This window comes from Arthrobacter sp. ERGS1:01 (assembly GCF_001281315.1).
Lineage (GTDB): Bacteria > Actinomycetota > Actinomycetes > Actinomycetales > Micrococcaceae > Specibacter.
In genome coordinates this window covers 1,147,118-1,203,892 of the sequence record NZ_CP012479.1, presented here as the reverse complement: position 1 = coordinate 1,203,892, position 56,775 = coordinate 1,147,118, and the positions used below count along the sequence as shown (strand labels likewise).

Below are 56,775 nucleotides of genomic sequence, written 5' to 3'. Positions count from 1 at the left end.
CGGCATCATTGTGGGTACTCCTGGCCGCCTTTGGACACCATCTCGGCGTCGGTCCGTTACTCACGGTCTATGGTGTGGGCAGCATCTTGGCGATGCTGCCCCTGACTCCGGGCGGCCTGGGTATTGTTGAAGGTGTCATGGTTCCGGCCCTGATTGGTTTTGGCACGCCGGCCGGGGTTGCCCTCTTGGGCGTGATCGCCTGGCGGCTGGTCGAGTTCTGGCTTCCCATTCCGCTCGGCGCTGTGGCCTACACGTCACTGCAGCTGGACGCCTTCAGAAAACCCCACTAACAGACAAGAAGAAACCCACGCCAGGAAACGGCGTCGGGGTGAAGTCGAGGCCGGGCACGGCGCCAAACTTGATGCCATCCAGAGGGACGCAAACGTTGCCCTGAAGGCGGATGCCGCGAGTGCGGTGTTCGGCTTGGCCTGAAGCGTTATCGTTGGGGAACACCTTCGCCCCGCGCCTGCCGGCAACGCGGCGAGGATCTGCTGCTTGTGGGCCGCCATGCCGCTAATGGCCATGGATTCGGATGCTCATCCGCGGCACCCTCAGAAGGGCTGAGTCCCCCGGTGTTGTAGAAAGGTCCGGATTCGGTCGTTACGGCTGCATTCGTCGATAAAATGCTGGTCGTCCCATTCGGCCTCAAAAGCACCGTGCAGACTTCCTGCGAGTGTCGGCACTATGTCTCGAACAATGGATTCCAGGCGGGCGCAGTTCCCGTTTCACCCGGGGAGTCCGGCAACTGGTGCCACGTCATGGTCCCCGGATAGAGTCTGGCACGCTGAATCGCGCTGCACGGCGTTGGATATGGTGGGTGCGGCCACGCCGGCGAACCGTCGGTGTCTGTTGGGCGGGGCGGGAGAAGAACCACCGTTTGGCGAACTCGACCAGCACCAAATACACCATCGTCATGGCCAGCAGCGCCAGGAAGAACGGGACCGGCAGCGGATCAAAGCCCAGCACGGAGGCAAAGGGAGAAAGCGGCAGATATACTCCAAACGCCACCACGCCAAGAGAGGCCCAGAGCAGTCCGGCTGACGGACGGCTGAGGAAGAATGGCACCCGGCGGGTCCTGATGGCGAAAATGATCAGGGTCTGTGTGGCAATGGATTCGATGAACCAGCCGGCCCGGAATTCGCCCGGTGCTGCATTGAACACGAATAACATCAAGCCAAAAGTGGCAAAGTCAAAAACCGAGCTGATGGGCCCGAATAGCAGCATGAACCGCCGAATGAAGGCAATGTCCCAATGCGAGGGGGCGAGCAACTGTTCCTCGTCGACCCTGTCCCCCGGGATGGCCAGCTGGCCGGTGTCATAGAGCAGGTTGTTGAGCAGGATCTGTCCGGGCAACATGGGCAGGAAGCTCAACACGACTGAGGCCGCCGCGGCACTGAACATGTTGCCAAAATTGCTTGACGTTCCCATCAGGACGTACTTGATGGTGTTGGCAAAGATCCGTCGCCCCTCCCGCACGCCCTCCGCGAGGACCCCTAAGTCCTTGTCCATCAGGACGATGTCCGCCGCATCCTTGGCTACATCGGTGGCGCTGTCCACGGAAATGCCGACGTCGGCCTGGTGGAGTGCCAGCGCGTCGTTGACGCCGTCGCCCAGGAACGCGACGGCACGTCCTTGTTCGCGCAGCAGCCTGATCAGGCGCGCCTTTTGTTCTGGTGAGACGCGGGCAAAGATGGTCGACTCTCTGGCGGCGGTGCCGAGTTCCTCGTCGGACAGGGCCTCGATCTGGATGCCGGTAAGGGTTCCGCCCGAGACCAGGCCCAGGTCCCGGCAGACCTTTTCGGCAACCTTGGCGTTGTCGCCGGTCGCAATCTTTACCGTGATGCCCAGTGCTGCCAGATCGATCAGTGATTCCCTGGCATTGGCCTTGGGCTTGTCCAGGAAGATGAGGAAACCGGCCAGCACCAGATCGTGCTCATCCGCCGGCTCAATCGCGCTCAATCCGGCGGCGGGACGGGTGGCGACGGCGATAACCCGGGCTCCGGCGTCGAACTGTTCATCCAGCTGGGCCTGCACCTGCGGCGAAACTTCGCGGCAGATCCGCAGCACGTCTTCCGGCGAACCCTTGGTGACGAGACGCCGGGTCCCGCTGCCGTCTGCCACCAGGACGCTGGTCATGCGGCGCTGGTGGTCGAAGGGAATGATGTCCAGCCGTTTCGCACTGCCCGGCTCGAAGGCCTGGGCAAGCTGGGATTCCCACAGTGCAGCATCAAGTGGGTTCTGCCCCAGCAAGGACACCGCACCGTGGGAGTAGTCAACCTCTGTTGAGAGCAGTCCCAAGGCAAACAGCTCGGTCTCGGAAATCTCGGATTGAACGGGCAGTGCCGCTGTGAAGCTGATGTGACCCTCCGTCAATGTTCCGGTCTTGTCAGTGACCAGAACATCCATGTCACCCAAGTCCTCGATGCAGATCAGACGCTTGACCAGCACCTTTCGCTTGGCCAGTGCCCGGGTGCCGGCGGCCAGGCAGGTGCTCACCACGGCGGGCAGCAGCTGTGGCGTGATGCCGACGGCAATGGCGAGGGAAAAGAGCAGGGAGTCGATCAGGGGGCGGCCCAGCAGTAGGTTGGCGATGAAAATGAGTGTGGTCAAGACGATCGCGACCTGGAGAAGCAGGAAGGAGAAGCGTTTTAGGCCCAGCTGGAATTCCGTCTGTGGCTGGTGTTCGCCCAGGCCGAGGGCGATCCGGCCGAATTCGGCCCGGCCTCCGGTGGCCACGACGACGCCGGTGCAGCTGCCAGTCTGGACGATGGTTCCCATGAACAGGCAGCAAGCCAAGTCCCCCAGTGAGGAGTCACCGGTGATCGGTGCCTGTTCTTTCTCTGCCGGCAGCGACTCCCCCGTAAGAATACTTTCATCGCAGAGCAAGTCTTCGCTGCTGAGCAGCCTGAGGTCCGCCGGGATGATGGCCCCGAGCGCCAATCGGACCACGTCACCGGGCACCAGATCCACTACGTCGATTTGGCATGCCGCGCGGTCCCGGAGGACAACAACGGTGTGCGTGACGCGTGAATGGAGTGCCTCGGCGGCCCGTTCGGCCCGAAATTCGTTGCTGAACCCCAACCCGATGCTCGCCACCAAAATGACGCCGATGACAATCGAATTCGTGGCATCCCCGAGAAATAGGGACAAGCCGGCCGTGATTATCAAAAGGATCAGGATGGGGCTGCGAAGCTGGCGCCCCAGGACAGACCAGGGGCTGGCTTTGTGTGTTCTCAGCGCGTTGGGGCCCACTGCGCTGAGCCGCTGAGCCGCTTCGTCGCCCGTCAAGCCCTGTTGGGTGGACTGGAGATCGTGCAGAACCTGCTCACCTGTTCGGTGGGCGGATTCCATGATTGACAGCGGAGTGGAGCTGACCGTCTCAGTGGTTGTCGGCGGGCTCACGGATGTCCTCGACTTCCGTGTCACTCCGTGACGGTCCTGCCGCCGCCGCATGGATCACCAGAACCGGACAGCTCGCCTGCTCTGCACAGGCAGAGCTGACCGACCCCAGCAACATGCCAGCGAAGCCGCCGTGTCCACGCGAACCGACGACAAGCATGGCGGCGTCTTTACTTTGTTCAATCAAAATCTGGGCGGGCCGGCCACGACATGACTGGGCCCTAAGGCCCGACGGAAGCTGATCCCCAAACGCATCACGCAGTGCGTCCCGTAAGATTTGCTGCGCGTCGGCGTCGGGGTCCCATTCCGACGGCGAATAGGGTCCGAAAGAGGCCTCAAAGTGCCACGCCGTGACTGCGGTAATGGTGGCTCCCAGCGTCGGGGCCAAAGTCTGCGCCCACCCAAGGGCAAGAATCGACTGCGGCGATCCGTCAACACCGACCACGATGCATGGGCTCTCATGGATTGTCTGGTCATTCATGGGTATTTCCGGCTTTCGTTCTTGTCCTATGAGCTCACCGAGTCAGGCAGCCCCAAGTCGCCGTCGAAGCCGGACTTCTCACCCCGACCTTTCACTTTCAATGGTCAACGCCACGGGCACGTGTTGGACAGGGTCCAAGGTCCCTAACCGTCCGGATCGGATCGTGTCAGGCTGTAAGCAACGGACGTTGATTGCCTGCGTCGACATGCCTTCCAACGGGGCCCAAACCCGGCCACAACCATACGGAGTCGATCGTGAAGAGCCAGCTTGATCACATCAGCAGCCCTCAGCAACAAGGTGCCGCTCCCGCCCCAATGCCCGATGAGTTTCAACTGCTCAACAGGTACTGGGACGCCGCCAACTATCTGACGGTGGCACAGATCTACCTGAAGGAGAATGCGCTGCTTCGTGTTCCATTGACGGTGGACCACATAAAGCCACGGCTTTTGGGGCACTGGGGAACCAGCCCTGGATTGTCACTAATTTACGTTCACCTCAACCGGCTCATTCGAGAATCCGGGGCCGAGATTCTTTTTGTCGCCGGCCCGGGCCACGGCGGTCCGGCAGTAGTCGCCAACCTCTACTTGGAAGGTACCTACTCCGAGATCTACCCCCTCATCGGCCGGGACAAGGACGGTTTGCGCAGGCTCGTTCGGCAGTTCTCCACGCCCGGCGGCATCCCAAGCCACGTGGGGCCACCCACTCCAGGCTCCATCCACGAAGGGGGTGAGCTGGGCTATTCGCTGGCCCATGCCACGGGGGCCGCAATGGACAATCCGGGGCTCATTGTCGCCTGCGTTGTGGGCGACGGGGAAGCCGAAACAGGTCCCCTGGAAGGTGCGTGGAAAGCCCCGGCATTCCTCAACCCCACCCGGGACGGGGCGGTCCTGCCCATATTGCACCTCAACGGCTATAAAATTTCCGGGCCAACAGTGCTTGGCCGCCAAACTGACGAGCAGGTCATGGCGCTGCTGGCGGCCCACGGTTGGGATCCAGTGGTGGTCTCCGGCCACGATCCCGGGCTTGTCCATGCGAGCCTGGCCCGGGCACTTGATCACGCCCACGCCCGGATCCTCCAAATTCGGGATGAGGCCCGCCACCACGGGACAAACGGTCCGGAACGCTGGCCGGCGATCATCCTGCGCACGCCCAAGGGCTGGACCGGCCCGGCCGTGGTAGACGGCATTCCCGTGGAGGGCACCTTCCGCGCCCATCAGGTGCCGCTGGCTGGGGTTCGGGAAAACCCCGGACACTTGGCCCAACTGGAGGCGTGGCTGCGCTCCTACAAGCCCGAACTACTTTTTGACGCCAACGGACGACTGGTGCCCGAACTAGCGGCACTCGCACCTACGGGCCACCTGCGCATGGGGGCAACGCCGAGCTCCAACGGAAGCCCCGGCATGGCGCCGCTACCGCTGCGACCGTTGGAAGACTATGCCCTGGATGTTGGAACCCCTGGATCCACCAAACACGAGACCACAAGGCCCCTGGGCGAAATGCTGCGGGACATCTACACGGACACCGCGCAGGATCCGAGATTCCGGTTGTTCTGCCCAGATGAGACGAACAGCAACCGCCTTGGCGCGGTTTTTGAGGTTACCGACCGATGCCTGATGGAGCCTGCGCATGATGGGCATGATGGGCATGGCCATATTTCGCCGGACGGCCGGGTCATGGAAGTCCTCTCCGAGCACCTCTGCCAGGGCTGGTTGGAAGGCTACCTTCTCACGGGCCGGCACGGTCTTTTCGCCACCTATGAAGCGTTCGCCATGGTTAGTGCCTCCATGACAGTCCAGCACGCCAAATGGCTGCAACACGCACGTGAACTACCATGGCGGTACCCAGTACCAAGCCTAAACATCCTGCTCACCTCCACGTGTTGGCGCAATGACCACAACGGTTTCAGCCATCAAGGCCCGGGTCTGATTGACACGGTGCTGTCCCTGTCCGGGTCAGTGATTCGGGTATACCTGCCGCCGGATTCCAACACCTTGCTGGCCACGGCCGAGCACATCCTGCTCAGCAACGACTACGTGAACCTGGTCGTGGTGGACAAACAGGCCCACCCGCAGTACCTATCGCTTGAGGACGCCCGGCGTCATGCCGCCGCAGGCGCCTCCATCTGGCTCTGGGCCGGCAACGATGACGCCCCCATCCAGAAGATTACTTATCACGGCGCCCCGTTCGGTACCACATCGTCAACCACCACCCCGGAGGAATCGGACGTTACTTCCACGCCGGACATTGTCATGGCCTGCGCTGGGGACGTCCCGACCGAAGAGACCCTTGCAGCCGCCTGGCTCCTGCAGCGATATGTGCCCGGACTACGAGTACGGGTGGTCAATGTCATGGACGTTCTGGTCCTGCCGCCCCAGGATGTCCACCCGCACGGTCTCACGGACGTCGACTTCGAAAAGCTCTTCGACCCGGACGCTGACGTGATCGTGGCCTGGCACGGGTACGCCCGGGCTTTCCACCAACTCCTGCATGGCCGCAGAAATCCTGGCCGCTTCCATGTCCGGGGCTACAGCGAACAGGGCACGACAACCACCCCCTTCGACATGGTGGTCCTCAATGGCATGAGCAGGTACCACCTGGTCATGGAGGCACTTAGCCGGGTGAGCGGCCACTTCGACGGAACACAGGAACTGGCCCAGCACTGCGCCTTGATGCTCGCCAAGCACGAACGCCATATTCACGAACATTTAGAGGACCTGCCGGAGATCCGCGATTGGGTCTGGACTCCGCCACAGGCCTGACGGACCGCGGTCTCGAACCTGGCCCGGGCAATCGTGAACGTACACATATTGAAGGAGAGTAGGAGGAAACAATCATGAAGGACCAACCCGAAAAACCCGTCATGATCGTCGGAATCGATGGATCAGATGCCTCGATTGAGGCATTACGTCAGGCCGTGCGCCTAGCTGCAGCCCTGGGAGCCAGGGTGGAGGCCGTGTTGTGTTGGAACTACCCGAGCGTGTATGAACCGCCCACAATGATGGGCACCTCCACAGCTGAATTTGAAGGTGAAGCCCAAAAGGTCCTCGACGGCGCGGTTGAGCGCGCTGTCGGCCTGGACTGGCCGGATTCTCTGACCACCCGGCTGATCCACGGGCCCGCGCGGCCGGCGCTCATCGAAGCAAGCAAGAATGCCGTGATGCTCGTCCTTGGACGGCGCGGGTTTGGCGGCTTCCTAGGTCTACTCATGGGATCGGTCAGCTCGGCCTGTACAGCCCATGCGAGCTGCCCCGTGTTGGTGGTCCACTACCCGTTACAGGATAAGTCCCATGTTTAGCGCGACGGCGGCGGTCCTGCCTGCCATTCATGCAGGCACCTACCTCGGCTGGGGCGACTTCACCATCCAGGCAGGCAACTTCATTGTTATTGTCGTGATGCTTGTTCTGTTTGGCCTGGCGCTGGTACTGCCGTTTCCCGGAGGAAAGGGAAGAAAATGAGCACGGTCAAACAGCCTTCGTCGGATCCCGAAGTTGAGGGGACCGGGGCCTACACATGGACCGGCAAGTCACGCCGCTGGTTCTTGAAGCACCTTCCCCCGGACAAGTTGTTACCGGAGGACCAACCCAGTTACGTGGCCTCTTGGGCCTACGTGTTCGGTATGGGCGCCGTTGCCGGGCTGGTTTTTATCATCGTGTCCGGGCTGATCCTGAGCCTGAACGGGCCTCAGTGGTACCACGTCTCGTCGTTGGGCCACTTCGTCAACAGTGCACATCTGTGGAGTGTTGAACTGTTCTTCATATTCATGGTGGTTCACCTGTGGATCAAGTTCTGGATGGCCGCATGGCGAGGTGGGCGGGTATTGACCTGGATCACCGGTATGGTGGCGTTTCTCGTCTCGATCGTCACGGCATTTACGGGATACCTTCTGCAAACCAATTTTGATTCGCAATGGATTTCCTTCGAGGCCAAGGACGCATTGAATGCCACCGGAGTCGGGGCCTGGTTCAACGTGGCCAATCTGGGGCAGATCTTCATGTGGCACATCACGTTGCTCCCCCTGGCTGTTGGCGCCGTGGTCGCGCTGCATGTGCTTCTTGTTCGGGCCCACGGAGTGGTTCCCCCGCTGGATGCGGCCGCGACCGATGCCCAATTGAGGGAAATTACCACCGGAGTAACTGATACGGAGGCGAAACAATCATGAATACGACCCCTTCACCGATGTCGTGGCGGAAAGCCGACAATATCGCGGGCAGGCCATGGCGTGGGCGCGTCCGCGAGTACGACCTGTTCAAGGAACTGACCATCGGCGTCGTCGTTGTTGGCCTGCTCGTGGTCGGCCTATCGGCCATCTTCAGTTCGCCGGATGATCCCGGGGTGACCCTGAAATCATGGGCAACGACGGCGCCGTCGGACTTCGTCGCCACCGCCACCGCAGAATTGGGCGGGACAAGTGACACGGCAGGCTACGGCCCCCCGTACAACGCGACGCCTGATGCCACGCAAAAGCTCGGGTTCATCGACTTGCAGGCGATGTCCGGGGTGCGCCTGCCGGTCGACACGGCCAACGCGTTCGTCGTCAACCCGCTCAAAACGCTGGCCCGCCCGCCAGCGGCCTTGGCCACCTGGACGGCAGCCACCGCCCAGGAGCAGACCACATGGACTGCCAACTACTCGACCGCCCTGGCCGCCGCACCCAACGGCGACCCGGCACATGTGGCCGCCGGCAGCTACGGTCCCGTCCCTGCCCTCACGGGTGCCCTATTGGGCATGGCCGGCGACGGAAACCTTGACGGTGTCCTCCAGAATGGCGGGCAGCCCTACAACCTGGACTACACGCCCACCATCTTGTTTCTTGGCGATGGCAGCTATTTCCAGAACTTGGCCGCCACGGCCCACCTGACAGGCGACCAATGGGGCGTCATGAATGAAACCGGCAACACGCCGGGCCAGTCCTGGTTGTGGCTTTTCTCCCTTTTCTACCAGATCGAACCGTTCAAGTCCTCACCGAACGCGGACATTCTGGTCGTGACCGTCATGCTGGTGCTCTCCTTCGCGTTGACACTGATTCCCTTCATCCCCGGACTGCGATCACTGCCGCGCAAGATCCCCGTCCATCGCCTCATCTGGCGCGACTACTACCGGAATCGGTGAGAAGAAGACAAATGCCCAGGTCAGTGCCTTTTGTTGCCGGCCCTCACGCCAATGAACCCCACGGCCACAACATCGCCCAGCGACTGAACTGGCTCCGGGCCGGGGTGTTGGGCGCCAATGACGGCATCGTGTCCGTCGCCGCAACGGTGGTCGGCGTCGCCGGGGTGACCAACGCTCCGGTTCCGATCCTCGTCGCTGGGGTTGCCGCCGTCGTCGGCGGCGCCGTTTCGATGGCGTTGGGCGAATATGTCTCTGTCAGCAGCCAACGCGACAGTCAACGGGCACTCGTTGATAAGGAGCGAGGTGAACTGATTGGTGACCCGAAAGCAGAACTGGCCGAATTGGCAGGCCTATACGAGGCCAAGGGCCTGAGCGCAGCGACGGCCGCGCAGGTCGCGGCCGAGTTGACCGACCGGGACGCCCTCGCAGCTCATCTTTCGGCTGAGCTGAACATCGACCAACGTGATGAGGCCAGCCCGTGGCAGGCCGCATACGCTTCCGCGGCCTCATTTGCCGTCGGAGCGATCCTGCCAGTCATCGCCATCCTGTTACCGCCGTCCGGACTGAGAATTCCTGTGACGTTCGTGGCGGTATTGGTAGCTCTGGTTCTCACGGGAATGTTGAGTGCGACCATCGGCGGAAGCTCCAAGACTGTTTCTGCGACCCGTTTGGTGATTGGTGGCGCGCTAGCCCTTGCGGTTACGTTCGCCATCGGCAGAGCCTTGGGGGCAAGCGGGATATTGTAGGACGCCAACCACGCGTTGGTGGCTTGGTGATCGTTGAAGCTGAGCCCCTGTTGGGGCAGAGGAAGACGGCTTCCCTGGCTGCTTCAGCGTTGGCGGGGCCGATTGTGACATTGCTGCGGTCGCCGTTGTGGGTCCGCTTCGCCAAAGTGAACTCCCAGTCGTCACGAGCCAGCACGGCCGACAGCAAATCGTTGCACAACCCGCGCCCGCCATTCTAGTCCTGCCAACATATCGCGTCTCATTCTTACCGCTCCCCTCGACGACTGTGTGGATTCGACGAAGACGCTTATAGGATGCCCCACCCCGGACAAGCACATAGCCATCGCCCGGCGACGAGTGAAGTGCTAGCGCCGCAACAGTCGCCCGCTTCCCCAGTAAACTTCATAACCCGCCACCAGAATCACAAGTCCTCGTACTGACAGCGTCAACACCCAAACACGACCTCCTGTGACCAGGGGGTTTAGCGTGCCCAAGGTGGGGTTAGAACGCGCTTTTCACCCTCGTAAACACTAGGAAGTAGCGAGTACCTGCGAATCTCAGGCCCAGTACGACGCAGTCCGGACCTGTCCAGCACGTCATTCCTACCCCCTGCAGAACAGCCCCCTCTCCATGAGTATTGGTTAGGTACACCCGCCAACGACGACTAAGCACATCGACGAGAGGGGGGCGAAACCGCGCCCCCGAATCCAGCAATGCCGGAGCCTTCAAGGCAAGGTTCGGATACCGATCTGTTCCCCTCAGGGTGGTTCCCGGGCGGGCACGAGTGGAGGCAAGGAAAGTGGCGTCCCCGATATGAAGGCCATTGCCATCATCGATTTAGAGAGCGTCTTCAGTATCGAGATACGCCATCACGCATCGGCGAGCCACGTCAACAGCCCGGCATTGTAACCATTGAGGAAGTCAATGCTCGCGGTGGCCACCCGACTGTTGGCGCCAACCGAAAATAGAGCCGTGACTGCCAATTGAAAACAGGGCCACCAATCATCATGGAGGGTGATCAATCTGGATGATTGGGCTGCCATACGGCACCTGTTTTCAACGAACATCACTCAAACGGGAAACCGGCCAAATTGTCGGGTTTCATACTCAATAGGGGACCGGGCTTGGCAGTCGGGCTGCGTGCCGGAACATCAGAGGGCGTCCGACGTTTCGATCCTTGACGCGCCTGCTCCGAGGGTGCGGGAGTTGCAGATGAAGACGCCTTCGATGCCGGCCGCAGCGTTGGCGGAACGGGTGGGCTCGTCGGGATCGGCATCGTTGTTCCGGGCGAAAGTTGCCGCTATCCGGCCCGAATATGCACAGCCGGATCCGGTGGATCAGCTGGTGCGTACTCAAACCGGATTCCAGGCTCATTGCGGTTTACAACTCCCGTATGAACCGGCTCCAGTGGGTGATAGACAATCTGAAACGCCACCACTGTTGGTGAGGACCTCAGCCTTCTCTGGATTCATGCAGGCCCGAATGCTGTCCACACGGAGGCTCCGCGACTGCGTGAGTTCCGAAGAATCCTTCACGGTCCTTTGACAAGCCTGCCACCGCCGCGATATCACGGGGTGTCGTTCGGCAGCAGCCTCCAACAAGCTGGGCGCCGCCGTCCCGCCAGGAGGCAGCCCTTTCAGCCAGGCCAAGGGGTTGCTTGCCAATGGAATCTGATACCCCGTCTACTGCGTGGGCGGGACCCCACGTCTTGCCGACCGGGTCATAGCATTCACCCGAATTTGGATACGCTATCAACGGCGTACAGGTGGCTTGGCGCAATGCCTCCAATGAGGGTGAGACTAACTCCAATGGCACACAGTTCACCCCAATGGCTGCCACGTGGGCATAGCGGTCACAGAGTGCGGCAACCTTAGCCAAGGGTGTGCCGTCGCTAATATGTCCACCGTCTCTGAGTGTGAATGAGAACCATGACTCGACGTCATACTCGGCCACAAGTGCCAACAACACCTCTGCCTCCAGATATGACGGCAGTGTCTCACAGGCCAGAAGGTCCACACCGGCTTCGACCAATGCGGCGATCCTGAGTCGGTGAAACTCCTCGAACTGATCCCGATTGAGGGCGTAATCCCCCCGATACTCCGATCCGTCGGCGAGATAGGCTCCGTACGGGCCCACCGAGCCGGCAACCAGCAAAGGGCCAGCTTGAGGATTCTCAGACAGAAACTCATGTCGCGCCTCATCGGCAAGCCGAACACTCAACGCCACTAGCTCCAAGGCTTCTACCTCGCCAATTCCACGCCGGGCAAACCCCTGGGGTGTTGCTTGGTAACTGGCCGTGATGGCTACCGAGGCCCCAGCAACAAAGTAGTCGCGGTGCACATGCTTGATCAGCTGTGGCTGCTCGACTAGGACCTTGCCCGACCACAGCGGGTCGGCCAAGTCACAACCCCGCGCCTCGAGCTCTGTGGCTAGCGCCCCATCCACTGTCAGATTGGCTCCGGCATGAAGCATGCGAGAAAGCGTGATGTTACGGGACATCGATGGGTCTCCAACCTGTTCGGGCATCTCACAGATAATTTGGTGGTCATAATAGGCAAGTTTTCATGCTTGTAATGATTATCACACTGTGCCATTATGGCAGTCAAGCAATCCGCAAGAACCTTAAGGAAGAGGTCTCCCCATGAGTATTGAGATGAAGTCAGTACGAAAGCTGCGCGTTCATTGGCCCATAGATTCGACAGCCTTCGCCCGGCTCGCGATGGGTGAAGACGAGGTGCTTCGGGAAGACCAAAGCATCGCGCTCCTGCTTCAGGCCATGGCAGAGTCTCCGGAATTGGGCGATTTCGGCAACTATCGGCACGTCTTTGAATCCGGTGTTGGCTTCGAAGGATTCACCGTGACGGCCGGAGCCAACCCCACCCTGGGACACGTTGGCCAGCGGACAATTTCACCAACATTCGTTTTTACCACTTACTTCGACGCGTCCCTCGACGACGACGCAGTGGAGTCGATCTTGCGTCGCCTAGTGGAAATCCACCCGTGGGAAGTTCCGGTCATCGAGTTGTCCGGCCGCCTCAGCGTCTCCGGCGGCCTGCCTTCTGCCGCCTATGCCGACGGAGCCGCACGATGAATGAAGTCAAGACGACTGGACTTTGGAACGAGCTCAGCACGCTCCTTTCCGATCGAACATTTACCGACATGACGCACGCTTTCCACCCTGGGCAACCGCACTTCCCTGCCTTCCCGGATGAGACGCGGGAGGCCGTGTTCGATCTAGCAAAGGGAGACGGCTTTACCGCCCACCGGTATTCGATCATTGGGCAGTGGGGGACGCATGTTGATCCCCCCTCGCACTTCATTCGCGGGGGGCGGACTCTTGACCAAATCCCGGTCGATGAAATGGTCCTTCCGCTGGTGATACTGGACATCACCGATCGGGTCTATTCCGACCCAGATGCAACACCAACGTTGGAAGACGTCCATGCTTGGGAGAAGCGCAACGGCCCTGTCCCTGCAGGGTCATTTGTGGCCTTGCGAACCGGGTGGAGCCGGCTCTGGCCGGACACGCACGCCATGGCCAACAAAGATGATGCGGGCGTCAGTCATACTCCCGGTTGGTCTCAGGCCGTCCTCACCTTCCTGATTGAGCAGCGGTCGGTTTCCGCCGTCGGTCATGAGCAAACGGACACTGATCCGGGAATTGCTACCTCTAACAGTGACTTCAGCTTGGAGACGTATGTCTTGTCGAAGGATCGGTGGCAGATAGAGCTGTTGGCCAACTTGGATGGACTTCCGGAGACTGGCGCGGCTCTCATCGCGACATGGCCCAAGCCTCTGCAGGGCAGCGGCTTTCCTGCCCGGGTTTTCGCCGTCCATTAGCTAGGACTCTGCTGCGGATAGACTCGAATCTATGTCAAAGACATCAAGCATGGGGCGTGGCATCACGGCCGTCCTCGCCGTTGGTACTCGCAACGCTCAAGGCCTTCCAGGCGGAACTGTGGCCAACATAGCGGCCGATTTGGGCAAAGACCGCAGCCAAGTATCTCGAAGCCTGAGGGGGGCCCAACAAGAAGGCTTCCTGGACCGCACAGACCAGCGGTCCTATACCCTAAATTGGTCATTGTTCACCGACGCCCAACTCTTAGCGGAGCAACGGTTGCAGACCGACGGTACAACAGCTTTGGAGCGCCTTGCCAATGAGACGGATGAAGGGTGCTTCTTGGGGGTGCTGAGCGGGGACAGTACTGTGACCATCGGCGAAAAGCTTCCGCCAAGCAGTAGTATGGTCGGTTCTTGGCTAGGCCGGCCCTATCCCGCCTACTGTAGTGATGCAGGCCAAGCACTCCTTTGGGAGGCGTCAGACACCGAAGTCCGAACGGTTTTGGCTGCCGCAACTTTCGTTCGTCATGGCCCCAACACGCCAGTGGATGTCGAGGACTTTCTGCGGCGACTCAATGACGCACGTGCACGTGGCTACTCTATCGTCGATGAGGAAGCCGAACCTGGCCTGTATTCCTTGGCCGTTCCTATTCGAGATTTCAAAGGTGACGTGGTGGCTGCACTGCAGGTTGTGGGCCCCAAGACACGTCTTGAGCCCCTGACTGATCTCTGCGCAGCAGCCCTCATATTGCAGGGAAAGTGGCTCGAGTCAATGCTCGGTCATTCACCTGCCCCAAAGTGACTCTGAGGCATTATTGACGCCACCGCCGTCGGCACTAGACACAGGAACTAAGACGGTCGGCGGCTGCCGTCAGAGCCTTGAGGATCCGTTTGTTCCCGGGCTGAATCTCGGCGGTGTCGCCCAGGACGCTGACCGAGGCAGCTATGCCGCCTTCCGGATTGCGGATGGGGGCGGCAAGTTCATGGACGCCGTGTTCAAATTCTTCCGCCGCCAATACAAAGCCGCGGGACCTGTCGCGGTCCATCAAATCAATGACCTCCGCAGGCGAATGGGCTGCACTCGGGCCACCGACGCCGACGAAGTTTACGTCTCTAAGTAGGGCTTCAATTGCTTCGGGGCTATGGTCCCACAGCAGCGCTCTGCCCGATCCCGTGCACCATACTGGGGTCACCATGCCAGGTTTGACGAAGCTCCCTGGAAGTCCATCGTTGGTGGAGGAACGGAGCAAAATGGCTCGGAACCCATCGCGAACAAAGACCCTACTTCTAAGGCCGAGCTCTGCCACCAAAATTTCAAGCTCAGTTCGTGCTTCGCGAACCCAACCGGTGTTGAGCGAGGATGCCAGGGTAAAGAATCGCGAACCGACCCGGAACGGACCCTTCTCGATGCGCTCCAACAGACCCAGGTCACACAACTCACGAGTCAGTCGGGACACCCTGCTTTGTTCCATACCCAGCTCGGCGGCCAATTGCGAAACCCCCAAGAGGCGCCTGCCCCACTTTTCCCGGTCTGCGACCAGTCGGACGATCTGAAGTCCTTGTGTCAGGGATGCTGATTCTGAGGAACCCTCCACTCTCCACACCCCTTCCATCCAATAGTCATGCCTATTCTGACATGCCTTTATAGGTGGACAGGAAGCGACGGTCTCCTGCCCACACAGTGTAGAGGTCGGCAAGGATTGCAAAGTTGGCTTTTTCCAGCTCTATCGGTGTAATTTCATCGTTTCCTTGGCGCCCAAAAAGAACAACTTCATCCCCCGGCGAAACACCTGCTATGTCCGTAATGTCCACCATCATGGAATTCATGGAAACGAGGTCGACAATGTTGGCCCGGCGACCATGAAGGAGGACGTTGCCACCCACCGCCAGTGCTCGTCGGTAGCCATCGCCGTACCCAACGGTCACCGACGCCAGCCAGGAGTCCCGATTAAGGGTGTGTGTCTGTCCATAGCCGACTTTGCTGCCGGCGGCATAGGAATTGATGGAAGCTATCCGGGCTTTGAAGGTCAGGCACCGTTGAAATTGGCCCACGATTGGGTCCGAGTCGCCATAGAGGACCGCGCCTGCACGGACCATGTCCAGCCAGGAACTGCGGATATGCAGGGCAGCATACGAATTCGCGCAATGGAGCAATACATCGTCCCGGCGAATACCGGTGAGGCTCAGCAAAACCCTGGCCTCGCGTTGAAAGCGCGCAAGGGCCTGTTCGATATGTCGGTCATCGTCATGGGGGAAGTGAGTCATGATTCCAGCAAGTTTAAGCCCCGGGTGACTAACTATTTCTACCGCACAAGCCTGACCATGAGCCGTTGAAACATCAAGGGTGTGCCTACTCATCCCCGAAGAGTTGATGTCCAGATGGATCTTGATTGTGGTTCCCGACGCGGCAGCGATGTTCTGCATCTCCCATGCACTCTGCGGGTCAGAGACAAGCTCTTCGATTTCATACGCCAACCCTGCCTTGACCTCTGGTGGTGCGGCGGCCCGAACACGCAGGATTCTTCCCCTGAAGCCGCAGCGGCGCGCCGTGGCCGCTTCCTGGTTACTTCCGACGCCCACAAACGGGACGCCCAGCTGTACAAGTGATGGCATGAGCAAGTCCGCCCCGTGTCCATAGGCGTCAGACTTGATCACTGCGCACAGTTGCGCACGGCCGTCAATCATTGACAAGACAGTTCGGACGTTTGATTCGAAGGCGTTCGCATCGATTTCCAGCCAATTGCCAACATTGTGGATCGATCTGCCTTCATCTGTCATCAGATTTTGGGAATTCATGTCGTCTCCGTGGGGCAGCTTCGCGCCAGCAGCAGGTGTGTCTCTGGCGCGAAGCTGGATGGATGAATGTGGCTGGCGCAACTATGCCCGTTTGATCATGCGGGCCTTCCGCCCGTACTTGAAATAGAAGAAGGCGTAACAGGCTCCTACGAACGGGATTCCGAAGTAGAGGGCTGCTATCTGGTTCGGATCAAAGGCAATACCGATGAGCGAGATAAGGCACAGGGAGAAAGCCAATATCGGTACAAGCGGGAACAGTGGGGCTTTGTACGGCAGAGCAGCCACGTTGCCACCGTTCTTGACGAAGGCCCTCCTGTGGAAGAAGTGCGATGCGGTGATAGACATCCAAACACCCACGACGGCGAAACCCGCCACAGAAACGAGGACCAAGTACACCGTTTCGGGAGCTACAACACTACTGATGAGTGAAGCCAGCCCCCCGAGCATGCTGACAGTTAGCGCGATCAGGGGGATTCCGCGTCGGGTTACCTTCTTGAGTGCACGGGGGCGTGGCCTTCGTCCGCGAGTGAATAGAGCATCCGGGCACAAGAGAAGAGTCCACTGTTGCCAGCTGATAGAAGCGCCGTGATGATGACGAAGTTCATAATGTCGGGGGCAAAAGGAATGCCGATGGATGAGAAGACTGTGACGAACGGGCTCTCGTCCAGTCCAGTCTTCTCATACGGAACAGTTGCTGCGATAACAGTAATCGCCCCAACAAAGAAGATCAGTAGGCGTATGACGGTGCTGCGCATTGCTTTCGGGATATTGGTGGCTGGATCCGAAGTTTCACCGGCGGCTACACCGATCAGTTCCGAACCCGAGAAGGCGTAGAACACTGCCAGTGCCGTGACGAGAACGCCTGTGAATCCGTTGGGAAAGAGACCGCCGCTTGTGTTGAAGTTCCCGAGGAGGAAGGGATGGTTGCTTCCCTCGCTGAGCGGGTGAAAACCAAACAATGCCGCGCCGCCTAGGACGATGAGGCCAATGATGGCAGCGACTTTGATGATCGCGAACCAGAATTCTGATTCCCCGAAGAACTTCGAGGAGATTGCGTTGAGTCCAAACAAAAGGGCAGCAAAGATGATGCACCAGACCCATACATCAACGTCGGGGAACCATCGGCGCATGAGCAGACCGGAGGCCGTGAACTCGGAGCCAATGGCTACGGCCCAGCACAGCCAGTACAGCCACGCAGTTGCGAACCCAGTGGCCGGCCCGATCGATCTAGCGGCGTAGATGTGAAAGGCCCCCGACACGGGGTAGGCGATAGCAAGCTCGCCAAGACAGGTCATCACCAGGTACACCACAAAAGAACCTATGAGATAGGCGATGACGGCTCCGAGCGGACCGGCTTGGGAAATCGTGTACCCGGAACTAAGGAAGAGTCCGGAGCCAATCACACCGCCCATGGCGATCATGACCAAATGCCGTGCACCCATAGATCGGCGGAGTCCAGTTTCGGCCGGTGGCGATTCTATCTGCTGGGGGTCTAACGTGACGCGTGCTGATGGTTCCATGGTGTCTCCCAGGTGTGGTTAAGGTCCAGAGCTAAATGGTGCGCGTACTGCCCCGAGCCAAGCGGTCACAAGATGGTTCAGCTACGCAACGGGATAGTGATGAAGGTAACACAAATCAAGTCCTTTGGTCATTAAGAACATTTTGTCTTGCTCATGTTGCACAAATGCTACTTCTTGTGGTGGATGTCGAATCGGCCGAAGGATGGTCAGATTGCCCTGTTCTACGGTCACAATCACATGGTTGGACTGACATGAAATGCGACCAAGATTGAAGGACCGACCCAACTGATTATTTGAAGGAGCACCATGACCACCTATGACATTGCGCTGATTGGCTTTGGCGGCGTCAACAGAACCTTGGCCGAACTCATCGCCACACGCGGCGAGAAGCTACGTTCCGAATTGGGCTTTGGTTTGCGGGTCGTTGCCATCACCGATCTTCGCCTTGGATCCCTCATGCAGCCTGAGGGCATCGACCTCTCCATGGCGCTCAGTTTGGGCGGAGATAGCGATTCCTTCGCCGAGCACGGTGGATCAACAGACACCAACAATGAATCAGTCATCCGCACAAGTACAGCTGAGATTGTTTGTGAAGCAACATTCACCAACCCCCTCGACGGCGAGCCGGCTGTGTCTCACGTGCAATGGGCACTTGAATCCGGAAAGAGCGTTTGCACGACAAACAAGGGCCCTGTTGCCCTGCGCGGCACGGAGCTCACGTCACTGGCGAGGCAGAACGGTGTCCACTTCGAATTCGAAGGCGCCGTCATGAGTGGCACACCGGTGATCCGACTGGCCAAGATCATGTTTGAAGGCCTGACGCTAAACGGATTCGAAGGAATCCTAAACGGCACCAGCAATTATGTGCTTGGGCGGATGGAAGCAGGCCTTGATTTCGAAGCGGCAATCAAGGAGGCCCAGGAACTCGGGTATGCCGAGGCTGATCCCGCAGCAGACATTGAGGGCTTCGACGTACAGCTCAAGGTACTGATCCTTGCCAACGAACTGCTCCATGCCGGCATCGAGCTCAAGGACGTACAGCGTCAAGGAATCTCGACGGTGACCCTTACTGACATCCAGCAGGCAGCCCAAGAGGGACGCCGCTGGAAGCTGGTTGGTTCCGCGCAGAAGAACCCTGATGGAAGTGTCACGGCCGGAGTTGCGCCCGTCGCCTTGCCCCTTGACCACGGGCTTGCCGGAGTCTCGGCGGCCACGAACGCAGTCTCCTTCGACACCGATCTTCTCGGTCCCGTCACCGTTTCCGGCCCAGGGGCCGGCCGCATGGAAACTGCGTATGCGTTACTTTCTGACATCATCGCCATGCACGCCGCCAAGAAGAGCGTAGGTGCCCATGTCTGATTCAATCCTCTGTCCAACACAGACGGCGCTCCCCCAGTTCAGGATGGTGACAAGCCCTTACGACGGCAGGATAGTTGGAACAGTCGCGCTTACCGAGGACGCCGCAGGCGAAGCCATTCTTGCGACGGCCCGGGCCGGAGCGCAGAAAGCACGCGCATTGTCCCGGAACTCACGTGGAAAGATTCTGGATTGCGCCGCGACTGGCATCGAAGGACGGAGCGAGGAATTTGCCCAAACAATTGTGGCCGAGTCCGGAAAGACCATCCGCCAAGCCAGGAAGGAAGTCCTGCGCGCTGTAAACACTCTTCGCCTGTCCGCAGCCGAAGCACGAAGGAACGCCGGGGAAGTCATCCCCTTTGATTCGTATGAAGGCTCCGAAAACCGAACAGGCTGGTACTCACGGGAACCCCTAGGCATCATTGCAGCGATCACACCATTCAATGACCCCCTCAATCTGGTGGCGCACAAAATCGGGCCTGCGATCGCTGGTGGAAATGCTGTCATCCTCAAACCTTCCGCACTGACCCCCTTGTCGGCCCAGCTACTCACCGAAGCGCTCCTGGACGCCGGCCTTCCACCCGAGGTCCTCACCATTGTTCACGGCGACCGGGAGGTTGCCGAATCCATCATCCGTTCCCGAGAGGTACGCATGGTCTCTTTCACCGGCGGATTCTCCACAGGTGAGAGTATTGCCCGTGCGGCCGGACTAAAGAAACTCTCAATGGATCTTGGCGGGAACGCGCCGGTCATCGTCATGGCCGACGCCGACCTTCACGACGCCGTGGAATCTTGCGTATCCGGGGCGTTCTGGGCTGCTGGACAGAACTGCGTGGGCGTGCAGCGGATTCTCATAGCCGAACCGCTGTACGGCGACTTCCGTCAGCGATTCCTTGAAGCGACGAGGCGTTTGCTTTCCGGCGATCCGTCCCACGAACTGACGGATGTGGGGCCCATGATCACCCCAGCCGCATTGCGGGAACTTCGAGCCAAAGTGGATGAGGCCATCGATGCCGGCGCCGTTCTGCTCACCGGCAACACGACTGACGGCAATGTCCTTCATCCGACTGTTCTGGAGGCCGTACCTGCCACGAGCCGACTGTGGACGGAGGAAGCGTTCGGCCCCGTTGTGATGCTGGAGGCATTCGAGGCTTTCGAAGATGCCATTGAGATGGCGAATGCCATCGAGTTCAGCCTTCATGCAGGCATTTTCACCAACTCTCTCAGCGACGCCATGGATGCCGCTCGCCGCCTCGATGCAGGTGGGGTCATGATCAATGATTCTTCGGATTACCGCTTCGATGGCATGCCGTTCGGGGGCTCCAAGTTCGGGAGCATGGGCAGGGAGGGCGTCCGCTTCGCCTACGAAGAAATGACCCAGCCGAAAGTCGTCTGCATCAAGAGCTAAAGGAACGGAGGGGCTGGCCGAAAGTCCAGTCCCTCCGATGTCTTCTGGAAGCAGCACTACCGATCTTGCCCACGCAGCGATATGGCACAACGAATGGAATACCATGACCACCCGCATCGAGACTGATTCACTTGGAGCCATTGCAGTGCCGAGTGCTGCCTACTGGGGAGCACACACGGCCCGAGCGTTGGAAAACTTCACCATCAGCGACCTTCCCGTGTCAAGCCACCCACACCTGGTTCAATCCTTGGCAATGATCAAGAACGCAGCCGCGCAGGCCAACGGCCAACTCGGGGTCATCACGGACCAACAATCAATAGCAATCCAGAAATCGTGCCAAGAAATCCAGAACGGATACCACCACAAACAGTTCTGCGTCGACGTAATCCAAGGAGGGGCGGGAACTAGCACCAACATGAACGCCAACGAAGTCATCGCGAACCTCGCACTGGAGAAGATGGGCCATCGTCGAGGGGAATACCAGCACCTCCATCCCATTGATCATGTCAACAGATGCCAATCGACCAACGATGTATATCCGACTGCGATCAAAATTGCGCTGATTCTCGCCGCCGCAGAACTCAACCACGAACTGGGCAACCTTGCCGCAGCCGCCAGGAGAAAGGGCACTGAATTCGCCGCCGTTGTGAAGATGGGCCGAACACAGCTTCAGGACGCGGTCCCGATGACACTCGGACAGGAATTTAACGCCTTCGCCGCAACATTGGAAGAAGACCGTTCCAGACTCACTGAGTCCGCCGCACTCATGCGCGAATGTAGCTTAGGAGCCACCGCCATCGGCACAGGCATCACCGCCGAACCTGGGTATCAGCAACTGGTGCTGCAAGCATTGTCCAAAATCTCCGGCATACCGCTTGTTCCCGCCATCGACCTCATCGAGGCAACGTCCGACGTTGGCGTCTTCATGCACATGTCCGGCATGCTGAAACGGACGGCCATCAAATTGTCCAAAATCAGCAGCGACCTCCGGCTGCTGTCCAGTGGCCCACAAAACGGCTTTGGCGAAATCATCTTGCCACCCCGCCAGGCCGGATCATCCATCATGCCCGGGAAAGTCAATCCAGTCATCCCCGAAACAATGAACCAGATCGCCTTCGCTGTAGCCGGGGCGGACACCGCGGTGACGATGGCGGCAGACAACGGTCAACTCCAGCTCAATGCCTTCGAGCCGGTTATTGCCCACGTCCTGCTTCAGAGCCTTTCATGGCTCGAACGAGGCGTGCGCGTTCTGCGTACACACTGCATGGAAGGCATTGAAGCAAACACGGAGCACCTCGCACTCCAAACGGCAGCCTCCGTGGGCTTGGCGACGGCACTAATTCCGGCCATCGGCTACACCGCCGCAGCAGCGGTTGCCAAAGAGGCCCTCCGTACCGGGTCATCCATCGTTGACGTAGTCATCGGCCGGAACCTCATGGACCTGGCCGAGGCTCAGTCTCTCCTTGAATCCGCAGTACTTCCCATGGCCGCCACTGTCTTAGACGAGGGTCGATGAATCACTCCATCCCAGTAACTCCTATGGGATCCCTCCGAACGACACTGGAGAGCGTCATTGCTGTCACAGTATTCGTAACTCCCGGAAGCGCTGCGACCTGCTCCCAAATCTCCTGGATCCTAGCCAAGGAGCGGGCCTCAACACGCAACAAAAGATCAAAGTCACCGCTCACTACATCACACAGGACCACTTCCGGAATCGACCGCAAAACGGTGATGACATCAGCCCCCCGCACTCTGTCTTTCCGATAGACCATCAAGAACGCCGAGACAGGGACCTGCCCTGATGGCCCAGTGACAATGGTGTACCCCTGGATTAGCCCGTGCCGTTCCATCCGGTCGATCCGCTGCCGCACTGCATTGCGTGAAAGGAGAACTTTCGTCGCCAGTTCAGCATGGCTAACACGGGCATTTCTTGTGAGCTCCGCAAAGATCTTCTGGTCTATCTGGTCAAGACTCGCTCGATCCATGTTCGCCCTTCACAGCAATTAATCCTCTGGCACAACCTGAGTTGACCAGTCTCACGACGGAAAGTTTCCAACGCAATGATACTTCCAGATCAATCCCAGCCGACTCTCAAAGACATAACCTGCATCTTCTTCGATATGGACGGCACGCTACTGGACTCGGCTCCTGGCGTTACATCAAGTGCAGCCCAGGCTCTCATTGCTGTGGGAGCACAGGTGCCTCCGCTGGATGAACTTCGTCGATTTGTCGGCCCTCCGATGATCGAGTCCTTCAGAACAGTTTCAGGGCTGGACGAGCCAACGGCCAAAAGGGCCATCAAACACTACCGCGCGGCGTACGCTGATCACGGCGCCGAGCAGTCCAGCATTTACGCCGGAATCATCGAACTTCTGGATCAACTAAAGGCAGCGGGCATCCCGATGGCCGTGGCTACCTCAAAAGTGGAAGACCAGGCAGAACGCCTCGCACAGCGATTCGGCATCACCCGCCACTTTGCAAATATATGCGGCGCCTCTGACAACGAGGGACGAGCCGATAAGAAGCAAGTTATTGCAGAACTGCTACTCCGTCTTGAATCACAAGGAGTCGATGTCTCCAATCCCGTAATGATCGGAGACCGTGAATATGATGTCTCCGGCGCAGCAGCGCATGGCATCCCCACAATATTCGTGTCGTGGGGGTACGGAGACTTGGGCGAAGCGTCACACGCGAAAGCAATTGCCTCCTCCCCGGAGGCCCTTCTTCCAATGGTATTGAACAGAAGTCGGAACTATGAACCGGCCTTGATCTGATCCTGTCTTTTTTTGAGTTGGGACGAACGCCTCCAGACGGCGTGTCACGAATTGAGGGTTGCCTCAGGCGTCTCCTTGTTCGCGTATCCGCTGCTCGGATCGGTCCATGGCATCGGCTGCGTCTTGGAGGGCTTGGAGCAAGAGGTGTCCATAGACCTCCTCCGTCGTGATGGTGGAGGCGTGGCCGAGTCTACGGGAATTAGTGAAGAGCGGGACGCCTTCGTGGATTAGGCAGTACACGTGCATGTGGCGAAGATCGTCGATCCGCAACGCCTTTGCAAATCCCGCCCCCTTGGCGGCTGTTACGGCGGGTATCCAGGTCTTCCGCCAAAAGGTGCTGTGCACGATCCGCCCACCCGACTCCGACGTGAAGACCGTCTCACTCCCCTGCCTCCCAGCCATGAGCGGGGTCAGGTGTTCCACCAGGACCGGCGGCTGGGACCCTGCGCTGCTCCCTGCACCAGTCTTGGTTGGCCCCACGTAGTAGGCGTTGTCGCCATTCCGCTTGCACGCCTTTTCGATCCGAACTGTCGCCGGTTAGGATTCCAACGCGATGTCGTTGATGGTCGCCGCGGTAGCCTCCCCAAAGCGGGTACCGGTCATGACCAGAAACTGCACAAACACCTTGAACCCCTCCGGAATCTTCCACGCGAGCAGTGCGAACCCGTCCGGGGTCAGGAACTGGACGTCACCCTCGATCCGCTCCCCCACCGGCCCGTACCCGGCACGAACATCGAACTCCATTGCCCAAAAGACCAACCCATGAACATTGTGGATCGTCTTGGCACGATTACCTTTTTCCTGGATCGCACTCACCCATTGCGTCAAAGCCGATCCACAGGCTTCAGTGGTGCCGATCCATGGCCCAGCCTCTGCGCCGGCAAGCCGCGGCTAGCCGTTAAGCATGGATCCGGAAGCCCTAGCCGAAACTGGTCATGTCGAATAGTGTCCCGCGAGCCATGAATAGATGTCAGGGAAAATATCCACCACCGACAAGGAAGAGGGCATCCACTGAAAACCGCTCGATCAGCATTGGGCAATCAGCAGGGGTAAAAACCGGGTCTCGACAAGCTCGACCAACGGGGTCGGAAAACAAGAATGACCCCCTGTTTCCAGGAGGTCATTCTTCGAAAAAATGTGCCCAAGGTGGGATTCGAACCCACACACCTTTCGATACTGCATTTTGAGTGCAGCGCGTCTGCCGTTCCGCCACTTGGGCCTTAGCAAAGGGTTCAAGTGAACGCCGTTACAAAGATCACGCTCTTGTTCGTGAATCGCTTCCGAACAAGTGCGCGAAACTACTCTACATGCAGATAGGCTGTTTTGTAGAACCAGCAGCGTCCAGCCGGAATTTCCCCGGATTTTGCGCCTGCCGTTACAGCGATCAGCTTCTAAGGAGCCCTTAGTGTCCGAACAATCGGAATCCACCACCGTCCCCGCTCGCCGCGTCATCGTCGCCGAAGACGAGACCCTGATCCGCTTGGACATCATGGAGATCCTGCGCGGCGAGGGCTACGACGTCGTTGGCGAAGCCGACAACGGCGAGAAGGCCGTGGAGCTGGCCAAGGAACTCAAGCCCGACCTGGTCCTCATGGACGTCAAGATGCCCGTCATGGACGGCATCACCGCGGCCGAGCAGATCGTCAAGGCCCGCATCGCCCCCGTCGTGCTCCTGACCGCGTTCAGCCAGAAGGAACTCGTGGAGCGCGCCCGCGACGCCGGCGCCATGGCCTACGTGGTCAAGCCCTTCACCCCCGCGGACCTGATCCCGGCCCTGGAAATCGCACTGTCCCGCCACGAGGAAATCAAGGCCCTCGAGGACGAGGTCTCCGACCTCCAGGAGCAGTTCGCCACCCGCAAGCTCGTGGAGCGCGCCAAGAGCCTGCTCACCACCAAGATGGGCCTGAGCGAGCCCGAGGCCTTCCGCTGGATCCAGAAGACCTCCATGGACCGTCGCCTGAGCATGCGCGAAGTCGCCGAGACCATCATCAACCAGGTCAACTAAGGTCTCCACGCGCGTCTAACGGCAAAGCGCCCAAGAAGGCAGATAAAACCAGCGGCCGTTGCACCACCGATCATTCGGTGGCGCAACGGCCGCTAGTCTGCGTACGGTCGTTGCCGCTGCCGCTTGGTCTCCGAACGCTGCTGCTTGGCCGCGCGGTGCCGGCGTGCCGATCCCCTGGTTGGCTTGCTGGGGCGTCGGGTGGCCGGATCGGGGGCAAGGGCCGCCGTGACAAGCTCCGCAAGCTTGCGCAAGGCAATCTCACGGTTGCGAAGCTGTGAGCGCTGTTCGGAGGCGGTCACGGTCACCACTCCGGCCACCAGCCGGCGGCCCAGGCGGCTCAACAACACGGTCCGCTGCTCCTCGGTGAGCGCAGCAGATTCCGCAATGTTCCAGGACAGTTCAACCCGGCTGTCCGAGGTGTTCACATGCTGGCCGCCGGGCCCGGAGGAACGCGAGAACCGCCAGCTGAGTTCGGCCGCGGGAATCGTGAGCGCGGGCGACACCTCAAGATCCATGCCCCAAGTCTTGCATGACCACGGGTTAACGCGGAAAGCACGGCTTGGCGGAAAACAAATTCCCGCCAAGCCGTGCTTCTCACGCTGTTCTACAAGATTACGCGGTGGGCCAGGGGCCGACCTTTTCCTTGTTCAGCGGAACGCCGGCAGCGTCCTTGCCAATGTCGGAAAGGTCCCCGACTTTGTGGGCCTTGACCAGGTTCGTCGAACCGGCCTGTCCGGGAGGGGAACCGGCGGCGATGACGACCATGTCGCCAACCTCCACGAGGCCCTTCTCCAACAGGGTGTGGTCAACCTGCTCGGTCATCGCGTCGGTGTGGGCCACCATGGGCACCAGAACCGGCTCGATGCCCCAGGTCAGTGCCAGCTGGTTGCGGACCTGCTCCACCGGGGTGAAGGCAAAGACCTGCTTGGACGGGCGCAGGCGGGACAGGCGGCGGGCGGAGTCGCCCGACTGCGTGAACGTCGCAATGAACTTGGCGTCCAGCTGGTCGGCGATCTGCACGGCTGCTGCCGTGATGACGCCGCCGCGGGTCCGCGGCTCGGAGCCGAGGCTCGGGATGCGCTTGAGGCCGTCCTTCTCGGTGGCCTCGATGATGCGGGCCATCGTCTTGACGGTCTCGATCGGGAACGCACCAACGCTGGTCTCGCCGGAGAGCATGACTGCATCCGCGCCGTCGAGCACGGCATTGGCGCAGTCGGAAGCCTCGGCGCGCGTGGGGCGCGGGTTTTCGATCATGGATTCGAGCACCTGCGTGGCGACGATGACCGGCTTGGCCCAGCGGCGTGCCATTTCAACACAGCGCTTCTGCACCAGCGGCACGTCTTCGAGCGGCAGCTCGACACCCAGGTCGCCACGGGCCACCATGATCGCGTCAAACGCGTCGACGATGGCTTCGAGGTTGTCCACGGCCTGCGGCTTCTCGATCTTGGCGATCACGGGCACGCGGCGCCCGGCCTCGTCCATGATCTCGTGCACGCGCTTGATGTCCACGGCATCGCGGACGAAGGAGAGGGCAACCAGGTCCACGCCGCACTCAAGTGCCCAGCGGAGATCGTCCTCGTCTTTTTCGCTCAGCGCGGGCACGTTGACGGCCACGCCGGGCAGGTTGATGCCCTTGTTGTTGGACACCTTTCCGGGAACGATGACCTCGGTGACCACCTTGACGTCGTCAACGGCGGTGGCGCGAACGGACACCTTGCCGTCGTCGATCAGCAGGACATCGCCGGGCTTGACGTCTTCGGTCAGCGACTTCAGGGTCGTGGAGCAAATGTCCTTGGTGCCGGGAACGTCTTCGGTGGTGATCGTGAAGACATCGCCAACGGCCAGGTCGTAGCCGGTGCCATTGGCGAAGCGGCCCAGGCGGATCTTCGGACCCTGGAGGTCGGCCATGATGGCGACGGGCTTGCCGAGTTCGGCAGCAGCCTTGCGCACGTTGTCAAAGGTGTTCTGGTGCACGGTGTAATCGCCGTGGCTCATGTTCATGCGGGCAACGTTTACGCCCGCGTCCAGTACGGCAAGTGTGTTCTCGTAGCTGGCGATGGCCGGCCCGAAAGTGGCCACAATTTTTGCGCGTCTCAATTTACCTACCTATTGGTGTGGTTGACATTAAAATCTTGGATCCCGCCTCCAGCCTAGCGCGTTGTTACATCACACTGATAGCCGAGTCACTGGGTGAGACGGGCGCATCCAGGTTGGTCTCCCCCATCAGGTACTTGTCCACCGCGGCGGCGCAGGCGCGCCCCTCGGCGATGGCCCACACGATCAACGATTGCCCGCGTCCGGCATCCCCCGCGGCAAACACGCCCGGGCGGCTGGTCATGTAATACCCGTCACGGTTCACGTTGGAACGGGCATCCAATTCCACGGGCAACTGGTGCGTCAGCTCCGCGGTCTCCGGGCCGGTGAAGCCCAGCGACAGGAACACCAGGTCCGCCGGGATGATCCGCTCGGTGCCCTCCCGGGGCACGCGCCGGCCGTCCAGGTACTCGGTTTCGGCGATCTTCAACCCGGTCAGCACGCCGTTGTCGCCCAGGAACTCGACGGTGGAGGCCAGGTAGCTGCGCTCTCCGCCTTCCTCGTGGGCGCTGGCCACCTCGAACAGGTTCGGGAAGGTGGGCCACGGCTGGTTGGCCGTGCGCTCCATGGGGGGCTGCTTGCCGATGGCCAGGGTGGTGACCGATGCCGCTTCCTGGCGGTGGGCCGTGCCCAGGCAGTCGGCACCGGTATCGCCGCCGCCCAGGATCACCACGTGCTTGCCCTTGGCGTTGATCTGCCCGTCCACGACGTCCCCGGCGACCACCTTGTTGGCCTGGACCAGGTACTCCATGGCGAAATGGACGCCGGTCAGGGCCCGGCCCGGGATGGGCAGGTCGCGGGGCACCGTGGCGCCCGTGGTGACCACGACGGCGTCGTAACGGCGGCGCAGCTCCTCCCAGCCAATGTCCTTGCCGACCTCGACGCCGGTGCGGAAGCGGGTGCCCTCGGCCGTCATCTGCTCCAGGCGGCGGTCGAGCTTTTCCTTCTCCAACTTGAAGTCGGGGATGCCGTACCGCAGCAGGCCGCCGATCCGGTCGTCGCGTTCATACACGGCCACGGTGTGTCCGGTGCGGGTCAGCTGCTGGGCCACGGCCAGGCCGGCGGGGCCGGAGCCGACAACGGCGACGGTCTTGCCGGTCAGGCGGGCCGGCGGCAGGGGCTGGACCCAGTCGGCCTCGAACGCCTCGTCGATGATGGAGACCTCGACCTGCTTGATGGTCACCGCGGGCTGGTTGATGCTCAGCACGCAGGCGCTTTCGCACGGTGCCGGGCAGAGCCGGCCGGTGAATTCGGGGAAGTTGTTGGTGGCGTGCAGGCGCTCAATGGCCTCCTGGCCCTTGTCGCGCCAGGTGAGGTCGTTCCACTCCGGGATCAGGTTGCCCAAGGGACAGCCCTGGTGGCAGAACGGCACGCCGCAGTCCATGCAACGACCGGCCTGCGACTTCAGCACGCCCTTCTGCTGCGCCTCGTACACTTCCTTCCAGTCCATGATGCGGACCGGGACGGGCCGCCGGGTCTGGGTGATGCGTTCACGTGTCTTCAAAAAACCGCGGGGATCAGCCACCGGTCACCTCCAGGATTTTCTGCCAGACGGTGTCGCCGTCCGGGTCCTCGCCCAGCTCGGCTGCTGCCAAGCGGGTTTCCAAAACTGCTGCATAGTCGCGCGGGAGCACCTTGGTCAGGCGCGCCACGGTCGCCGGGAAGTTCTCCAGCAGGGCTTGCGCCACGGCCGAGCCCGTCTCCTCCTGGTGCCGCGCCAGGAGCGTACGGACCAGGTCCGTGTCGCCGTCGTCGAGTGGCAAGAGGGACAGCTCGCCCGATTCGAGCGCCTGCTTGTTGACGCTGCTGGCTGCAAGGTCCAGCACATACGCCGTGCCGCCGGACATGCCGGCACCAAAGTTGCGTCCCACGGAGCCCAGGATCAGGGCCCGGCCGCCGGTCATGTATTCACAGCCGTGGTCGCCGATGCCTTCGACGACGGCCGTGGCGCCGGAGTTGCGCACCAGGAAGCGTTCGCCCACCTGGCCGCGCAGGAACATTTCACCGCTCGTGGCGCCGTAGCCGATCACGTTGCCGGCAATGACGTTATCCGCCGCGGTGAACGTGTTGGCCCGGTCCGGCTGCACCGTGATGCGTCCTCCGGAGAGGCCCTTGCCCACGTAGTCGTTGGCGTCGCCGAAGAGCCGCAACGTGATGCCGGCCGGCAGGAACGCGCCGAGCGACTGCCCGGCTTGTCCGGTCAGCGTCACGTCGATCGTGTCCGGGCCCAGGACGTCGATGCCGAACGTCTTGGTGACGTTGTAGCCGAGCAGGGTGCCCACGGAACGGTCCGTGTTGACCACGGGCACGCTGATCCGCACCGGGGCGCGGTCGCTGAGCGCCTCGGCGCTCATGCTGATCAGCTGCTGGTCGAAGTGCTTCTCCAGCTCATGGTTTTGCGTGGTGGTGTTGCGCACCGGCGTCCCGGCGGCCACCCCGGCGTCGGAAATGATGGGGCTCAGGTCCAGGCCCTCGGTCTTCCAGTGGTCCACGGCCTTGCGGACATCCAGCACGCCGGCCTGGCCAATGGCCTCCTCGAGCGTACGGAACCCGAGTTCGGCGAGGATCTCGCGGACCTCCTCGGCCAGGAACTCAAAGAAGTTCACCACGAATTCGGGCTTGCCACTGAACCGCTTGCGCAGCTCCGGGTTCTGCGTGGCGACACCCACGGGGCAGGTGTCCAGGTGGCAGACGCGCATCATGACGCAGCCGGATACCACCAGCGGCGCCGTCGCGAAACCATATTCCTCGGCGCCAAGCAGTGCGGCGACCACCACGTCGCGGCCGGTCTTCAACTGACCGTCCACCTGCACCACCACGCGGTCACGCAGCCCGTTCAGGCGCAGCGTCTGCTGGGCCTCGGCCAGGCCGAGCTCCCACGGCATGCCGGCGTGCTTGAGCGAGTTCAGCGGGCTGGCGCCGGTGCCGCCGTCGTGCCCGGAAACCAGGACGACGTCGGCCTTGGCCTTGGTCACGCCGGCCGCCACCGTGCCGATCCCCATTTCGGAGACGAGCTTGACGTGCACCCGGGCTGACGGGTTGGCGCGCTTGCAGTCGTAGATGAGCTGCGCCAGGTCCTCGATCGAGTAGATGTCATGGTGCGGCGGCGGGGAGATCAAGCCGACGCCGGGCGTGGAGTGCCGGGTTTCGGCGATCCACGGGTAGACCTTCTTGGCCATGAGCTGGCCGCCCTCGCCGGGCTTGGCGCCCTGGGCCATCTTGATCTGGATGTCTGTCGCGTTACTCAGGTACAGGCTCGTGACGCCGAAGCGGCCCGAGGCGACCTGCTTGATGGCGGAGCGGCGCTCCGGATCCAGCAGGCGGTCCACGTCTTCGCCGCCCTCCCCCGTGTTGGACTTGGCGCCCAAACGGTTCATGGCGATGGCCAGGGTCTCGTGCGCCTCCTGGGAGATGGAGCCATAGCTCATGGCACCCGTGGAGAATCGCTTGACGATGGAGCTGACCGACTCCACCTCCTCCAGCGGCACGGACGGGCGGACACCGTTCCTGAATTCCAGCAGGCCGCGGAAGGTCATCAGCTTGTTCGACTGGTCGTCGATGCCCTGCGTGTACTTCTTGAAGATGTCGTAGCGGCGTTCGCGGGTGGCGTGCTGCAGGCGGAACACGGTGTCCGGGTTGAACAGGTGCGGTTCACCGTCGCGGCGCCACTGGTATTCGCCGCCGCCCTGGAGGGGGCGGTGCGGGACGTCGACGCCGTCCACCGGGTAGGCCAGCGTGTGCCGGGCCGCCACCTCCTTGGCGATGACGTCGAGGCCGACGCCGCCGAGCTGGGAGACGGTGCCGGTGAAGTATTCATTGACAAGCTTCTGCGACAGGCCCAGCGCCTCGAAGGTCTGGGCGCCGCAGTAGGAGGCCACCGTGGAGATGCCCATCTTGGACATGATCTTCAATACGCCCTTGCCCAGGCCCTTGATCAGGTGTGCAACACCCTGTTCGGGCGTGACGCCGGTGACGTCGCCGTTGCGGATGAGTTCCTCAACGGATTCCATGGCCAGGTAGGGGTTGACTGCGGCGGCGCCGAAGCCGATCAGCACGGCCACGTGGTGGACCTCGCGGACGTCGCCGGCCTCCACCACCAGGGAGATCTTGGTGCGGTTGGCGCTGCGCAGCAGGTGGTGGTGGACGGCGCTGAGCAACAGCAGGGACGGGATGGGCGCCCAGGCGGCCGAGGAATCCCGGTCCGAGAGCACCACGTACTGCACGCCGCGGTTGATGGCGCCGGAAACCTGCTCACAGATTTCGGTGAGGCGGGAGCGCAGGGCTGCCTCGCCGCCGTCGAACTTGTACAACCCGCGCACCTTCATGGCGATGAGCTCTCCGCCCGTGCCATCCGCGGCGGCGGGGGTTTCGATGTTGGCGATCTTCGCCAGCTCGTCATTGTTGATGACGGGGAACGTCAGGGCCACCTGCGGCATGCGCACCTTGGCACGCGAGAGCAGGTTTCCCTGCGGGCCGATGGTCGTGTTGAGGGAGGTGACGAGTTCCTCGCGGATGGCGTCCAGCGGCGGGTTGGTCACCTGGGCGAAGGACTGCACGAAGTAGTCGAACAGCAACCGGGGCCGCTTGGACAGCACGGCGACGGGAGTGTCGGTGCCCATGGCGCCCAGCGGCTCGCCGCCGGTCTGGGCCATGGGGCCGAGCAGGATCTTCAGTTCCTCGGTGGTGTAGCCAAACGTGCGCTGGCGGTGGACCACGGAGGCGCTCGTGTGGACCACGTGCTCACGCTCGGGCAGCTCGGCGAGGCGGATCGTGTTTTCCTTGACCCAGTCGGCCCAGGGGTTGGCCGCGGCCAGCTGGGACTTGACTTCCTCGTCGCGGATGAGGCGGCCGTTCTCTGTGTCGACGACGAACATCTTGCCGGGGGCAACGCGGCCCTTCTCGACGATCTTTTCCGGGGCGATCTCCAGCACGCCTACCTCGGAGGCGAAGACGACCAGGCCGTCGTCGGTGACCCAGTAACGGCAGGGGCGCAGTCCGTTGCGGTCCAGGGTGGCGCCCACCTGGGTGCCGTCGGTGAAGGACACGGCGGCCGGGCCGTCCCACGGTTCCATCATGAGCGAGTGGTACTCGTAGAAGGCCTTGCGGTCGGGGTCCATCGTGGCGTGGTTTTCCCAGGCCTCCGGGATCATCATCATGATGGCCTCGGTGATGGGGCGGCCGGAGAGCCACAGGAGCTCGGCCACCTCGTCGAAGGATGCCGAGTCGGAGGCTCCCGGCGTGCAGATCGGGAACAGTTCCTCGGGTGAATCGCCCAGCAGCTTGTGCGAGAGCGTGGACTGGCGGGCGCGCATCCAGTTCCGGTTGCCCTTGACCGTGTTGATCTCGCCGTTGTGGGCGATGGCACGGAACGGCTGGGCCAGCGGCCAGGACGGGAAGGTGTTGGTGGAGAAGCGCGAGTGCACGATCGCGAGGCGGGTCTTGAAGCGGGCGTCGGAGAGGTCCGGGTAGAACGGTTCCACCTGGGCCGTGGTCAGCATGCCCTTGTACACAATGGTCTTGGAGGACAGGGATGGGAAGTACACGCCGAACTTGTGCTGGGCGCGCTTGCGCAGGCGGAAGGCCTTCGCATCGAGGGCGTTGACCTCGCGGCGGGACAGTTCCGCGGCCGGGCCGTCAATGGCGACGAACAGCTGGCTGAAGTGCGGCATGCAGTCGCGGGCGCTGGCTCCGACCAGTTCGGCGACGACGGGCACCTCGCGCCAGCCCAGGACGGTGAGGCCTTCACGTTCGGCGAGCGATTCCAGCCCCGCCTTCGTGGCGGCCAGTTCCCTGGCTTCGGTGGGCAGGAACGCGGTTCCCACGGCGTAGTTGCCCTCCGCGGGCAGCTCAAAGCCCGTCACGGCGCGGAAGAACTCGTCGGGGACCTGGGTCAGGATGCCGGCGCCGTCGCCGGTTCCCTCGTCGGCACCGACGGCGCCGCGGTGTTCGAGGTTGCGCAGGGCCACCAGGGCCTGCTGGACAATGTCGTGTCCGGGCGTGCCGCGCAGGGTGGCCACGATGGCCAGGCCGCAGGCGTCCTTCTCGGCTTCCGGGCGGTACAGGCCGGCCTGGGCCGGCATGGACGCAAAGCGGGTAAAGGGTGAAACCACCTCTGCCGAGGGTGCACCGGCGGCATCGCGGGTGGTGGCGGGCGGTTGTGAAGATCGAGTCATGACGGTGAAGTCCTTCCCCTGGTCGAGCGTGGACGGGGACGACGCTGGCCCTTGGGCTTCCGGGACGGGATTCCCGAAAACCAGTGATGGATCGCTGCCACCCGAGGGGCCGGTGGAGAAACTGTGGCTCCACCGGTTCGCGATTGTGGCAATCACACTCGAAAGTTCATTTCCTAGTGCAAGTGCACAAAACGCCGTGTGAATGACACACGACGCCCTTTGCGCGGCGTTTTTCACTATATAAGGGGGTCATGGGTGGTGAATACATTGATCTTGCATCATGAACGGATATGCACGATCAGTAATGAAAATCGCGAATCCAAGTCCGCAACACCCCCAAAGCTGCGGGATTTCCGGACCGCCGTGGCACGTGGCGGCACTAGAGCCGGGAGGGGAAGGCCGAGCGGCGCCCGTAGATCGTCAACAAGAACGTGATCGCTCCACAGCCGATCATGACGACCGGCAGGACAAGCCCGTCAAACCGGGTCAGCAGCGCGGCGCCGAGAATGCCGGCCACGAAGATCGCAATATTGAAGGCCACCGGAAGGAAGGAATTTGCGACATCCGAGTCCTGCCCTCCCGCGCTCGTCAGCGCGGCCTGGAGCTGTGCGGCCGCCCCGCCGAAGGTAAGACCCCACAGGACGGTGGCGATAATGATTGCGGGAGGTGATGCGTGGCCGAAGAGGAGCACGAAGCCTGCGGCAATGAACACGGCAACGCTGCCGTGCAGCAGGGGGCGCGGGTGCCGATCGAGAAATGCCCCCGTGACGGCGATTCCGGCAATGGAGGACACCCCGAAGATGAAGAGTTGGACATCGGGGGTGAGCCCGCTGCCCGCCGCACGCAAGTAGGGAGCGATGTAGGTGTAGATGGTGTTGTGGGCAAGCATCCACGTGAAGATGACGGCCAGGATTGTTGCCACCCCGGGGATCCGGAACACGCGCGCTACGGGAAGCCGGGACTTCCCGCGTTGGCCTTCGGCATCCGGGGAAACCAGCGCGATGAACACCCCGGCGAGCAGGGCGACCACCGTGAGACCGACAAAGGGCAATCTCCAATTGAAAGTGGCTCCGAGCCATGAACCCAGCGGCGTCCCGAGCGCGAAGCCCACAGGTGCGCCGGTGGAAACAATCGACAGGGCGAGGCCCGCGTGGCGGGGCGGACTTATCTTGCGCCCGTAGGCGGCAAGCATCCCCCAGATGATCCCGGAGAAGGCGCCCGCGACGAAGCGTGAGATGAGCAACAGAGTCACGTCGCTGCTGATCGCGGTGGCGCTGTTGGCCAGGGCCAGGCCCGCGACGGACGCGAGCAGCAAAGGCTTCCGCCGCATCGCCCGGGTCACGGAAATCGCTGGAATGGTGACAATGACCGTGCCAAGGGCATACATGCTGACAAAGAGTCCGACGGTTCCTTCGCTGACGCGCAGCCCCGTCGCAATCACGGGCAGCAGGCCGGCCGGCATGGTCTCCATCGCAACAAGCACAAATCCGATAGAGGCCAGGACGATCAACGTCGCGATCGGAAGGCGGCGCCCTGTTTCGGTGGCGATGCGTGATGGTGCGTGGGTGACAGTTTCCATGGGGCTCATCTCGTGTCGGGGAATGCGGGTGGTGGAAGGTGGAGGGCACCTCGACGGCGCGGGACGCGGGGCGCTCCTTCATCGGCTGATGGGTGGTCAATTCAGTAAATCCTCGAAGCTTTGGCAGCGGGAGTCCCTGTCAAGGGGTGTACCAGCAGGGAACCCCACCGGGAATCGGCGCGAGGTAGTGTCATTGGCATGAACACCCAATCCGAAGTGCGCGCATTCCTGATGTCCCGGCGCGCAAAAGTGACCCCGGAGATGGCCGGGCTTCCCCCAGGCTCGAACCGGCGGGTGGCAGGGCTGCGCCGCATCGAGGTGGCGGTCCTTGCCGGCGTCAGCGTCGAGTACTACGCCAAGCTTGAACGGGGCGCGATCGCCGGAGCGTCGTCGTCGGTCCTCGACGCGATCGCCCGCGCACTCCAACTCACCGACACCGAGCGGACCCACCTTTACGACCTGGCCCGTGCCGCCGACGGTGCCCCGTTCTCGGGACGGCAGCGCCGCCGTGCCAGCAAGAACGCCGTGAACCGCCCAAGCCTGCAGTGGGCGCTGGACACCATCACGAATGGCATCGCTTTTGTCCGTGACCACCAGCAGAACCTGCTCGCCACTAACGAGCTGGGCCGCGCGTTCTATTCACCGGTCATCGGCGACAGCGGGCGGACCCCCAACCTCGCCCGCTTCCAGTTCCTTGACCCCGCGTCCCGGGACTTCTACCCGGACTGGGAGCTGTTCGCGGGGATGTGCGTGGCCATCATGCGGGCCGAGGCCGGGCGCGACCCCAACGACAAGGGCCTCCAGGACCTCGTGGGCGAACTCTCCACCCGCAGCGACACCTTTCGAAAGCTCTGGGGTGCGCACGACGTTCGCCGCCATGGCACCGGCACAAAACGGTTCAACCATCCCGTCGTCGGCGAACTCACCCTGGCGTACGAAGAACTCGCCATCACCGCGGACCCCGGCCTTGTCTTCATGATCTACACAGCGGAGCCGGGATCGCCCAGCGCGGAACGGCTGCAGTTGCTTGCCAGCTGGGCAGCAACCGGCGCCATCGCCACCTGAGCCAGGGCCGACGCCCCGCAGCTAAGTGGCTGACGCGGGTACGCAAAAGGCGGCCCCGGGAAAATCCGGAGCCGCCTTTGCCGTGCGCGCGGCCGCTTGTTAACGGCCCGTTCCTGAACGCTTAGGGTTCGGTCTTCTCCCGACCGTTGCCGTCCGCGTCGGACGACGTGCCTTCGTCACCGGGTGATTCGGGCGCGGTGTCCGCGGCCGACGGCGGCACCCGGGTGTCGCCGTCGTCGTTCCCGGCAACGGGATCGGCCGAGCCGGCCTCCACGCCGCCGGCGGCCACGAGCGCCCGCTCGCGCCCGGGCAGGAACACGGAGTCGCTGACCTTCTCGCGGCGCACGAACGTCAGAAGCAGGAACACCACCAGGGCCCCCAGGAACACGAACAGGGCGGTCCAGACGTTCAGGCGGGTGGTGATGCCGAAGAAGGTGATTTGTTCGGCGGCGTCGATACGCAGCAATTCAATCCAGAAGCGGCCAGCCGTATAGACCATGGCGTAGAGCAGGAACAGGCGCCCGCGGCGGAGCCGGAACTTCCTGTCCAGGAGCAGCAGCACGGCCACGCCCAGCAGGTCCCAGATGCACTCGTACAGGAACGTGGGCTGGAACAGGGTGTCCGGGCTGAAGCCCGAGGGGACAAACTGCGGGGAGACGCTCAGGCCCCAGGGCAGCGTGGTGGGCCCGCCAAAGAGTTCCTGGTTGAAGTAGTTGCCCCACCGGCCGATGGCCTGGGCCAGCAGGATGCCCGGCGCCGCGGCGTCGATGAACGAGGAGAGCTTCACGCCGGCGCGGCGGCAGCCGATCCAGGCACCCACCACGCCCAGCACCACGGCACCCCAGATGCCCAGGCCGCCCAACCAGATCTGCGGGATCAGGGCAAGGTTGCCCGTGCCGTTGAAGCCGGGACCGAAATAGGCGTCCGGGGAGGAGAACACGTGGTACAGCCGGCCGCCGATGATCCCGAACGGGATGGCCCAGATGGCGATGTCCCAGATGGAACCCTCGGGCCCCCCGCGACGCTTCCACCGCGTATTGGTCAGCCAGAGTGCGGCGACAATGCCCAGCAGGATGCACAGGGCGTAGGCGTGGACTCGCAGCGGGCCAAGGTTGAAACCGGACCAGGTGGGCGCCGGGATGGAGGTCGCCAACGACGCCGCCAGGGCATGGGGGAAGGTTGCGGTGATCACTGGTGTTTAAGCTCCCAGGGTGGACGTGGCGGAATCGACGACGTCGAAGCCGGTGCTCAGTTCCTTGGCCAGCGCGCCGACGGCGGCCACGCCGCCGTCACGCAACGCTGCGACGAGGGCCGTGCCGACGATCACGCCGTCGGCGTAGGCGGCGATCTCACGCACATGCTCGGGGCGGGACACGCCCAGGCCCACGCAGGCGCGTTCTGCGCCGGCGGCATGGGCGGCGGCAACCACGGCCTCGGCGGCACTGGACACCGAGGTCCGTGCGCCGGTGACGCCCATGATGGACACGGCGTACACGAAGCCGCGGCTGGCCTCGACGGTCATGGCCACGCGTTCCGGCGTGGACGACGGCGCCACCAGGAACACCCGGTCCAGGCCGTACTTGTCCGAGGCGGCAAACCATTCGGCGGCCTCATCGGGGATGAGGTCGGGGGTGATGAGCCCGGCTCCCCCGGCCTCGGCCAGGCGGCGGGAGAACTCGTCGACGCCCATGCGGTCCACCGGGTTCCAGTACGTCATGACCAGCACGGCGGCGTCCGTCTCCGCTGTGACCGCGGCGACGATCTCGAAGACGTCCCTGACCCGGAAACCGTTGGAGAGTGCCTGCGTGGTGGCGGCCTGGATGACGGCGCCGTCCATGACGGGGTCCGAGTACGGGATGCCGATCTCAATGATGTCGGCACCGTTGCGGGCCAACGCGATCGCGGCATCGATCGACGTCTGCTTGTCCGGGAAACCGGCGGGCAGGTACGCGATCAGGGCCTTGCGGCCGGCCGCCTTGGCGCGGTCGATCGCGGCGGCGGACTTGCTGGCAATGACCGGCTGTGCCGGCGTCGACTCACTCATGGGTGGCATCCTCTGCGTTCTCATCGGCCGCCGGTGCTGCGCCCTTGGCCGTGCGGGTGGACAGCGTGGTGCCCTTGACGTGGCCCTCGTCGTCGAGCATGCCGAACCAGGCGGCAGCCGTTTCAACGTCCTTGTCGCCGCGGCCGGAGAGGTTGACGATGATGACGACGTCGGACGGCTCGGCCACACCCTCGGTGAGGCGTTGGCCCACCTTGATGGCGCCGGCCAGGGCATGCGAGGACTCGATGGCCGGGATGATGCCCTCGGTCTGGCTCAGCAGCCTGAACGCGTCCATGGCCTCGGCGTCGGTGATGGGCTCGTATGCCACGCGTCCGATGTCGGACAGGTAGGAGTGCTCGGGCCCGACGCTGGGGTAGTCGAGGCCGGCCGAGATGGAATGGGACTCGACGGTCTGGCCGTCGTCGTCCTGCATCAGGTAGGAACGCGCGCCGTGCAGCACGCCGGGACGGCCCAGGGTGATGGCGGCCGCGTGGCGGCCGGTTTCGACGCCGTCGCCGCCTGCCTCAAAGCCGTAGATCTTTACGGAGGGATCGTCCAGGAACGCGTGGAACAGCCCGATCGCGTTGGAGCCACCGCCGATGCAGGCACACAGGGCGTCCGGGAGCCGGCCGACCTGCTCAAGGATCTGCCCGCGGGCCTCCTCGCCGATGACCTCGTGGAAAAAGCGGACCATGGCCGGGAACGGGTGGGCGCCGGCGACGGTACCGAGCACGTAGTGGGTGGTTTCCACGTTGGCCACCCAGTCGCGCAGGGCGTCGTTGATGGCGTCCTTGAGCGTCTGGGAGCCGTTGGTCACGGGCACCACGGTGGCGCCGAGCAACTGCATGCGGGCCACGTTCAAAGCCTGCCGGCGGCAGTCCTCGGCGCCCATATAGACAACGCATTCCAGTCCGAGCAGGGCCGCGGCCGTGGCACTGGCAACGCCGTGCTGGCCGGCACCGGTCTCGGCGAGGATGCGGGTCTTGCCCATGCGCTTGGCCAACAAGACCTGGCCCAGCACGTTGTTGATCTTGTGCGAACCGGTGTGGTTCAGGTCCTCGCGCTTGAGGAAGACGCGGGCGCCGCCGGCGTGGGCGCTGAAGCGCTTGGCCTCGGTGAGCAGCGACGGGCGTCCGGAATAGTTCTTGTTCAGCTCCGCGATCTCGGCCAGGAACTCGGGATCGACCTTCGCTTTTTCGAAGGTTTCCTCAAGCTCGTCCAGGGCGGCGATGAGGGATTCGGGCATCCAGCGCCCGCCGTAGCTGCCAAAGTAGGGGCCCGGCGCGTGGCGCAGGGAGTGCTCCGGGGTGGGCTCGCCGGTGCCGCGCATTCCGGCCAAAAACGCCGTCGCGGGATCCGTCATGTCTGCGGGTTCTGAAGACGAAGCCGTGGGCTCATGGGCCATCAGTTCCACCGTCCTGTTCGTGTTGTTTCGAAAGCGAATAAGTCGTTAGTGTGCCGGTGGAACCGATGGCGGCTTAGCGGGAGCTGATGGCCAGCGCGCCGGCGGCCTTGAACTCCGTAATGCGTTCCAGCGGGGTGGCGTCGGTGACGAGGGCCTCGCCCACGAGGATCGCGTTGGCGCCGTGGAGGGCGTAGTGCGTGACGTCGTCGGCGTCGCGGACGCCGGATTCGGCCACCACCACGGGCCCAGCCGGGATGGTTCCGGAAAGTGCGGCAAACACGCCGCGGTCCACGTCGAGGGTCTTCAGGTTGCGGACGTTGATGCCGATGATCCTGGCGTCAATGGCCACGGCCCGGGCGATTTCCTCGGCCGTGTGGGTTTCGACGACGGCGTTCATGCCCAGTTCGTGGGTCAGCGCCAGGTACTCGCGCAGTTCCTCATCGGTCAGCGCGGCCACGATCAGCAGCACCAGGTCGGCGCCGTGGGCACGGGCCTCCCAGATCATGTAGGGATCGCAGGTGAAGTCCTTGCGCAGGACGGGGATGCCCACGGCGGCCCGGACGGCGTCGAGATCGGCCAGCGAACCGCCGAAGCGGCGTTCCTCGGTCAGCACGCTGATGACGGAGGCTCCGCCGTCGCTGTACTGCCGGGCCAGGGCGGCGGGGTCGGCGATGCCGGCGAGGTCGCCCTTGGACGGGCTGCGGCGCTTGACCTCCGAGATGACCTTGAGGTCATCGCGGACGGACTCGTTGCCGCCCAGGGCGGCAAACGCGTCAATGGCCGGAGCCGCCGCCCGCGCCCGCTCCTGGATCTCGGCCAGGCTGACGACCGCCATGCGGGCGTCAAGGTCTTCCCTGACGCCGGCAATGATGTCCTGCAGAACGGTCACGATTAGTGGCCGGTGTTCTTCAGCTTGCTTCCGCCCACGCCGTAGCCGGCGGACCGCAGGACCAGGCCAAGGACGATACCCACGGCGATGACGCCCACGCCGACCCAGAACAGGATCGTGGCGGATTCGCCGATGAGGAAGGCGATGCAGCCGATGATGGTGCCGACCAGCATGACGGCTACGCAGGTCCAGGCCGCCGGGCTGTTGCCGTGTCCCAGTTCGATGCTGTGGTCAACGGCATCGTGCACGCTGACGGTCGAGGACGGGGTGGCCGACTTGTTGCTCATGGTGAATCTCCCTTTGATGCGGATACTGCAATACATTCTGCCATTAGTTGTTGGTGGAAGCCGAAACCGGCACTCCCCCGTAAATACATGCCGTTGCTAGAGGGTTGGATCGTCGCCGCGGCTGAGGCTGTCCCAGCTGTCGATCTCATCCAGGGGGCTGCCGTCGTTGACCGCGGCGGCCCTGTTGGCGGCGGCGTCGTACTTGCTTTTGACGCTCCAGCGGCGGCCAAAGACCAGGATCAGTGCCGCCGCGACGGCCAGCACGGCGGCCGCGACGATGGCGGCCACCGGGAACCAGGTGGTGCTGGCGTTGCTGGCCACGCCGACGACGCCGGTCGCCTTGCCCACCTGGGCCATGGCGGCATCCGAGGGGCTGGCCAAAATGCCCGCGACGACGGCGATGATCCCGGCCGCGCCGAGCAGGACGATGGCGCCGGTGATGACCCGGGCGATCTTGCCGGCGATCGTGGCGGCCAGCGCCCCGGCCAGGGCCACGAGGGCCAGGGCCGAGACGGCGACGGCAGCCTTGTTGCCGGGGATATTCAGGTCGGACTGCTGCACCGGGCCCTGCGCGAACGACACATGGATCCAGGTTTGCGTGGTGGTGCCAAAGACAGCCAGGGCGGCCACCACCGCGAGCAGGATCAGCGTCGACTTGCGCTGCCAGGCCGGAGTGGCGGACGTGGGCCGGCGCGCGTTCATGCCCGGCTCCCGACGGCCTGCGAGCCCGCATAGTCGCCAAGGTCGCGCAGGGACGCTGCGGCGTGCACGGCCCGCAACGGGGCGGCCGCCTTGTTCACCGTCTCCAGCGCCTCGGTCTCGTTGACGGAGTCCGCGACGATGCCGCCGCCGGCCTGGACGTAGGCCTTGCCGTCGAGCAAAAGCGCGGAACGGATGGCGATCGCCATGTCCATGTCGCCGGCAAAGTCCAGGTAGCCCACCACGCCGCCGTAGATGCCGCGGCGGTGCGGTTCAAGCTCGTCCAGAAGTCGCAACGCGCGCGGTTTGGGTGCGCCGGACAGCGTGCCTGCCGGGAATGTTGCGGCCAGGACGTCGTAGGCGTTCTTGTCGTCGCTGAGCGTGCCCACCACGGTGGAGACCAGGTGCATGATGTGGCTGAACCGCTCCACCTCCATGAACTGGGTGACGTCGACGGTGCCGGGCTTGCACACCTTGGAGAGGTCGTTCCGGGAAAGGTCCACGAGCATCAGGTGCTCGGAGCGTTCCTTCGCGTCGGCCAGCAGGTCCTGGGCGAGGAATTTGTCCTCCTCGACCGTCTTGCCGCGTGGCCGGGAACCGGCGATGGGGTGGGTGATGACCTCGTCGCCAATGACACTGACCAGGGCCTCGGGCGAGGACCCTACAATCGAGTACGGCTTGCCGTTGGCGTCCGCAAAGCTGTACAGGTACATGTACGGGCTGGGGTTCGTGTTGCGCAGCACCCGATAGACGTCCAGGGCGGTGGCGTTGGTGGCCATTTCAAAGCGGCGCGAGATGACCACCTGGAACACCTCGCCGTCCACGATCGCTTCCTTGCCGCGGTCAATGGCGGCCAGGTACTCGCTGCGGTCCCAGCGTTCCTGCACGCTGTCGGCGAAGCTGGCGGCCGGCACGTCCATGACGGACATGGGCTGTGCGGCGGGGGTGCGCAGCTGCTCAACCATGGAACGGACGCGGGCCACGGCGTCGTGCCAGGCGTCGTCGACGTTCTCGTCGGTGCCGTTGATGTTGATGGCGTTGGCGATCAACAGCACGGAGCCTTCCGTGTTGTCGTGCACGGCCATGTCGGAGACCAGGTTCAGGGCCAGTTCGGGCAGGTGCAGGTCATCGGGCGGCGGTGACGGCAGCTTTTCCCAGTGCCGCACGGACTCCCATCCCACAAAGCCGACCAGGCCCGAGGTGAAGGGCGGCAGGCCCTCGAAGCGTTCGGTCGCCAGCAGCTTCAGCGTCGCCTCCATGGCGGCCACCGGGTTTCCGTCCAGGGGCACGCCCACGGGCGGCTCACCCTGCCAGCAGGCGGCGCCGTCGTTGGTGGTCAGCGTGGCCCGCGAACGGACGCCGATGAAGGAATAGCGGGACCAGACGCCGCCCACGGCGGCGGACTCCATCAGGAACGTGCCGGGCGCCTCGGCGGCCAGGCTCCGGTACAGCCCGATCGGCGTTTGGGCGTCGACCAGGACCTTCAGGCGGACGGGGACCACGCGGCGGGTCCGGGCCAGTTCGCGGAACTCGTCGAGTGTGGGGCTGATGACACCTAGATCTTGCATGAAATGAGTGTTCTTTCCTTCAAGCGGGCGGGTGATACGGCGGTGGGGGTCAGGAGTCGCGCTGACCGGTGACGGCGGCGAGTTCGCGGCCGTCAAAGCAGCTGCGGGTTCCCGTGTGGCAGGCGGCGCCAACCTGGTCGACCTCCACCAGCAGGGCGTCGCCGTCGCAGTCAAGCGCCACCGACTTCACGAACTGCACGTGGCCGGAGGTGTCCCCCTTGCGCCAATATTCCTGCCGGGAGCGCGAATAGAACGTCACGCGTCCGCTGCTCAGGGTCCGGCGCAGGGCCTCGTCATCCATCCAGCCCAGCATGAGCACCTCGCGGGTATCGAATTGCTGGACGACGGCGGCCACCAGCCCTGCGGGGTCACGCTTCAGCCGGGCGGCAACGTCCTCGGCCAGCCCGGGGGCGGGCGGCGTAAGGAGGGCATCGCTGCCGGTCGTGGCGGATTCGGGCTGGGGTTCTGGGATGTGCTGCATCAGTGCCAATTCTAGTGCCAGAATCCAGCCCGGCGCGGCCACCCGGGGCTTCCCGGGGACGCATTCACGAACATGGCCGCACATTCCGGCGGTTCCACGTGCCAACGGGCACCAATACATGCTAATTTCACAAGTGATGCAATTTGTAGAGCCATCCCGTGAAGTCCTCGCCGAGACCCTGCTGGCCGCCGGTCCGGGAGCGGCAACACTGTGTGCCGGATGGCGGACCCAGGAATTGGCCGCACACCTTTACCTGCGCGAACACAGCGCCAAAGTGGGCCTGGGCCTGGTGGTCAAACCCTGGAACAAGGTCTCCGAAAAAGCAACGGCCCGATTGGCCGCCGAGGCGTCGACTCCGGAGTCGTTCGCGGACCTCGTCCAGAAGTTCCGCAACGGCCCGCCCAAACTTTCCCCCATGGCCCTGCGCGCCGTGGACCACAGCGCGAACCTCGTCGAATTCTTCGTGCACACCGAGGACATCCGCCGCGCCACCGACCGCTGGGCGCCCCGCGCCCTCGATCTGGAGTACTCGGAGGCACTCTGGGCCGAGCTGGTCAAGCGGGCCGCGATCCTGTACCGCGGCGTGGACCTGGGAGTTGTCCTGGTGAGCCCGGCAGGGCCGCGTCACGTGGCCAAGCGGGCCCCCGTCTCGGTGGCCATCATCGGCGAACCGGGCGAGCTGCTCATGCACGCCAATGGGCGGACCGGCCAGGCCCTGGTCTCCTTCGAGGGCCGGCCCGACGCCGTCGCACTCCTGCAGACCGCACCCGTCGGGTTCTAAGGCTTCAGCAAACCGAAGAGGAGATGCACATGGGAACGCCTGACTGGGGTGCCGGCGGCACCAAGGAATCGCCCTGGGCGCTGTCCACCCCGCCCGGAACCTCCGAATACACCATGTACCGCGACGAGGCCGCCGATCCGCCGGAGCTCGTCTGCACCGTGGGCAAAACCGTCCTGAAGTACCGGCTGGAGATTGTCGCCGACCTCGCCGCGATGCTCAAGGAGCACGGCGACTGGATCGAGCTGGGCAGCGCCGACGAACAAAAACCCGCCAAGGACGGCACCGTCGAGGCGTGGGGCCGGGCCGAAAGCAACCCCGTGGGCGGCTGGTACGGGCTCAAGAAGGGCTATCGCGGACGCGTGGGCATGTACCTGCCGCCGCTCCTGGAGGCCCTTGGCCTGGCCGAACTCGAACACAATCCGCGCAACAACCGGATGCGCGCGCTCTAAACGGCATCAAAACGGTTGAGGGCCCAGATAATGAACTGGTCCCCGAATGTTGGACTTGGTAAATAAGAGTCTAGGTAGCGAGTGCCTGGGCCCGGTATTCCATCGGGCTCAGGCACTCGAGTGTTAACGAGATGCGGTCTTTGTTGTACCAGCGGATGTAGTCCTCGAGTTCAGTGATGAAGCTTTCGGGGCTGGTGTGTTCTTGGTGGTGGAACATCTCTTCTTTTAAGTGTCCGAAGAAGTTCTCCATCACTGAGTTATCCAGGCAATTGCCCTTGCGGGACATCGATTGGGTCATGCCGGCGTTGCTGAGCAGCTTCTGCCAGCTGGCGTGTTGGTACTGGAATCCTTGGTCCGAGTGCACCATTGGTGCCTCACCCGGTCCCAGAGTGCTGATCGCCTCGCTGAGCGATCGGTTGGTGAAGGCCGTGTTGGGCGACTCGGAGACCGCGAAGGAGACCACGGAGCGGTCGAACAGGTCCATGACCGGGGAGAGGTAGACCTTGCGGTCCGCGACCTTGAACTCGGTCACATCGGTCACCCACGTCAGGTTCGGTGCCGCGGTGACGAACTGGCGCTTGAGTAGGTTTTCAGCGATCTTGCCGACCTGGCCCTTGTAGGAGGAATACCTGCGGCGACTGCTGCGGACCTTGCAGACCAGATTCTCGGCGCGCATCAGCTTTAACACGGTCTTCTTCGCCACCTGCCATCCCTGGCGGCGCAGGAACGCATGGATGCGTCGGTGCCCGTAGCGGCCCTTGGCCTCGGTGAAGACCTCGTGGATCCGGGCACGGAGTTCTGCGTGCCGGTCAGGGGCCGTGAGCGCGGCCTGGCGGTGGAAGAACGTAGAGCGGGGCAGCCCGGCCGCGGCCAGGAGCAGGGGCAAGGGGTGAGAGGCCCTGAGGGCGATCACGGCGCTAACCTTCAACGCGGTGGTTGGTTCCTCAGGGCCCGTACTTTTTTTAGGTAGGCATTCTCGGCCTGCAACCGCTGGTTCTCAAGGCGCAGCTTCTCAAGCTCGCTAACCTCGGTAGGCAATTGGTCCACGGCGGTGTGTGGGCGGCCCCTCGGCCGGGGCTTGAGAGCGTCCTCACCGTCCTGGCGATACCGCCGAACCCAGCTTTGAACGAGTTTCGGCGAACTCAAGTGATACAACTGGGCCAGTTCCGTCGATGTTGCTTCAGCAGCGAGGAACTGACGAACCACCTTGATCTTGAACTCAAATGAATACGCTGGCACAGCCGGTCGTCTATCCAAAGCGGCCCTACCCCAAATCTTGAAACGTTGCTCCAAGCGCTTACAGGCATCCCTGCTGACCTGCAGCCGAGAAGAAACCGCACCATAGCCGAAGCCTTCCTCGAACAACCCTATGGCAGCAACCCGCTGCCGAGCACTCAACGAACTCCGCGAATCCATAAAAAACTCCCCGAAAGTAAGGAACCGAATTAATCAGTCCAACTTTCGGGGAGCAGTTCATAATCCGAAGATTATCTGGGCCCTCAACCGTTTTGGCGTTAGCGGACTTCGTAGCCGGCGTCGCGGATTGCCGCTTTGACGTCGGCAATCGCGTTGTCCGGGCCGAAGTGGAAGATCGACGCCGCCAGCACGGCGTTGGCGCCGGCCGCCACGGCGGGCGGGAAATGCTCGGGCTTGCCAGCACCGCCGGAGGCGATGATCGGCACGTGCACGGCGGCGCGGACCAGCCGGATGAGCTCCAGATCGAAGCCCTCCTTGGTGCCGTCGGCATCGATGGAGTTCAGCAGGATCTCCCCCACACCGCGGTCGGCGGCCTGGCGCGCCCATTCGATCGCGTCGATGCCGGTGCCCTTGCGGCCACCATGCGTGGTGACCTCGAAGCCCGACGGCGTGTTGCTGTCCCGGGTGCGCCGCGCGTCAAGGCTGAGCACCAGCACCTGGGAACCGAAGCGCCGGGTGATCTCGTCGATGACGTCGGGGCGGGCGATCGCGGCCGTGTTGATGGAGGCCTTGTCGGCCCCGCACCGCAGCAGCTTGTCGACGTCGGAAACCTCGCGGACTCCCCCGCCCACGGTCAGCGGGATGAAGACCTGCTCGGCCGTGCGGGAGACGACGTCGAACGTGGTTTCCCGGTTGCCGGAGGACGCGGTGACGTCCAGGAACGTCAGCTCGTCGGCACCGGCACGGTCGTAACGTTGGGCCAGCTCCACCGGATCACCGGCATCGCGCAGGTTTTGGAACTTGACGCCCTTGACCACGCGGCCGGCGTCAACGTCGAGGCAGGGAATGACCCGGATGGCTACGCTCATGCTCTTCTCCTACTAGATGCGGCAGGCGTGGATGCTGCTGACGAGGATGGCACGGGCGCCCAACTCGTACAGCTCGTCCATGATCCTGTTGGTGTCCTTGGCGGAGACCATGGCGCGGACGGCGACCCAGTCGGAGTCGCGCAGCGGGGACACCGTGGGCGATTCCAGACCCGGGGTCAGCGCCGTGGCCTTCTCCATGAGGACCTTCGGCACGTCGTAGTCGAGCAGGACGTACTGGCGGGCCACGAGGACGCTGTGCAGGCGCCGGATCAGCACCTCCACGCCGGGGGGCGGGGTGACGCCGCGGCGCCCGATCAGCAGGGCTTCGGAGTTCAGGATGGGCTCGCCGAAGATTTCCATGCCGGCGGCCTTGAGCGTGCTGCCGGTTTCGACGACGTCGGCAATGGCGTCGGCCACGCCGAGGCGCACGGAGGATTCCACTGCCCCGTCCAGGCGGACCACCTTGGCGTTGATGCCCAGCTCGGCCAGGTATTCGCGCAGCAGGCCGTCGTAGCTGGTGGCCAGCCGCTTGCCCTCAAGCTCGGCGGCCGTCGTGAAGTGGCCTACCGGGCCGGCGAAGCGGAACGTGGAGGCGGCGAAGCCCAGCGGCAGCAGCTCGTCGGCGTCCACCTGGGCGTCCATGAGCAGGTCGCGGCCGGTGATGCCGACGTCGAGCGTGCCGGCACCGACGTAGACGGCGATGTCGCGGGGGCGGAGGAAGAAGAATTCGACGTTGTTGTCCGGGTCGACCATGACCAGTTCGCGGCTGTCGCGGCGTTGGCGGTAACCGGCCTCGGCGAGCATGGCGGAGGCGGCTTCGGACAGGGCACCCTTGTTGGGGACGGCAACTCTAAGCATGGGAAGGTTCTTTCAGGTCAGTTACGGCAAAGGGGCGGCACCCGCGGCGGGCGCCGGTTCAAGGACAGGCAAGCAGGGACAAGCAGCCACGGCGTGTGGCTACAAATGCTTGTAAACGTCCTGAAGGGTCAAACCTTTGGCGATCATCATGACCTGCAGGTGGTAGAACAGCTGGGAAATCTCCTCGGCCGCGGCCTCATCCGATTCATACTCGGCGGCCATCCACACCTCGGCGGCTTCCTCAACCACTTTCTTGCCGATACCGTGAATGCCGGATTCAAGTTCGGCGACGGTACGGGAGCCGGCGGGCCGCGCTGCGGCTTTCTCACTCAGCTCATCAAAAAGGGATTCGAAGGTCTTCACGGACACCAGCTTACTGGGTGGGGGCCGGGTTCACTGAGTCGGCGATTCCGTGTGTCCAGCATATGAACTCGCAAGTGGTGGGCCTCGGCGGGCTCGACCACCGGTGGTCGAGCCCGCCGAGACCTGCTTACACGCCCAGGTTGGCGAGGGTCATTGCGGTGGCCAGGGCCGCCGTCGTGGCCTCGTGGCCCTTGTCCTCGGATGAGCCGGGCAGGCCGGCCCGGTCCAGGCCCTGCTGTTCGGTGTCGCAGGTCAGCACGCCGAAGCCGACCGGGACGCCGGTGCGGACGCTGACGTCGGTCAGGCCCATGGTGGCGGCCTCGCAGACGTACTCGAAGTGGGGGGTGCCGCCGCGGATCACCACGCCGAGGGCGACGACGGCGTCGAAGCTGGGGGCCAGGCGGGCCGCGGCGACGGTCAGTTCAAAACTGCCGGGGACGCGGATGACCGTGGGGTTCTCGATTCCGGCGTCGGCCGCGCCGCGCAGCGCACCGGCCAGCAATCCGTCCATGATCTCGGTGTGCCAGCTGGCGGCGATGATGGCCAGTTTCAGCCCTGCCGTGCGGGTCTTGTCGTCGCCGGTAAATCCGATCGTGGGTGCTCCGTGGCCGCTCATGCTGTGGGTCCTTCCGGTTGGTGGTTGGGTGTTGCGGTGTTGACTTCTGCGCTTACTTCAAGGGAGTGGTGCATCCGGTCCCGCTTGGTTTGCAGGTAGCGGAGGTTTTCGGCGCGGGCCGGGACCTCGGTGGCGACCGTCTCGGTGACGGTGATGCCGTGCCGGGAAAGGTCGGCCGATTTCAGCGGGTTGTTGCTGAGCAGCCGGATGTGTTCGAGGCCGAGGGCGTGCAGGATCCCGGCGGCGGCCGCGTAGTCGCGGCTGTCCACGGGCAGGCCCAGCTGTTCGTTGGCCTCCACGGTGTCGGCGCCCGCCTCCTGGAGGCTGTAGGCGCGCATCTTGTTCGCCAGCCCGATCCCCCGGCCTTCATGTCCGCGCAGGTAGATCAGCGTGCCGCCGTCGCGGTGGATCATCTCCAGCGCGAACGCGAGCTGTTCGCCGCAGTCGCAGCGGTAGGAGCCGAAGACGTCGCCCGTGAGGCATTCCGAGTGCAGGCGCACCAGTGGGCCGGCGGCTATTTCGGCATCGGCGCCACCGGCGTCCGCGCTCAGGCTCAGGTGTTCGGCCCGGTGGCCGAATCGATCCAGGCCTGGGCCCGGAACGTGCCGTACGGTGTGGGCAAGGTCACGACGGGCCCGCCCGTAACAATTGCGTCGTTTCTTGCCGCGGGTGCGGGCGCCTTACTCATGGCCGGCCCCCGCCGCGGGTGCCGCGCCCACTTCGGAGGGGGCGGCGTCGAGGTGCGCCACGAGGTCGGCGATGGAGATCAGCACCAGCCCGTGGGCGTCGGCAAAGTCGCGCAGGCCGGCGAGCCGGACCATTTGGCCGGCGTCGTCGACCACTTCGGCGATGATGCCCACGGGCTCGCAGCCCGCCAGCCGGCACAGTTCCACGGACGCCTCGGTGTGGCCGGGCCGTTGCCGCACTCCCCCGGCGACGGCGCGCAGCGGGAACATGTGGCCGGGCCGGGTGACGGCCGTGGGCAGCGACGCGGGATCGGCCAGGACCGTGGCGGTCAGGGACCTGTCGGTGGCGCTGATGCCGGTGGAGACCCCGTGGGCGGCGTCGCAGCTGACCGTGTAGGCGGTGCCCTTGGCGTCCTCGTTGTTAGCCACCATGGGCGGAAGCTGGAGGGCGTCGGCGCGGCTGTCCTCCATGGGCACGCAGATGACGCCGGAGCTGTGCCGGATGGTCCAGCCCATGAGCTCCGGGGTGCTGTGTTGGGCGGCAAAGATGATGTCGCCCTCGTTTTCCCGGTTCTCGTCGTCGACGACCAGGACGGCCTCGCCGCGAGCAATGGCCGCTATGGCGGTGGCCACGGGATCGAGCAGGGTTTCGGGGTTGGTGGTGGCGCTCATGCGAGTTCCCCTTCCGGTACGGCCGTGGAGGATGTGGCGGCGGGGACGGCGAATTGGAGCAGCCGCTCGGCGTATTTGGCAAGCACGTCGACCTCGAGGTTGACCTGCCCGCCGGCGGGCTTCTCGCCCAGGCCGGTGGCCGTCAGGGTGACGGGGATGAGCCCCACCTCGAACCATTGCTGCGGCTCGCTGGGCGCGCTGACTGCCGTGACGGTCAGGGAGACGCCGTCGACGGCAATGGAGCCCTTTTCCGCAATGTAGCGGGAGAGCCGGTTGGGGACGGAGAAGCGCAGCCGGTCCCAGTTGCCCTGGTTTTCGCGTTCGAGCAGTTCGCCGACGCCGTCCACGTGGCCCTGGACCACGTGGCCGTCGAGGCGTCCGCCGGCGGGAACACAGCGTTCCAAGTTGACGGCTGCGCCGGGCTGCAGCGAGCCCGTGGTGGTCCGCTGGAGGGTTTCGCCCATGACGTCGACCTCCACGGTGCCGCCGTCGAGCCTTGTGGCCGTGAGGCAGACGCCGTTGACGGCGATCGAACCGCCCAGGCCGAGTCCTTCGGTGAGCGTGCCGTCGCCCGTGGACAGCACCAGGGTGGCGCTGTCGGTTCCGGGGGCGTGGTCGATGCGCTCGACGGTGCCGCGGCCTTCGATGATTCCGGTAAACATGTCTTAGTGTCCTTCCGCAGGAAGCTGCTCGGTGTCCGGCGTCCTTGCCGGCATGAGGGTGAGTTTGAGGTCCGGGCCCAGCCGTTCGACGGGTCCGGTGGTGGTGGCGTCCCATTCCCATTGCTGGGCCTGGGCGAGGGTGCCGATGCCGAGGTCGTTCAGCGCGGGGGTGCCGGAGCCGAGCAGCGTGGGCGCCAGGTAGACGATGAGTTCGTCGACGAGTCCGGCGGCCAGGAACGCGGCGCTGATCTTGGAGCCGCCCTCGATCATGAGGTGGCCGACGCCGCGCTGGTGCAGTTCCGCCAGGACGACGGCGGGATCGTGGGTGTGCAGCTGCACGAAGCCCGGGCCGCCCTGGTGGCGCACGGCGGCGTCCCCGGCGACCTCGCGCAATCCCATGACCACGCGCAGCGGCTGGTGGTCGGCCTCGGTGCCGTCGGCCGCCCGGGCCGTCAGCCGGGGGTTGTCGGCGATCACGGTGCCGGTTCCGACGACGATCGCGTCGGCCCGGGCCCGAATGTTGTGCGAGTCCTGGCGGGATTGCACCGAGGTGATCCACTGGCTGCTGCCGTCGGCGGCGGCGATCCGGCTGTCCACGGTCTGGGCCAGCCGCGCCGTCACGAACGGCCGGCCTTCCCGGACCGCGGCAAACCACTGCCGGTTCAAATCGGCGGCGCCGGCCCCCATGAGGCCGGAGCGGACGTTGATGCCTTCGCGGCGCAACCGGGCCGCGCCCCCGGCGGCCGGCACGTGCGGATCGGCCACGGCGTAGATCAGGTTCCCGATGCCGGCGTCGAGGATGGCCTGCGTGCACGGACCCGTCAGGCCCTGGTGGTTGCACGGCTCCAGGGTGACGATGATCGTGGCGGCGGAGAGGTCGCGCCGCTTGCCCTGCAACAACGCGTTGATGGCATCGGCCTCGGCGTGCGGGGTGCCCGCGCCCCGGTGCCGGCCAATGGCGAGCACGGTTCCGTCGGCGTCGAGGATGACGGCGCCCACCAGCGGGTTGGAGCCGCGGACACCCTGCCGGGCGGCGGCCAGGGCCGTTTCCATGCCGACGATCTCCGCGTTGCTGAATTCGGTGGTGTCCACGCTGCGATCCATTCCGGCGTTCATGAAAGCGCCCCGTTCCGGTTGTTGGTGCCCACCGTGATGTCGGGGAACGTTGTCTCCACCCTCACGGCGTCGGCCTGGTGGCGCACCCGCCACCAGACAAAGAATCCAGCCAGGGTGAAGGCGCCGTAGAAAATGTACATGAAAGCGGACGCGAAATAGCCTGCGCTGAACAGCAGCGGCACGCCCACGATGTCCACCGCCACCCAGATCAGCCAGAATTCAACCCATCCCTTGGCCATGCCGTAGGTGGCCAGCAGGGAGCCCATGAAGATCCAGGCGTCGGCCCAGACCGGCTCGTAGGAGCCAAGGGCCCGGAAGATCGGGGTCAGCACCGCGGTGCCGGCCACCATGGCCACCACCAGCAGCAGCCGGGCTTTGGCGCCGGCCCAGCGGGGGGCGACGGCCGCACTTGCGGATGCGCCGGCGTCGTCCACGGCGCCCTTGCGGCCCTGTTGCCAGCGGTACCAGCCGTAGACGGAGACCGCGATGAACATGATTTGGCGCCCCGCCTGGCCCAGCAGGTTCGCGTAGACGGGCGAGCCGAAGACGGAGCCCATGAAGACCGTGAAGAGGAGCGCGTTGCCGACGATGCCGACGGGCCAGGCCCAGATTTTACGGCGCATGCCGCCGAGGGCGCTGGCGAGCCCAAAAAGATTGCCTATGACTTCTCGCCAAAGCAGGAAGCCGCCACCGGCGAATTCAAGCTTGGCGTCAAAGAGCCACCGCAGAAAGTCCATCGTTACCTATACCCTTTCGAACCGCGATGGCTCCGGGGGTAACGTACAGCTTTGGCGCCCGGAGGGGTTGGCGCGGCCACAGACAATGGCGCTGCCACACCCCTGACCTGGCGGCCAAGACTGTTCGTGCTTCTCCCATCCAGACTTTAACTGTCGGTTCCGGAATTTCACCAGATCAACCATGCGCCGCCTCATTGTTGCCAAGAGGCTGCGCACGGGTCGCGGACTATAACCGCCGGTTCGGAATTACACCGACCCCGGAGCACGTAGACGCCCGCAAGTGCGGACATCCCTTACATTATGGCACCTTGACGGTGCCGTTCATTCATTCTTTACGTTCCGTGCAACCGGCGCGGGGACGGTTTCATTCCCGCGCCGCCTGCACCGCGAATATCTAGTTCCGGCCGAACGCGAGCTGGCCCTTTGCGCGGAGGTTTTCGATGGCTTCCTCGGGTGAGGCCTTCCCGTAGACGGCGGAGCCGGCCACGAAGACGTTGGCGCCGGCCTCCGCGGCCCGGGAAATGGTCTCCTCCGTGATGCCGCCGTCGACCTGGATCGCCACATTCACCCCGGAGCCCTCGATCGCGGCCCGGGCCCGGCGGATCTTGGGCAACGTCACATCCAGGAACGACTGCCCGCCAAAACCGGGCTCCACCGTCATGATCAACAACATGTCCAGTTCGCTCAGCATGTCCAGGTACGGTTCCACCGGGGTCGCCGGACGCAACGCCATCCCCGCCTTCGCCCCCCGGGCCCGCAACTCCCGGGCCAGCTTGATCGGCGCATTGGACGCCTCCACATGGAACGTCACCGACGCCAACCCCGCATCGGCATAGGCCGGCGCCCACCGGTCAACCTCGGCAATCATCAGGTGCGCATCCAACGGCACCGGACTGACCGCCTGCAACCGCTCCACCACCGGCAAACCAATGGTCAGATTCGACACGAAATGGTTGTCCATGACATCCACATGCACGGCATCGGCGTTGGCGATCCGGGCCAGCTCCGCCTCAAGATTCACAAAATCAGCGGACAGGATACTGGGATTGATACAGCACTTCAGGGGTGTTGCAGACATGGGCGGGCCTTTCTAGCGTTTGCGGATCAGCGCCAGGAACATGGCGTCGGTCTGGTGCAGGTGCGGCCACAGCTGGGCCGTCATGCGGTTGGTCGGCTGGGTGGAGTCCGGGTTGCCGGCACCGAGGTTGCGGGAGAGGCTGACGTCGTCCAGCGCCGCGCCGGCATCGAGCAGTTCCAGGTCGTCGCGGTTGCGCATGGCATCCTCGACGACGGCGATGGTCTCGGCCGCGTGCGGCGAACACGTCACATAGGCCACGACGCCGCCGGGCTTGACGGCGGACAGCGCGGAGTTGAGCAGTTCACGCTGCAGCGGGCCCAGCTCGGAGACGTCGGAGAGCTTGCGGCGCCAGCGCGATTCCGGCCGGCGGCGCAGCGCGCCCAGGCCGGTGCAGGGGGCGTCCACGAGGATCCTGTCAAAGGACGCCGGGTGGTCAACGCCCACGTCACGGCCGTCGCCGGTGCGCACCGTCCAGGTGTCCTCGGGGACGGCGGACATGGCCTGGGCGACGAGCTTGGCCCGGTGCGGGGTGGGCTCGTTGGCCAGGATCCAGGCACCCTTTTCCGCGGCGAGGGCCGCCAGCAGGGCCGCCTTGCCGCCGGGGCCGGCGCACAGGTCAAGCCAGCGCTCCTCGCCGTCGGCCAGTTCGCTCTTCACTTCGGCCGCGGCCAGGGCACGGGCCACCAGCTGGGAGCCGACGTCCTGGACGCGCACCGTGCCTTCGCGGACGCCGGCCAGCCGGCCCAGGTCGCCACCGGAGGACAATGCCGAGTCGATGACAAGGTCGCCGGGGGTGAATCCGGCGTCGTACGCCTCGGAGAGGTCACCCAGGCCGGGCAGGGCCACCAGGTTCACCACGGGGGCGGCGTTGTCGGCCTCCAGGAGTGCGGTAATCTCGCTGACGTCACGGCCGTGGGCCACGAGGGCCTGGCGCAGGGCGCGGACAATCCACTCGGGGTGGGAGTGTTCCAGGGAGGCGATTTTGACGTCGTCGTCCAGGCCGGCGGTCAATTCCGCCACCCATTCGGACAATTCCTTGGCGGCCACCTTGCGCAGCACGGCGTTGATGAGTGCCGACGGGCCGGCACCGATGACGGCGCGAGCCAGGCCCACGGTCTGGTCCAGGGCCGCATGGGCCGGGACCCGCATGGCGAGCAGCTGGTGGACGCCCAGGCGCAGGGCGTCCAGGATGGCCGGGTCCAACTCAGTCAGCGGGCGGTCCACGCAGCGGGCCAGGATGGCGTCGTAGGTACCCTGCGCGCGCAGTGCCCCGTAGGCCAGTTCCGTGGCGAAGCCGGCGTCGCGGCGGTCCAGCCGGTGGTTGCGGATACGGGCCGGCAACACCAGGTTGGCGTAGGCGTCGTCGCCGGAGACGGCACGGAGCACCTCAAAGGCCACCAGCCGGGCGGGGTCGGCGGCGCGGGTGCGCGCTGCGGGCGCGGCGGCGGTGCGGTTGCGACCGGTGCTGCGGTTGCGCTCCCGGCCGGCGTCGTCACGGCGTCGGACGCCGCCGCCTTGGTTGCTGGTCATTCAAACACCACATCTTCCTTGTTTGCCAGGCCTCGGGCCCAGTCGGTTGCCTGCATAAGTTTTTTGCCGGACGGCTGCACCATGACCAGTTCGACGGCGTGCGATCCGGTGCCGACCAGCACGGACTTCGCCTCAATGCGCAGTTGTGCCGGTCCTAGATCGGTGATGTCGGGGCGCAGCGCCACGGGGCCGAGCTTGAAGCGCTGGCCGGCCAGCATGGTCCAGGCGCCGGGCTCGGTGGTGACCCCGCGGACCCGGCGGTCGATGGCCAGGGCGGGGTCGGCCCACCGCACGTGGCCGTCCTCCAGGGTCAGTTTGGGTGCCAGGGAGATCTCGCCGCGCTGCGGCACACCGGCCAGGCGGCCCGCGCCGATTCCGTCAAGGATTTGGGCGAGCAGCACGGCTCCGCTGTGCGAGAGCCGCTCCAACAGTTCGGTGCTGGTATCCGACGGCCGGACCGACTCCGTCATGGTGCCGTACACGGGCCCAGTATCGAGCCCCTTTTCCAGCTGGAACGCGGAGGCGCCGGTCACCGCGTCGCCGTTGATGACGGCATGCTGGACCGGGGCAGCCCCGCGCCACGCCGGCAGGAGGGAGAAGTGCAGATTGATCCAACCGTGGGTCGGAATCGACAGCGCCTTTTCGGGCACCAGGGCGCCATAGGCGACGATCGCGGCAATGTCGGGTGCGGCCGCGGCAATGGCTTCGGCTGCTGCGGCGTCCACTTTGTCGGCCTTGATGACGGGCAGGCCCAGCTCCTCGGCGCGTGCCGCGACGGGTGACGGCGTGAGGACGCGTTTGCGGCCCAGCGGCGCATCCGGGCGGGTCAGGACGGCGACGATTTCGTGGCCGGCCGCCAGCAGCGCCTCAAGGGAGGGCAGGGCGACGGCGGGCGTGCCGGCAAAAAGCACCCTCATTGGGCGGCTCCGGCACCAAAGGCGGAGCCCACGGTGCGGGCGCGTTTGGTCACGGTTTCGACCGTCACGTCATGGTAGTTGGCCGTGCGGATGGCGCGCAGGGCGGTCTTGCGGTCGTCACCGTCGAGCCTGTCGACGTAAAGCTTCCCGTTGAGGTGGTCGGTTTCGTGCTGGAAGCACTTGGCGAGCAGGCCCGTGGCCTCCAGGTCGAGGGGGTTGCCTTCCTTGTCCACGCCGGTCAGGCGGACCCAGCGGTGCCGGCGGACGCTGAAGCCCAGCCCGGGCACGGACAGGCAGCCCTCGGGCTCGTCGGGCTGGAAATCGTCGC

The 56,775-nt window shown here is 63.8% G+C and carries 52 protein-coding genes, 1 tRNA gene, 2 pseudogenes and 1 riboswitch (2 of these 56 only partly in view); of the genes and pseudogenes, 18 read left to right on the top strand and 37 right to left on the bottom strand.

All coding sequences use genetic code 11. The annotated features are described in order from the left end of the window. On the top strand, positions 1-290 hold the 3' portion of the coding sequence (locus AL755_RS09325) for a lysylphosphatidylglycerol synthase transmembrane domain-containing protein (RefSeq protein WP_160318878.1). Its footprint begins 739 nt before the window's first position; only the last 290 of its 1,029 coding nucleotides appear in the window; its start codon lies beyond the left edge, outside the window; the stop codon is at positions 288-290. 466 nt (positions 291-756) lie between these two features. Here the strand turns inward: AL755_RS09325 and mgtA are convergent, their stop codons facing one another. Both mgtA and AL755_RS09315 read right to left on the bottom strand, forming a co-directional pair. Then, positions 757-3,402, bottom strand: coding sequence for a magnesium-translocating P-type ATPase (gene mgtA, locus AL755_RS09320; RefSeq protein WP_237762643.1), 2,646 nt, complete (start codon positions 3,400-3,402; stop codon positions 757-759). Continuing rightward, positions 3,380-3,880, bottom strand: coding sequence for a universal stress protein (locus AL755_RS09315; protein WP_054010764.1), 501 nt, complete (start codon positions 3,878-3,880; stop codon positions 3,380-3,382). The genes mgtA and AL755_RS09315 overlap by 23 nt, the downstream gene beginning before the upstream one ends. A 314-nt stretch (positions 3,881-4,194) precedes the next feature. Here AL755_RS09315 and AL755_RS09310 point away from each other — a divergent pair, with 314 nt between their 5' ends. The 6 genes from AL755_RS09310 (at position 4,195) to AL755_RS09290 (ending at position 9,735) form a co-directional block, all read left to right on the top strand. Further along, positions 4,195-6,639: a phosphoketolase family protein gene (locus AL755_RS09310; RefSeq protein WP_054012972.1), complete on the top strand. Its 2,445-nt coding sequence runs from the start codon at positions 4,195-4,197 to the stop codon at positions 6,637-6,639. A gap of 74 nt (positions 6,640-6,713) precedes the next feature. Next, complete coding sequence (locus tag AL755_RS09305; RefSeq protein WP_054010763.1) at positions 6,714-7,175, top strand: universal stress protein; 462 nt, start codon at positions 6,714-6,716, stop codon at positions 7,173-7,175. Next, a complete protein-coding gene (locus tag AL755_RS23480) occupies positions 7,168-7,335 on the top strand; it encodes a hypothetical protein (protein ID WP_160318877.1) in 168 nt (55 codons plus the stop codon). The genes AL755_RS09305 and AL755_RS23480 overlap by 8 nt, the downstream gene beginning before the upstream one ends. After that, on the top strand, positions 7,332-8,039 hold the full coding sequence (locus AL755_RS09300) for a cytochrome b N-terminal domain-containing protein (RefSeq protein WP_054010762.1): 708 nt from the start codon (positions 7,332-7,334) through the stop codon (positions 8,037-8,039). The genes AL755_RS23480 and AL755_RS09300 overlap by 4 nt, the downstream gene beginning before the upstream one ends. Next, positions 8,036-8,989: a hypothetical protein gene (locus AL755_RS09295; protein ID WP_237762642.1), complete on the top strand. Its 954-nt coding sequence runs from the start codon at positions 8,036-8,038 to the stop codon at positions 8,987-8,989. The genes AL755_RS09300 and AL755_RS09295 overlap by 4 nt, the downstream gene beginning before the upstream one ends. Before the next feature lie 11 nt (positions 8,990-9,000). Continuing rightward, a complete protein-coding gene (locus AL755_RS09290; protein ID WP_054010760.1) occupies positions 9,001-9,735 on the top strand; it encodes a VIT1/CCC1 transporter family protein in 735 nt (244 codons plus the stop codon). Between the two features lie 1,431 nt (positions 9,736-11,166). On the opposite strand, the gene mmuM is transcribed toward AL755_RS09290, so the two are convergent. Continuing rightward, positions 11,167-12,213 carry a homocysteine S-methyltransferase gene (gene mmuM / locus AL755_RS09285; protein ID WP_082369039.1) on the bottom strand — a complete coding sequence of 349 codons (1,047 nt, stop codon included), beginning with the start codon at positions 12,211-12,213 and terminating at the stop codon, positions 11,167-11,169. A 142-nt stretch (positions 12,214-12,355) separates the two neighbouring features. Here mmuM and AL755_RS09280 point away from each other — a divergent pair, with 142 nt between their 5' ends. Genes AL755_RS09280 through AL755_RS22380 form a run of 3 tightly spaced genes read left to right on the top strand, consistent with a single transcriptional unit; the run spans position 12,356 to position 14,356 of the window. After that, a complete protein-coding gene (locus AL755_RS09280) occupies positions 12,356-12,805 on the top strand; it encodes a hypothetical protein (protein ID WP_054010759.1) in 450 nt (149 codons plus the stop codon). Beyond that, positions 12,802-13,554 (top strand): cyclase family protein, encoded by a 753-nt coding sequence (locus AL755_RS09275; RefSeq protein ID WP_054010758.1) that lies wholly within the window; start codon positions 12,802-12,804, stop codon positions 13,552-13,554. Before AL755_RS09280 ends, AL755_RS09275 begins: the two co-directional genes overlap by 4 nt. A 31-nt stretch (positions 13,555-13,585) precedes the next feature. Next, positions 13,586-14,356, top strand: coding sequence for an IclR family transcriptional regulator (locus AL755_RS22380; protein ID WP_082369038.1), 771 nt, complete (start codon positions 13,586-13,588; stop codon positions 14,354-14,356). Between the two features lie 34 nt (positions 14,357-14,390). Here AL755_RS22380 and AL755_RS09270 read toward each other — a convergent pair whose 3' ends face one another. The 3 genes and pseudogenes from AL755_RS09270 to AL755_RS09260 form a co-directional block, all read right to left on the bottom strand. Beyond that, a complete protein-coding gene (locus AL755_RS09270) occupies positions 14,391-15,149 on the bottom strand; it encodes an IclR family transcriptional regulator (protein WP_054010757.1) in 759 nt (252 codons plus the stop codon). A gap of 31 nt (positions 15,150-15,180) precedes the next feature. Further along, a complete protein-coding gene (gene alr, locus AL755_RS09265; RefSeq protein ID WP_054010756.1) occupies positions 15,181-16,350 on the bottom strand; it encodes an alanine racemase in 1,170 nt (389 codons plus the stop codon). Positions 16,351-16,431: 81 nt separating this feature from the next. Continuing rightward, positions 16,432-17,870 (bottom strand): annotated as a pseudogene (locus AL755_RS09260) (amino acid permease). 306 nt (positions 17,871-18,176) lie between these two features. Here AL755_RS09260 and AL755_RS09255 point away from each other — a divergent pair. The 3 genes from AL755_RS09255 to AL755_RS09245 all read left to right on the top strand — a co-directional run bounded on the left by AL755_RS09255 (position 18,177) and on the right by AL755_RS09245 (position 22,150). Beyond that, a complete protein-coding gene (locus AL755_RS09255) occupies positions 18,177-19,229 on the top strand; it encodes a homoserine dehydrogenase (RefSeq protein WP_054010755.1) in 1,053 nt (350 codons plus the stop codon). After that, on the top strand, positions 19,222-20,634 hold the full coding sequence (locus AL755_RS09250; RefSeq protein ID WP_054012971.1) for an aldehyde dehydrogenase family protein: 1,413 nt from the start codon (positions 19,222-19,224) through the stop codon (positions 20,632-20,634). Before AL755_RS09255 ends, AL755_RS09250 begins: the two co-directional genes overlap by 8 nt. Before the next feature lie 103 nt (positions 20,635-20,737). Next, positions 20,738-22,150, top strand: coding sequence for an aspartate ammonia-lyase (locus AL755_RS09245; RefSeq protein WP_054010754.1), 1,413 nt, complete (start codon positions 20,738-20,740; stop codon positions 22,148-22,150). Between the two features lies 1 nt (position 22,151). On the opposite strand, the gene AL755_RS09240 is transcribed toward AL755_RS09245, so the two are convergent. Continuing rightward, a complete protein-coding gene (locus AL755_RS09240; protein WP_054010753.1) occupies positions 22,152-22,619 on the bottom strand; it encodes an Lrp/AsnC family transcriptional regulator in 468 nt (155 codons plus the stop codon). 75 nt (positions 22,620-22,694) lie between these two features. On the opposite strand from AL755_RS09240, the gene AL755_RS09235 reads away from it, so the two are divergent. Further along, positions 22,695-23,408, top strand: a complete 714-nt coding sequence (locus tag AL755_RS09235; protein WP_054010752.1) for an HAD hydrolase-like protein — start codon at positions 22,695-22,697, stop codon at positions 23,406-23,408. A 63-nt stretch (positions 23,409-23,471) separates the two neighbouring features. Here AL755_RS09235 and AL755_RS24545 read toward each other — a convergent pair whose 3' ends face one another. The 3 genes from AL755_RS24545 to AL755_RS09220 all read right to left on the bottom strand — a co-directional run bounded on the left by AL755_RS24545 (position 23,472) and on the right by AL755_RS09220 (position 24,627). Continuing rightward, a complete protein-coding gene (locus tag AL755_RS24545) occupies positions 23,472-23,831 on the bottom strand; it encodes a tyrosine-type recombinase/integrase (protein ID WP_445290509.1) in 360 nt (119 codons plus the stop codon). A gap of 114 nt (positions 23,832-23,945) precedes the next feature. Further along, complete coding sequence (locus AL755_RS09225; protein WP_054010750.1) at positions 23,946-24,236, bottom strand: hypothetical protein; 291 nt, start codon at positions 24,234-24,236, stop codon at positions 23,946-23,948. Positions 24,237-24,546: 310 nt separating this feature from the next. Then, positions 24,547-24,627: transfer RNA gene (locus AL755_RS09220), tRNA-Leu, on the bottom strand. A 186-nt stretch (positions 24,628-24,813) separates the two neighbouring features. Between AL755_RS09220 and AL755_RS09215 the strand changes: the two genes are divergently transcribed. Further along, positions 24,814-25,413 carry an ANTAR domain-containing response regulator gene (locus AL755_RS09215; RefSeq protein WP_054010749.1) on the top strand — a complete coding sequence of 200 codons (600 nt, stop codon included), beginning with the start codon at positions 24,814-24,816 and terminating at the stop codon, positions 25,411-25,413. A gap of 92 nt (positions 25,414-25,505) precedes the next feature. On the opposite strand, the gene arfB is transcribed toward AL755_RS09215, so the two are convergent. From arfB to AL755_RS09190, 5 genes are all read right to left on the bottom strand, one after another. Further along, positions 25,506-25,928, bottom strand: coding sequence for an alternative ribosome rescue aminoacyl-tRNA hydrolase ArfB (arfB, locus tag AL755_RS09210; protein ID WP_054010748.1), 423 nt, complete (start codon positions 25,926-25,928; stop codon positions 25,506-25,508). Positions 25,929-26,025: 97 nt separating this feature from the next. Continuing rightward, a complete protein-coding gene (gene pyk / locus AL755_RS09205) occupies positions 26,026-27,510 on the bottom strand; it encodes a pyruvate kinase (RefSeq protein WP_054010747.1) in 1,485 nt (494 codons plus the stop codon). Positions 27,511-27,574: 64 nt separating this feature from the next. Further along, a complete protein-coding gene (locus AL755_RS09200) occupies positions 27,575-29,032 on the bottom strand; it encodes a glutamate synthase subunit beta (RefSeq protein WP_054010746.1) in 1,458 nt (485 codons plus the stop codon). Further along, positions 29,025-33,587, bottom strand: a complete 4,563-nt coding sequence (gene gltB, locus AL755_RS09195) for a glutamate synthase large subunit (protein WP_237762704.1) — start codon at positions 33,585-33,587, stop codon at positions 29,025-29,027. Before gltB ends, AL755_RS09200 begins: the two co-directional genes overlap by 8 nt. A 472-nt stretch (positions 33,588-34,059) precedes the next feature. After that, entirely contained in the window at positions 34,060-35,259 is a 1,200-nt protein-coding gene (locus AL755_RS09190) for an MFS transporter (RefSeq protein WP_054010745.1), read from the bottom strand. 198 nt (positions 35,260-35,457) lie between these two features. On the opposite strand from AL755_RS09190, the gene AL755_RS09185 reads away from it, so the two are divergent. Further along, positions 35,458-36,324, top strand: coding sequence for a helix-turn-helix transcriptional regulator (locus AL755_RS09185; protein ID WP_054010744.1), 867 nt, complete (start codon positions 35,458-35,460; stop codon positions 36,322-36,324). Positions 36,325-36,445: 121 nt separating this feature from the next. On the opposite strand, the gene lgt is transcribed toward AL755_RS09185, so the two are convergent. The 8 genes from lgt to hisI all read right to left on the bottom strand — a co-directional run bounded on the left by lgt (position 36,446) and on the right by hisI (position 43,697). After that, positions 36,446-37,516 carry a prolipoprotein diacylglyceryl transferase gene (lgt, locus tag AL755_RS09180; protein ID WP_237762641.1) on the bottom strand — a complete coding sequence of 357 codons (1,071 nt, stop codon included), beginning with the start codon at positions 37,514-37,516 and terminating at the stop codon, positions 36,446-36,448. A 6-nt stretch (positions 37,517-37,522) separates the two neighbouring features. Then, the gene (trpA, locus tag AL755_RS09175; protein WP_054010743.1) at positions 37,523-38,368 is read right to left on the bottom strand and encodes a tryptophan synthase subunit alpha; all 846 of its coding nucleotides are present in this window, start codon (positions 38,366-38,368) and stop codon (positions 37,523-37,525) included. Then, positions 38,361-39,773, bottom strand: coding sequence for a tryptophan synthase subunit beta (trpB, locus tag AL755_RS09170; RefSeq protein WP_445290499.1), 1,413 nt, complete (start codon positions 39,771-39,773; stop codon positions 38,361-38,363). Before trpB ends, trpA begins: the two co-directional genes overlap by 8 nt. Before the next feature lie 73 nt (positions 39,774-39,846). Beyond that, positions 39,847-40,662, bottom strand: a complete 816-nt coding sequence (gene trpC / locus AL755_RS09165; protein ID WP_192841662.1) for an indole-3-glycerol phosphate synthase TrpC — start codon at positions 40,660-40,662, stop codon at positions 39,847-39,849. Between the two features lie 2 nt (positions 40,663-40,664). After that, entirely contained in the window at positions 40,665-40,949 is a 285-nt protein-coding gene (locus tag AL755_RS09160; RefSeq protein ID WP_054010741.1) for an HGxxPAAW family protein, read from the bottom strand. A gap of 96 nt (positions 40,950-41,045) precedes the next feature. Further along, entirely contained in the window at positions 41,046-41,651 is a 606-nt protein-coding gene (locus AL755_RS09155; RefSeq protein WP_054010740.1) for a Trp biosynthesis-associated membrane protein, read from the bottom strand. Further along, positions 41,648-43,216 (bottom strand): anthranilate synthase component I, encoded by a 1,569-nt coding sequence (locus tag AL755_RS09150; RefSeq protein ID WP_054010739.1) that lies wholly within the window; start codon positions 43,214-43,216, stop codon positions 41,648-41,650. The genes AL755_RS09155 and AL755_RS09150 overlap by 4 nt, the downstream gene beginning before the upstream one ends. Before the next feature lie 49 nt (positions 43,217-43,265). Then, a complete protein-coding gene (hisI, locus tag AL755_RS09145) occupies positions 43,266-43,697 on the bottom strand; it encodes a phosphoribosyl-AMP cyclohydrolase (RefSeq protein WP_082369544.1) in 432 nt (143 codons plus the stop codon). A gap of 136 nt (positions 43,698-43,833) precedes the next feature. Between hisI and AL755_RS09140 the strand changes: the two genes are divergently transcribed. Both AL755_RS09140 and AL755_RS09135 read left to right on the top strand, forming a co-directional pair. Then, complete coding sequence (locus tag AL755_RS09140) at positions 43,834-44,478, top strand: TIGR03085 family metal-binding protein (protein WP_054010738.1); 645 nt, start codon at positions 43,834-43,836, stop codon at positions 44,476-44,478. Positions 44,479-44,507: 29 nt separating this feature from the next. Beyond that, positions 44,508-44,927 carry a DUF6855 family protein gene (locus AL755_RS09135; protein WP_054010737.1) on the top strand — a complete coding sequence of 140 codons (420 nt, stop codon included), beginning with the start codon at positions 44,508-44,510 and terminating at the stop codon, positions 44,925-44,927. Between the two features lie 70 nt (positions 44,928-44,997). On the opposite strand, the gene AL755_RS24540 is transcribed toward AL755_RS09135, so the two are convergent. The 14 genes and pseudogenes from AL755_RS24540 to def form a co-directional block, all read right to left on the bottom strand. Next, positions 44,998-46,298 (bottom strand): IS3 family transposase gene (locus AL755_RS24540; RefSeq protein ID WP_445290508.1). Its coding sequence is split into 2 segments (ribosomal slippage): positions 44,998-45,881 and positions 45,881-46,298, totalling 1,302 coding nucleotides; the frame shifts between segments, so codons are not numbered across the junction. Positions 46,299-46,441: 143 nt separating this feature from the next. Continuing rightward, positions 46,442-47,212, bottom strand: coding sequence for an imidazole glycerol phosphate synthase subunit HisF (hisF, locus tag AL755_RS09120; protein WP_054010736.1), 771 nt, complete (start codon positions 47,210-47,212; stop codon positions 46,442-46,444). A gap of 12 nt (positions 47,213-47,224) precedes the next feature. Continuing rightward, on the bottom strand, positions 47,225-48,070 hold the full coding sequence (gene hisG / locus AL755_RS09115; RefSeq protein ID WP_054010735.1) for an ATP phosphoribosyltransferase: 846 nt from the start codon (positions 48,068-48,070) through the stop codon (positions 47,225-47,227). A gap of 99 nt (positions 48,071-48,169) precedes the next feature. Beyond that, positions 48,170-48,433: a phosphoribosyl-ATP diphosphatase gene (locus AL755_RS09110; protein ID WP_054012966.1), complete on the bottom strand. Its 264-nt coding sequence runs from the start codon at positions 48,431-48,433 to the stop codon at positions 48,170-48,172. A gap of 127 nt (positions 48,434-48,560) precedes the next feature. Next, complete coding sequence (gene ribH / locus AL755_RS09105) at positions 48,561-49,049, bottom strand: 6,7-dimethyl-8-ribityllumazine synthase (protein ID WP_054010734.1); 489 nt, start codon at positions 49,047-49,049, stop codon at positions 48,561-48,563. Further along, a pseudogene (gene ribA, locus AL755_RS09100) lies at positions 49,046-49,737 on the bottom strand (GTP cyclohydrolase II). Before ribA ends, ribH begins: the two are co-directional and overlap by 4 nt. Then, the gene (gene ribB, locus AL755_RS09095) at positions 49,730-50,407 is read right to left on the bottom strand and encodes a 3,4-dihydroxy-2-butanone-4-phosphate synthase (protein ID WP_054010733.1); all 678 of its coding nucleotides are present in this window, start codon (positions 50,405-50,407) and stop codon (positions 49,730-49,732) included. The pseudogene ribA and the gene ribB overlap by 8 nt, the downstream one beginning before the upstream one ends. Then, entirely contained in the window at positions 50,404-51,069 is a 666-nt protein-coding gene (locus AL755_RS09090) for a riboflavin synthase (RefSeq protein ID WP_054010732.1), read from the bottom strand. The genes ribB and AL755_RS09090 overlap by 4 nt, the downstream gene beginning before the upstream one ends. A 3-nt stretch (positions 51,070-51,072) precedes the next feature. After that, positions 51,073-52,173 carry a bifunctional diaminohydroxyphosphoribosylaminopyrimidine deaminase/5-amino-6-(5-phosphoribosylamino)uracil reductase RibD gene (gene ribD / locus AL755_RS09085; RefSeq protein WP_054010731.1) on the bottom strand — a complete coding sequence of 367 codons (1,101 nt, stop codon included), beginning with the start codon at positions 52,171-52,173 and terminating at the stop codon, positions 51,073-51,075. Positions 52,174-52,181: 8 nt separating this feature from the next. After that, complete coding sequence (gene pnuC / locus AL755_RS09080) at positions 52,182-52,922, bottom strand: nicotinamide riboside transporter PnuC (RefSeq protein ID WP_054010730.1); 741 nt, start codon at positions 52,920-52,922, stop codon at positions 52,182-52,184. Positions 52,923-53,045: 123 nt separating this feature from the next. After that, positions 53,046-53,191, bottom strand: a riboswitch (FMN riboswitch). A gap of 125 nt (positions 53,192-53,316) precedes the next feature. Continuing rightward, a complete protein-coding gene (gene rpe, locus AL755_RS09075; RefSeq protein WP_054010729.1) occupies positions 53,317-54,000 on the bottom strand; it encodes a ribulose-phosphate 3-epimerase in 684 nt (227 codons plus the stop codon). A 12-nt stretch (positions 54,001-54,012) separates the two neighbouring features. After that, the gene (locus tag AL755_RS09070; protein ID WP_054010728.1) at positions 54,013-55,530 is read right to left on the bottom strand and encodes an RsmB/NOP family class I SAM-dependent RNA methyltransferase; all 1,518 of its coding nucleotides are present in this window, start codon (positions 55,528-55,530) and stop codon (positions 54,013-54,015) included. Then, positions 55,527-56,447 carry a methionyl-tRNA formyltransferase gene (locus AL755_RS09065; protein ID WP_054010727.1) on the bottom strand — a complete coding sequence of 307 codons (921 nt, stop codon included), beginning with the start codon at positions 56,445-56,447 and terminating at the stop codon, positions 55,527-55,529. The genes AL755_RS09070 and AL755_RS09065 overlap by 4 nt, the downstream gene beginning before the upstream one ends. After that, positions 56,444-56,775, bottom strand: partial view of a peptide deformylase gene (def, locus tag AL755_RS09060; RefSeq protein ID WP_054012965.1) — the 3' portion only. It continues 232 nt past the right edge of the window; 332 of the gene's 564 nt are visible here — the last part of the coding sequence; its start codon lies beyond the right edge, outside the window; its stop codon occupies positions 56,444-56,446. The genes AL755_RS09065 and def overlap by 4 nt, the downstream gene beginning before the upstream one ends.

What these genes read in the sequence shown, in the direction of transcription:
- AL755_RS09315 (WP_054010764.1), bottom strand. Translation starts at nt 3,880, where the DNA reads ATGAATGACCAGACAATCCATGAGAGCCCATGCATCGTGGTCGGTGTT.
- AL755_RS09310 (WP_054012972.1), top strand. Translation starts at nt 4,195, where the DNA reads ATGCCCGATGAGTTTCAACTGCTCAACAGGTACTGGGACGCCGCCAAC.
- AL755_RS09305 (WP_054010763.1), top strand. Translation starts at nt 6,714, where the DNA reads ATGAAGGACCAACCCGAAAAACCCGTCATGATCGTCGGAATCGATGGA.
- AL755_RS23480 (WP_160318877.1), top strand. Translation starts at nt 7,168, where the DNA reads ATGTTTAGCGCGACGGCGGCGGTCCTGCCTGCCATTCATGCAGGCACC.
- AL755_RS09300 (WP_054010762.1), top strand. Translation starts at nt 7,332, where the DNA reads ATGAGCACGGTCAAACAGCCTTCGTCGGATCCCGAAGTTGAGGGGACC.
- AL755_RS09295 (WP_237762642.1), top strand. Translation starts at nt 8,036, where the DNA reads ATGAATACGACCCCTTCACCGATGTCGTGGCGGAAAGCCGACAATATC.
- AL755_RS09290 (WP_054010760.1), top strand. Translation starts at nt 9,001, where the DNA reads ATGCCCAGGTCAGTGCCTTTTGTTGCCGGCCCTCACGCCAATGAACCC.
- mmuM (WP_082369039.1), bottom strand. Translation starts at nt 12,213, where the DNA reads ATGTCCCGTAACATCACGCTTTCTCGCATGCTTCATGCCGGAGCCAAT.
- AL755_RS09280 (WP_054010759.1), top strand. Translation starts at nt 12,356, where the DNA reads ATGAGTATTGAGATGAAGTCAGTACGAAAGCTGCGCGTTCATTGGCCC.
- AL755_RS09275 (WP_054010758.1), top strand. Translation starts at nt 12,802, where the DNA reads ATGAATGAAGTCAAGACGACTGGACTTTGGAACGAGCTCAGCACGCTC.
- AL755_RS22380 (WP_082369038.1), top strand. Translation starts at nt 13,586, where the DNA reads ATGTCAAAGACATCAAGCATGGGGCGTGGCATCACGGCCGTCCTCGCC.
- alr (WP_054010756.1), bottom strand. Translation starts at nt 16,350, where the DNA reads ATGAATTCCCAAAATCTGATGACAGATGAAGGCAGATCGATCCACAAT.
- AL755_RS09255 (WP_054010755.1), top strand. Translation starts at nt 18,177, where the DNA reads ATGACCACCTATGACATTGCGCTGATTGGCTTTGGCGGCGTCAACAGA.
- AL755_RS09250 (WP_054012971.1), top strand. Translation starts at nt 19,222, where the DNA reads ATGTCTGATTCAATCCTCTGTCCAACACAGACGGCGCTCCCCCAGTTC.
- AL755_RS09245 (WP_054010754.1), top strand. Translation starts at nt 20,738, where the DNA reads ATGACCACCCGCATCGAGACTGATTCACTTGGAGCCATTGCAGTGCCG.
- AL755_RS09240 (WP_054010753.1), bottom strand. Translation starts at nt 22,619, where the DNA reads ATGGATCGAGCGAGTCTTGACCAGATAGACCAGAAGATCTTTGCGGAG.
- AL755_RS09235 (WP_054010752.1), top strand. Translation starts at nt 22,695, where the DNA reads ATGATACTTCCAGATCAATCCCAGCCGACTCTCAAAGACATAACCTGC.
- arfB (WP_054010748.1), bottom strand. Translation starts at nt 25,928, where the DNA reads ATGGATCTTGAGGTGTCGCCCGCGCTCACGATTCCCGCGGCCGAACTC.
- gltB (WP_237762704.1), bottom strand. Translation starts at nt 33,587, where the DNA reads ATGCCGGCCCAGGCCGGCCTGTACCGCCCGGAAGCCGAGAAGGACGCC.
- AL755_RS09190 (WP_054010745.1), bottom strand. Translation starts at nt 35,259, where the DNA reads ATGGAAACTGTCACCCACGCACCATCACGCATCGCCACCGAAACAGGG.
- AL755_RS09185 (WP_054010744.1), top strand. Translation starts at nt 35,458, where the DNA reads ATGAACACCCAATCCGAAGTGCGCGCATTCCTGATGTCCCGGCGCGCA.
- trpA (WP_054010743.1), bottom strand. Translation starts at nt 38,368, where the DNA reads ATGAGTGAGTCGACGCCGGCACAGCCGGTCATTGCCAGCAAGTCCGCC.
- trpB (WP_445290499.1), bottom strand. Translation starts at nt 39,773, where the DNA reads ATGGCCCATGAGCCCACGGCTTCGTCTTCAGAACCCGCAGACATGACG.
- AL755_RS09160 (WP_054010741.1), bottom strand. Translation starts at nt 40,949, where the DNA reads ATGAGCAACAAGTCGGCCACCCCGTCCTCGACCGTCAGCGTGCACGAT.
- AL755_RS09155 (WP_054010740.1), bottom strand. Translation starts at nt 41,651, where the DNA reads ATGAACGCGCGCCGGCCCACGTCCGCCACTCCGGCCTGGCAGCGCAAG.
- AL755_RS09150 (WP_054010739.1), bottom strand. Translation starts at nt 43,216, where the DNA reads ATGCAAGATCTAGGTGTCATCAGCCCCACACTCGACGAGTTCCGCGAA.
- hisI (WP_082369544.1), bottom strand. Translation starts at nt 43,697, where the DNA reads ATGCAGCACATCCCAGAACCCCAGCCCGAATCCGCCACGACCGGCAGC.
- AL755_RS09140 (WP_054010738.1), top strand. Translation starts at nt 43,834, where the DNA reads ATGCAATTTGTAGAGCCATCCCGTGAAGTCCTCGCCGAGACCCTGCTG.
- AL755_RS09135 (WP_054010737.1), top strand. Translation starts at nt 44,508, where the DNA reads ATGGGAACGCCTGACTGGGGTGCCGGCGGCACCAAGGAATCGCCCTGG.
- hisF (WP_054010736.1), bottom strand. Translation starts at nt 47,212, where the DNA reads ATGAGCGTAGCCATCCGGGTCATTCCCTGCCTCGACGTTGACGCCGGC.
- hisG (WP_054010735.1), bottom strand. Translation starts at nt 48,070, where the DNA reads ATGCTTAGAGTTGCCGTCCCCAACAAGGGTGCCCTGTCCGAAGCCGCC.
- ribH (WP_054010734.1), bottom strand. Translation starts at nt 49,049, where the DNA reads ATGAGCGGCCACGGAGCACCCACGATCGGATTTACCGGCGACGACAAG.
- ribB (WP_054010733.1), bottom strand. Translation starts at nt 50,407, where the DNA reads ATGAGCGCCACCACCAACCCCGAAACCCTGCTCGATCCCGTGGCCACC.
- AL755_RS09090 (WP_054010732.1), bottom strand. Translation starts at nt 51,069, where the DNA reads ATGTTTACCGGAATCATCGAAGGCCGCGGCACCGTCGAGCGCATCGAC.
- ribD (WP_054010731.1), bottom strand. Translation starts at nt 52,173, where the DNA reads ATGGATCGCAGCGTGGACACCACCGAATTCAGCAACGCGGAGATCGTC.
- pnuC (WP_054010730.1), bottom strand. Translation starts at nt 52,922, where the DNA reads ATGGACTTTCTGCGGTGGCTCTTTGACGCCAAGCTTGAATTCGCCGGT.
- rpe (WP_054010729.1), bottom strand. Translation starts at nt 54,000, where the DNA reads ATGTCTGCAACACCCCTGAAGTGCTGTATCAATCCCAGTATCCTGTCC.
- AL755_RS09070 (WP_054010728.1), bottom strand. Translation starts at nt 55,530, where the DNA reads ATGACCAGCAACCAAGGCGGCGGCGTCCGACGCCGTGACGACGCCGGC.
- AL755_RS09065 (WP_054010727.1), bottom strand. Translation starts at nt 56,447, where the DNA reads ATGAGGGTGCTTTTTGCCGGCACGCCCGCCGTCGCCCTGCCCTCCCTT.